The organism is Oceanobacillus polygoni (assembly GCF_008304605.1).
Classification (GTDB): Bacteria; Bacillota; Bacilli; order Bacillales; family Amphibacillaceae; genus Oceanobacillus; species Oceanobacillus polygoni.
In genome coordinates this window covers 1-57,671 of record NZ_PIJY01000027.1, presented here as the reverse complement: position 1 = coordinate 57,671, position 57,671 = coordinate 1, and the positions used below count along the sequence as shown (strand labels likewise).

At 39.2% G+C, this 57,671-nt stretch carries 48 protein-coding genes and 2 riboswitches; of the genes, 42 read left to right on the top strand and 6 right to left on the bottom strand.

The genetic code is table 11. From position 1 onward, the window contains the following. Nucleotides 1-409: 409 nt before the first annotated feature. Entirely contained in the window at nt 410-1,654 is a 1,245-nt protein-coding gene (locus F1560_RS14590) for a TraB/GumN family protein (protein ID WP_149475385.1), read from the bottom strand. 286 nt (nt 1,655-1,940) lie between these two features. Continuing rightward, nucleotides 1,941-2,041, top strand: a riboswitch (purine riboswitch). Nucleotides 2,042-2,153: 112 nt separating this feature from the next. Here F1560_RS14590 and F1560_RS14585 point away from each other — a divergent pair. Beyond that, complete coding sequence (locus F1560_RS14585) at nt 2,154-3,458, top strand: NCS2 family permease (protein ID WP_149475384.1); 1,305 nt, start codon at nt 2,154-2,156, stop codon at nt 3,456-3,458. Between the two features lie 190 nt (nt 3,459-3,648). On the opposite strand, the gene F1560_RS14580 is transcribed toward F1560_RS14585, so the two are convergent. Beyond that, a complete protein-coding gene (locus F1560_RS14580) occupies nt 3,649-4,821 on the bottom strand; it encodes an MFS transporter (RefSeq protein WP_149475383.1) in 1,173 nt (390 codons plus the stop codon). Nucleotides 4,822-5,013: 192 nt separating this feature from the next. Between F1560_RS14580 and F1560_RS14575 the strand changes: the two genes are divergently transcribed. Continuing rightward, on the top strand, nt 5,014-5,727 hold the full coding sequence (locus tag F1560_RS14575) for a gamma-glutamyl-gamma-aminobutyrate hydrolase family protein (protein WP_149475382.1): 714 nt from the start codon (nt 5,014-5,016) through the stop codon (nt 5,725-5,727). A gap of 68 nt (nt 5,728-5,795) precedes the next feature. Here the strand turns inward: F1560_RS14575 and msrA are convergent, their stop codons facing one another. Then, on the bottom strand, nt 5,796-6,317 hold the full coding sequence (gene msrA / locus F1560_RS14570) for a peptide-methionine (S)-S-oxide reductase MsrA (protein ID WP_149475381.1): 522 nt from the start codon (nt 6,315-6,317) through the stop codon (nt 5,796-5,798). A 78-nt stretch (nt 6,318-6,395) separates the two neighbouring features. Here msrA and F1560_RS14565 point away from each other — a divergent pair, with 78 nt between their 5' ends. The 17 genes from F1560_RS14565 to F1560_RS14485 all read left to right on the top strand — a co-directional run bounded on the left by F1560_RS14565 (nt 6,396) and on the right by F1560_RS14485 (nt 26,094). Beyond that, nucleotides 6,396-6,935 carry an MOSC domain-containing protein gene (locus tag F1560_RS14565; protein ID WP_149475380.1) on the top strand — a complete coding sequence of 180 codons (540 nt, stop codon included), beginning with the start codon at nt 6,396-6,398 and terminating at the stop codon, nt 6,933-6,935. A 292-nt stretch (nt 6,936-7,227) separates the two neighbouring features. Then, nucleotides 7,228-8,487 carry an Nramp family divalent metal transporter gene (locus tag F1560_RS14560; protein ID WP_245347873.1) on the top strand — a complete coding sequence of 420 codons (1,260 nt, stop codon included), beginning with the start codon at nt 7,228-7,230 and terminating at the stop codon, nt 8,485-8,487. A 298-nt stretch (nt 8,488-8,785) separates the two neighbouring features. Continuing rightward, nucleotides 8,786-9,421 carry a DUF2179 domain-containing protein gene (locus tag F1560_RS14555; protein WP_149475379.1) on the top strand — a complete coding sequence of 212 codons (636 nt, stop codon included), beginning with the start codon at nt 8,786-8,788 and terminating at the stop codon, nt 9,419-9,421. Nucleotides 9,422-9,553: 132 nt separating this feature from the next. Continuing rightward, on the top strand, nt 9,554-12,802 hold the full coding sequence (locus F1560_RS14550) for an AfsR/SARP family transcriptional regulator (protein ID WP_149475378.1): 3,249 nt from the start codon (nt 9,554-9,556) through the stop codon (nt 12,800-12,802). Nucleotides 12,803-12,994: 192 nt separating this feature from the next. Next, nucleotides 12,995-13,594: a TetR/AcrR family transcriptional regulator gene (locus tag F1560_RS14545; RefSeq protein ID WP_149475377.1), complete on the top strand. Its 600-nt coding sequence runs from the start codon at nt 12,995-12,997 to the stop codon at nt 13,592-13,594. 5 nt (nt 13,595-13,599) lie between these two features. Beyond that, nucleotides 13,600-15,102, top strand: a complete 1,503-nt coding sequence (locus tag F1560_RS14540; protein WP_149475376.1) for an AMP-binding protein — start codon at nt 13,600-13,602, stop codon at nt 15,100-15,102. A 28-nt stretch (nt 15,103-15,130) separates the two neighbouring features. Next, a complete protein-coding gene (locus F1560_RS14535) occupies nt 15,131-15,535 on the top strand; it encodes a MaoC family dehydratase (RefSeq protein WP_149475375.1) in 405 nt (134 codons plus the stop codon). Between the two features lie 5 nt (nt 15,536-15,540). Continuing rightward, nucleotides 15,541-16,548, top strand: coding sequence for a 3-oxoacyl-ACP synthase (locus F1560_RS14530; protein WP_149475374.1), 1,008 nt, complete (start codon nt 15,541-15,543; stop codon nt 16,546-16,548). 89 nt (nt 16,549-16,637) lie between these two features. Beyond that, complete coding sequence (locus tag F1560_RS14525; RefSeq protein ID WP_149475373.1) at nt 16,638-17,843, top strand: substrate-binding domain-containing protein; 1,206 nt, start codon at nt 16,638-16,640, stop codon at nt 17,841-17,843. A 134-nt stretch (nt 17,844-17,977) separates the two neighbouring features. Then, nucleotides 17,978-18,730: an ABC transporter ATP-binding protein gene (locus F1560_RS14520; RefSeq protein WP_149475372.1), complete on the top strand. Its 753-nt coding sequence runs from the start codon at nt 17,978-17,980 to the stop codon at nt 18,728-18,730. After that, entirely contained in the window at nt 18,730-19,437 is a 708-nt protein-coding gene (locus F1560_RS14515) for an ABC transporter ATP-binding protein (RefSeq protein ID WP_149475371.1), read from the top strand. The genes F1560_RS14520 and F1560_RS14515 overlap by 1 nt, the downstream gene beginning before the upstream one ends. Nucleotides 19,438-19,448: 11 nt before the next feature. Continuing rightward, nucleotides 19,449-20,309, top strand: coding sequence for a branched-chain amino acid ABC transporter permease (locus F1560_RS14510; protein ID WP_149475370.1), 861 nt, complete (start codon nt 19,449-19,451; stop codon nt 20,307-20,309). A 7-nt stretch (nt 20,310-20,316) separates the two neighbouring features. Further along, nucleotides 20,317-21,333 (top strand): branched-chain amino acid ABC transporter permease, encoded by a 1,017-nt coding sequence (locus tag F1560_RS14505; RefSeq protein WP_149475369.1) that lies wholly within the window; start codon nt 20,317-20,319, stop codon nt 21,331-21,333. A 1-nt stretch (nt 21,334) separates the two neighbouring features. After that, entirely contained in the window at nt 21,335-22,342 is a 1,008-nt protein-coding gene (locus tag F1560_RS14500; protein WP_149475368.1) for a 3-oxoacyl-ACP synthase, read from the top strand. Nucleotides 22,343-22,353: 11 nt separating this feature from the next. Further along, nucleotides 22,354-23,271, top strand: a complete 918-nt coding sequence (phaZ, locus tag F1560_RS14495) for an intracellular short-chain-length polyhydroxyalkanoate depolymerase (protein WP_149475395.1) — start codon at nt 22,354-22,356, stop codon at nt 23,269-23,271. Beyond that, a complete protein-coding gene (fabG, locus tag F1560_RS14490) occupies nt 23,272-24,015 on the top strand; it encodes a 3-oxoacyl-ACP reductase FabG (RefSeq protein ID WP_149475367.1) in 744 nt (247 codons plus the stop codon). It abuts the gene before it with no gap. A 588-nt stretch (nt 24,016-24,603) separates the two neighbouring features. Beyond that, complete coding sequence (locus F1560_RS14485; RefSeq protein ID WP_245347872.1) at nt 24,604-26,094, top strand: class I adenylate-forming enzyme family protein; 1,491 nt, start codon at nt 24,604-24,606, stop codon at nt 26,092-26,094. 118 nt (nt 26,095-26,212) lie between these two features. On the opposite strand, the gene F1560_RS14480 is transcribed toward F1560_RS14485, so the two are convergent. Genes F1560_RS14480 through F1560_RS14470 form a run of 3 tightly spaced genes read right to left on the bottom strand, consistent with a single transcriptional unit; the run spans nt 26,213 to nt 28,068 of the window. Beyond that, nucleotides 26,213-26,902 carry an ABC transporter ATP-binding protein gene (locus F1560_RS14480; protein ID WP_149475365.1) on the bottom strand — a complete coding sequence of 230 codons (690 nt, stop codon included), beginning with the start codon at nt 26,900-26,902 and terminating at the stop codon, nt 26,213-26,215. Beyond that, nucleotides 26,899-27,279 (bottom strand): GntR family transcriptional regulator, encoded by a 381-nt coding sequence (locus tag F1560_RS14475; RefSeq protein ID WP_149475364.1) that lies wholly within the window; start codon nt 27,277-27,279, stop codon nt 26,899-26,901. Before F1560_RS14475 ends, F1560_RS14480 begins: the two co-directional genes overlap by 4 nt. A 3-nt stretch (nt 27,280-27,282) precedes the next feature. After that, nucleotides 27,283-28,068: a hypothetical protein gene (locus F1560_RS14470; protein WP_149475363.1), complete on the bottom strand. Its 786-nt coding sequence runs from the start codon at nt 28,066-28,068 to the stop codon at nt 27,283-27,285. Nucleotides 28,069-28,361: 293 nt separating this feature from the next. After that, nucleotides 28,362-28,462: riboswitch (purine riboswitch) on the top strand. A gap of 142 nt (nt 28,463-28,604) precedes the next feature. Between F1560_RS14470 and purE the strand changes: the two genes are divergently transcribed. From purE to rlmD, 23 genes are all read left to right on the top strand, one after another. After that, entirely contained in the window at nt 28,605-29,096 is a 492-nt protein-coding gene (purE, locus tag F1560_RS14465) for a 5-(carboxyamino)imidazole ribonucleotide mutase (protein ID WP_187773740.1), read from the top strand. After that, on the top strand, nt 29,083-30,216 hold the full coding sequence (purK, locus tag F1560_RS14460) for a 5-(carboxyamino)imidazole ribonucleotide synthase (protein ID WP_149475361.1): 1,134 nt from the start codon (nt 29,083-29,085) through the stop codon (nt 30,214-30,216). The genes purE and purK overlap by 14 nt, the downstream gene beginning before the upstream one ends. Before the next feature lie 64 nt (nt 30,217-30,280). After that, nucleotides 30,281-32,503 (top strand): phosphoribosylformylglycinamidine synthase subunit PurL, encoded by a 2,223-nt coding sequence (gene purL / locus F1560_RS14455; RefSeq protein WP_149475360.1) that lies wholly within the window; start codon nt 30,281-30,283, stop codon nt 32,501-32,503. Nucleotides 32,504-32,517: 14 nt separating this feature from the next. Next, nucleotides 32,518-33,870, top strand: a complete 1,353-nt coding sequence (gene purF, locus F1560_RS14450) for an amidophosphoribosyltransferase (protein WP_149475359.1) — start codon at nt 32,518-32,520, stop codon at nt 33,868-33,870. 61 nt (nt 33,871-33,931) lie between these two features. Beyond that, nucleotides 33,932-34,951, top strand: coding sequence for a phosphoribosylformylglycinamidine cyclo-ligase (gene purM, locus F1560_RS14445; RefSeq protein ID WP_149475358.1), 1,020 nt, complete (start codon nt 33,932-33,934; stop codon nt 34,949-34,951). Further along, on the top strand, nt 34,948-35,505 hold the full coding sequence (gene purN, locus F1560_RS14440; protein WP_149475357.1) for a phosphoribosylglycinamide formyltransferase: 558 nt from the start codon (nt 34,948-34,950) through the stop codon (nt 35,503-35,505). The genes purM and purN overlap by 4 nt, the downstream gene beginning before the upstream one ends. A gap of 10 nt (nt 35,506-35,515) precedes the next feature. Then, on the top strand, nt 35,516-37,048 hold the full coding sequence (gene purH, locus F1560_RS14435; protein WP_149475356.1) for a bifunctional phosphoribosylaminoimidazolecarboxamide formyltransferase/IMP cyclohydrolase: 1,533 nt from the start codon (nt 35,516-35,518) through the stop codon (nt 37,046-37,048). 89 nt (nt 37,049-37,137) lie between these two features. Beyond that, on the top strand, nt 37,138-38,382 hold the full coding sequence (purD, locus tag F1560_RS14430; protein WP_149475355.1) for a phosphoribosylamine--glycine ligase: 1,245 nt from the start codon (nt 37,138-37,140) through the stop codon (nt 38,380-38,382). Nucleotides 38,383-38,645: 263 nt separating this feature from the next. Next, complete coding sequence (locus F1560_RS14425) at nt 38,646-40,385, top strand: adenine deaminase C-terminal domain-containing protein (RefSeq protein ID WP_149475354.1); 1,740 nt, start codon at nt 38,646-38,648, stop codon at nt 40,383-40,385. A 42-nt stretch (nt 40,386-40,427) separates the two neighbouring features. Next, nucleotides 40,428-41,486, top strand: a complete 1,059-nt coding sequence (locus F1560_RS14420; RefSeq protein ID WP_149475353.1) for a DUF3048 domain-containing protein — start codon at nt 40,428-40,430, stop codon at nt 41,484-41,486. 22 nt (nt 41,487-41,508) lie between these two features. After that, nucleotides 41,509-41,805: a YerC/YecD family TrpR-related protein gene (locus tag F1560_RS14415; RefSeq protein WP_149475352.1), complete on the top strand. Its 297-nt coding sequence runs from the start codon at nt 41,509-41,511 to the stop codon at nt 41,803-41,805. A gap of 260 nt (nt 41,806-42,065) precedes the next feature. After that, nucleotides 42,066-42,749 (top strand): heptaprenylglyceryl phosphate synthase, encoded by a 684-nt coding sequence (gene pcrB, locus F1560_RS14410; protein WP_149475351.1) that lies wholly within the window; start codon nt 42,066-42,068, stop codon nt 42,747-42,749. A gap of 232 nt (nt 42,750-42,981) precedes the next feature. Beyond that, complete coding sequence (pcrA, locus tag F1560_RS14405; protein ID WP_149475350.1) at nt 42,982-45,207, top strand: DNA helicase PcrA; 2,226 nt, start codon at nt 42,982-42,984, stop codon at nt 45,205-45,207. Nucleotides 45,208-45,217: 10 nt separating this feature from the next. Beyond that, the gene (gene ligA / locus F1560_RS14400; protein WP_149475349.1) at nt 45,218-47,227 is read left to right on the top strand and encodes an NAD-dependent DNA ligase LigA; all 2,010 of its coding nucleotides are present in this window, start codon (nt 45,218-45,220) and stop codon (nt 47,225-47,227) included. A gap of 13 nt (nt 47,228-47,240) precedes the next feature. After that, on the top strand, nt 47,241-48,347 hold the full coding sequence (locus F1560_RS14395) for a CamS family sex pheromone protein (RefSeq protein ID WP_149475348.1): 1,107 nt from the start codon (nt 47,241-47,243) through the stop codon (nt 48,345-48,347). 476 nt (nt 48,348-48,823) lie between these two features. After that, complete coding sequence (locus tag F1560_RS14390; protein WP_149475347.1) at nt 48,824-50,092, top strand: helix-turn-helix domain-containing protein; 1,269 nt, start codon at nt 48,824-48,826, stop codon at nt 50,090-50,092. Between the two features lie 13 nt (nt 50,093-50,105). After that, complete coding sequence (locus tag F1560_RS22180) at nt 50,106-50,255, top strand: hypothetical protein (RefSeq protein WP_187773739.1); 150 nt, start codon at nt 50,106-50,108, stop codon at nt 50,253-50,255. Between the two features lie 275 nt (nt 50,256-50,530). Then, nucleotides 50,531-50,827, top strand: coding sequence for an Asp-tRNA(Asn)/Glu-tRNA(Gln) amidotransferase subunit GatC (gene gatC / locus F1560_RS14385; protein ID WP_149475346.1), 297 nt, complete (start codon nt 50,531-50,533; stop codon nt 50,825-50,827). Nucleotides 50,828-50,918: 91 nt separating this feature from the next. Next, a complete protein-coding gene (gene gatA, locus F1560_RS14380; RefSeq protein WP_149475345.1) occupies nt 50,919-52,385 on the top strand; it encodes an Asp-tRNA(Asn)/Glu-tRNA(Gln) amidotransferase subunit GatA in 1,467 nt (488 codons plus the stop codon). Then, nucleotides 52,385-53,815 carry an Asp-tRNA(Asn)/Glu-tRNA(Gln) amidotransferase subunit GatB gene (gene gatB / locus F1560_RS14375; protein ID WP_149475344.1) on the top strand — a complete coding sequence of 477 codons (1,431 nt, stop codon included), beginning with the start codon at nt 52,385-52,387 and terminating at the stop codon, nt 53,813-53,815. The genes gatA and gatB overlap by 1 nt, the downstream gene beginning before the upstream one ends. A gap of 150 nt (nt 53,816-53,965) precedes the next feature. After that, nucleotides 53,966-54,880 (top strand): diacylglycerol kinase, encoded by a 915-nt coding sequence (locus F1560_RS14370; RefSeq protein WP_149475343.1) that lies wholly within the window; start codon nt 53,966-53,968, stop codon nt 54,878-54,880. A 75-nt stretch (nt 54,881-54,955) separates the two neighbouring features. Beyond that, nucleotides 54,956-55,429, top strand: a complete 474-nt coding sequence (locus F1560_RS14365) for a Uma2 family endonuclease (protein WP_246811941.1) — start codon at nt 54,956-54,958, stop codon at nt 55,427-55,429. Between the two features lie 217 nt (nt 55,430-55,646). Beyond that, the gene (gene rlmD / locus F1560_RS14360) at nt 55,647-57,026 is read left to right on the top strand and encodes a 23S rRNA (uracil(1939)-C(5))-methyltransferase RlmD (protein WP_149475342.1); all 1,380 of its coding nucleotides are present in this window, start codon (nt 55,647-55,649) and stop codon (nt 57,024-57,026) included. Nucleotides 57,027-57,671: the final 645 nt, after the last annotated feature.

Genomic DNA, 57,671 nt, shown 5'->3' with positions numbered 1-57,671 from the left:
CTTATAAAATTGCCGAGAAGTGACTTAATCGTTGCTTCTCTTTTTTTGTTTAGTTTATTTTCCGGAATTTTCACGAGAAAAACAATTTGATGTTGAACAAAAAACTGCCTCTAATTGAGACAGCTTTTATTTGAACTTCTAATCCATTTTCAAAAAGTTCCTGTTATAGAGGTCTAAATGTGGATGAATAGTGAAGATTCCTTGTTTAATCTATTTTTTAACCCATCTAAAATTAATTGGACTAAAGGTTCTTGGTTCATAGTAACCCCCTTTTTCTAATAATTAGACCACCATGGTGTGACAATTTGTTACAAGGAAATGCATACAAGTTATTGAACTAAGAACAAAAGCTGCCTTACATAAAAAGACAGCTTTTATCAATGGCTAGAAAACTACAACAACAACCCCATCAATAAACATGCTCCACCTCATACCCCTCATCTTCCAAAATAGAAACAACATGCGGCTCCATAATTAAATGCAAACTGCCAACAATAACAAAATAAGTATCGCCATTATCCTCTTCTAGGAATTCCGCAATTGTATCGGCCATACCAAAGTTACGTTCATCGTTTAAAGCTTCCATAAAGGCTTGTTCCTCAGCAGATGGTTCTACCTCTGCATCCGTTAAAGTGGTTAACAGCTCATCGACATCTCCTTCTTTATAGAGGCTAAACAGCTCGAGCATATCCTGTTCATAATCATCAATGTCAACTAATGAATCCTCTAACATTTGGATTTGATAGTCATCTGATGTATCAGCGAAAATGCTTAGCTGTTCTTCAACTGTTTCGAGTGCAATGATTTCTTTGTCATCTTGAGTTGCTCTGTCTAAAAAGTATTGGTCTACTCCGTGCATAAAGCCAAGCTGCTCTGTCATGAGCTGTTGAATGGTGGAGGATAAAAACCATGGTTTAAAATTCTCAACCATTTGTAATGGCAATCCTAGTTCATCTAGTGTCGTAGCTAATTCAGAATACACATCTTCCGGAATATGGTCTTCTATTGTGGTCCCGTCTTCATAGACGCCAAGATCCATTGTTAATTGCTGTACCTCCATTACATTTAAATCGGTTATATCAATTTCAGGCACAACGACATCAGCTTCTCGATATGCATCTTCAATTTTTTCATTTAATGGATAAAAGTCTTCTGTCCCAGCATGAATGGTTCCTTGCAGGTAAACCGTCGTATCACCATTTTCTACTTTCCATAAAAAGCCACCCGGACCGTCGGGACTTCCAACGACCTCTGTTTCTTCTGTGAAGTGGACAACGACTCCTTGCTCAGCTAATTCATCGAATAATGCTTGGTGCTCCTCATCGATCGGATTATTCATCACATTAACTTCTTCGAGACCTTCTAAATCCTTTAACAGTGAGAAATCATTAATATCATTATCTTCTAGTGACAATGTTTCCAAACCATCCATTACTTCCATTCCAGTAAGATCGCTAATGCCTAAACCAGATAGGTCAAGTTCAACTAATTCATCAAAATCTGTCTCATATAACTCTCCATCTGGTTTTTCAATCTCTCCACGTAATGCTTCTTCTAGTTGTCCATCGGAAAAAGAAATGGCTTCTTCTGATTGACATGCGGTGATTACTAGGGCAAGCATAACAACCAATAAATTGGTAAACAGTCGTTTCATGAAAACAGCTCCTCTTTATTATGTAATTTTTATCATTAGGATGAGAATAAATGATGTTACCTCGTCAAGTCAATTTGATCGAAGTGATTTATCCATATCATCCCCAGTTTTGATTATAAATGATAATTGGCATGATAAGGTAATTGATATGAAAAAATGTTCAGTCAATCATGAAGCACATATGCATATTCTTAAAAAATATATTAAAATTAACGAACGTTAACGTATTTTTTACATAATAATGTTCGTGGTTTATTGACAAAATCAAAATATGTTAGTAATCTATTGTTGTAAATCAAAAAGAAGGCGTATAATTTCGGGAATATGGCCCAGAGTTTCTACCAGACCGCCGTAAATGGTCTGACTACGCAATGATGGAAGTAATCATGGGAACAGCAGGTTCTTTTTAATTACTATATCTTGCATAGTTAACGGGTAGTGCTCTTGGATAAGATACCAAGGGTATTTTTTGTTTCTGAAAAGCTGAGGAGGAAATTTGATGAAGAAGTATTTTCAGTTTGATGAACTGCGTACGAATTACAAAACGGAGTTTATGGCTGGTTTAACAACATTTTTAGCGATGGCTTATATTCTTTTTGTTAACCCATCGATCCTTGCAGAAACGGGAATGGATGAGCAAGCTGTCTTTGCGGCAACTGCAATAGCTGCTGCTGTTGGATCATTATTTATGGGAATTATTGCAAAGTATCCAATCGCATTGGCACCGGGGATGGGGTTAAACGCCTTTTTTGCATACACGGTTGTATTAGGTTATGGAATTCCTTGGGAAACGGCATTAGCAGGAGTTTTAGCATCAGGAATCATTTTTGTTATTTTTACATTAACAGGTTTACGTGAAATTATTATAAATGCCATTCCAGCAAATATGAAATTAGCTGTAGGGGCGGGGATTGGATTATTCATTGCTTTTATTGGGTTGATTAACTCAGGAATCGTTGTGAGTAATGAAGCTACTCTAGTTTCACTTGGTGATTTAGCTTCACCAACAGTACTATTAGCTATTTTTGGCGTTGTCATTTCGGTAGTTCTTCTAACTGTTGGTTTGAAAGCTGGGATTTTTTACGGAATGATCGTAACAGCTATTGTTGGAATGATCTTCGGATTAATTGCTGTTCCTTCAGGGATTAGTGGTATTGTAAGTGCTGTTCCGAGTCTGGAACCAACATTTGGTCAAGCATTCCTGCATTTCGGTGAAATTTTCACATTAGAAATGCTTGTTGTTATTTTAACGTTCTTATTTGTTGATTTCTTTGATACTGCAGGAACTCTTGTTGCTGTTGCAAGACAAGCTGGTTTAATGAAGGATGATAAATTACCTCGTGCTGGTAAAGCATTGTTCGCAGATTCGACTGCAACTATTGTGGGGGCAGCGGTTGGTACATCGACAACAACTTCCTATGTAGAATCAACATCTGGTGTTGCTGTCGGTGGGCGGTCTGGATTTACAGCAGTAGTTACGGCAGGCTTTTTCCTATTGGCATTATTTTTCTCACCTTTATTAAGCGTAGTAACAGCGGAAGTAACTGCACCAGCACTAATTATCGTCGGTGTGATGATGGCAACTGCATTGAAACAGATTGAATGGGAACGATTTGAGATCGCTGTTCCTGCCTTTTTAACGGTTTTAATGATGCCGTTAACGTATAGTATTGCCACAGGGATTGCGATTGGGTTTATTTTCTATCCAATTACAATGATTTTAAAAGGCCGAGCAAAAGAAATACACCCAATTATGTACGGATTGTTTGTTGTCTTTATTCTATATTTTATTTTCTTAAGTTAAATATAAATCCAAGAGGAAGTAAACATTCTCTTGGATTTTTTATACCCAAAATGCGGGAATGCTGATGTTCACAAATAACTACACGAATGCACAACCCACCCCACATTCATATCGTGACACTTTGATCCATTATCAAGAAATAAAGCATTAAAAAAGGAGCTACTGCAACAAAGCAGAAGCTCCTATCACCTTATTCCGTATCCCGAACAGCATTTTCCTTTCCAAATGGCAGGAGGTGGTAAAGAATAAGCGATACCGTTCCAATTGCTGCAAGAGTCCCCATAAATAAATACATCGTGCTTCCGCTGAATACTTCCATAATCGGTCCACCTGCAAGTGAACCAATAATTCCGGAGAGACCAAAGTATACGGAGAAGAAAATGAGGTGACCAGTCGATTGTAAAAACTTTGGAATTAATCGTGTCACATACTCAAAAGCAGCTGTGTAAAATACACCAAACGTTAATCCATGCATAAATTGAAGTGCGATAACATGCATCGGATCATCAACAGCTGCATATAAGAACCAACGTATTGTATAAAGAATTGCTGCCGCAATGATAAAGATCAATGTCCGATATTTTCTAAACCAAAGGCCTGCAAGGGCAAATATAAGTGCTTCTGAAATAACGCCTACGAACCAAGCAAGTCCAACTAATGATTCGCTCCCACCGAGCTCTGTAATGTAGAGCGCCATATAGTAATCGTTCATCCGATGGGTTATCGTAATAAAGACAATAACAGATAGAAAAAGGAGAAAAGGCTTATTTGCAATAATTTTGCGGACATCTATTAGCTTAACTGGCTCTGATTCCACCTTTACATCTTTCATCGGAATGAGAACGAAGAGAATAATAAGTCCAAAAAATAAGTACGGCCACATCATATATTGAACGCCGAACTGATCAAGAATTCTACCAACAATTAATGCGGAGATTGCAAAACCAACAGAACCCCACATACGAATGGACCCAAAGGAAATATTTAATTCATCTGCTCTTCTTTGGGCGAGGCTATCACTTAATGCTCCAATTGGTGTCGCGAAGAAGTAAAATGCTGCACCTGTGATTAAGATCGTCGATAGTGTGTCCATTTGAAAGAAGATGGAACTTCCAATTAGGAGACCAATCACACAAATGAACAATATTTTCCGAACCGTTTTATACTTATCACTTAAATATCCCCAAATTGGCTGTGCAAGTAAGGATGCAAGTGATTCAACTGCAAGCACCCAGCCAATCTCCGTTCCGTTTAATCCTCGATAATGTAAATATAGTGGTAAAAAACTAATCAGAATGGTATTGGAGGCATGAAAGCTTACAAATAATGTTTTTAAAGGTAATAATGATTTCTGTATAGACAAACGTATTCAGCTCTCCTTATAGTAAAATCTAGGGTTAAATCATTAGCATATAAATGAATGTGTTAGACTACTATACCATGATTTTTTCGTGTTAAATAGAAATGTTAAGAAAAAAACAAATGACAGATTAATCAGAATCAACTGGTTGCCAAGTTGCAAATAACTTACACTGAAAGCGAGGGGGAAAGTTATATGAAACCAATCATCGGGATTACAGTGTCCATGGAAACAAATCGAGATTATTACAGTACAGCAAATCGGAATGTCAAAGTGATTATTCGTGCAGGGGGGATTCCAATCCTTTTACCTTACCTTATAGAAGAGGGGGATGTTGTAGAAATTGTCAATCGTATAGATGGGCTTTACGCTACAGGTGGAGGAGATATTGATCCAATTCTGTTTGGAGAGGAGCCACACCTAAAGCTTGGTCTGATTATACCGGAACGCGATCAATCGGAACTCATTCTTATTCAAAAAATGCTAGAAATGAACAAACCAATTCTTGGTGTTTGCAGGGGAAGTCAGATTTTAAACATTGCAGCAGGTGGAGATATGTATCAGGATATTTACTCGCAAATGGATAAAGAACTGCTTCAGCATTCGCAAAAGGCGCCTTTTGATTATGGTTCCCATTTTGTTCATGTCCGAAAAGATTCACTGCTATACAAGCTGACAGGCGAAGAGAAGTTACGTGTAAATAGTTATCACCATCAGGCCAATCGAGTGGTTCCGAAAGAATTCCGGATTAGTGGGACGGCAAGTGATGGTGTGATTGAGGCAATTGAAAGTAAATCCCATCCGTTCGTACTTGGCTTACAATGGCATCCAGAAGGAATGGTAGAAGCGAATGATGCAGCTTCATTAAAGATTTATGAACGGTTTATTGATGCTTGTATTTCTAAATAGCGAGCTGTATAAAAAGCGTAAGAGCTGTCTTAGCAGTAACCTCTTTAAGACAGCTCTTACGCTTGCAATTAATTCCAAACAGCATTAATAAATTCATCTCTACCAGATTGTGCACGGTCCTCTTCATATTCCGCTTTATGCGTCTTATAGAAATCTTGATGATAATCTTCCGCATGAAAAAAAGGGCTCGCTGGAAGAATCTCTGTTGCAATCGGTTTTGAAAATTTCCCACTAGCTGCTAATTCCTGTTTAGCAGTCTCAGCTAATTCTTTCTGCTTTTCATCGTGATAAAAAATTGCTGTACGATATTGATCTCCACGATCATCAAACTGTCCACCAGCATCTGTCGGGTCAATTTGCTTCCAAAATAAATCGACGATTGTTTCGTAGGAAATTTTTTCAGGATCATACGTGATTTCCACTGCTTCATAATGTCCTGTCGTACCTGATTTAACTTGTTCATAGGTTGGGTTTTCTACATGTCCACCAATATAGCCGGAAATAACACTATGTACACCGTCCCACTGATCGAACGGTTTTACCATACACCAAAAGCAGCCCCCAGCAAATGTCGCTTTTTTAATTGCCATTCAAGATTCCTCCCTGTATTATAATTAGAACGAAAATCTAGTAGAATATACTATATCATAGATTAAGCAGGTGACATAATGGAAGAACCTCACGTACATAAGATATTTTCAGAACATAAAGAGTTCAGTAATTCCTTTCTATTAAGGCAAACAGGATTTTTGAGTGATACGGAGAGTCAAGAAGCGAAGCAAAGCAATCTAGATAAAGCGATCTTTGCTTACCCAATTAAGCATTATACAGACTTGCAAGATATGGGAACGAGCGGTGAAAATTTTGCTGTACTTGAAATGGATGAATTTACAGTATTTATTGGAGATACATTTAAAATTGGTGATGCCATTATTCAAGTTTCGCAGCCAGGTCCTGTGTCAAGAGAGCATCTTCAAGGTGGGTTACAAACAGGTTGGTATTTTCGGGTAATACAGGATGGGTTGATTCAAGGAGAAACGGATTTCGAATTGCTTGAGCGTCCGTATCCACAATGGTCTATTGCCGCATGTACAGAAGTCGTATACTTGCGTAAGGATGACTTTCGCGCTGCGGATGATTTGTATGCCTGTGAAGCCTTAGGTGATGTTTGGAGACGCACATTGCGAAAGAGATTACGAGGTTTTTAGGTTATCTTACAAATAAATAGGAATGAATCAAGGAATGGTTCCTAGAAGTAGCCATTCCTTTTGTAATGTAAGGAGTAAGCTTTTAAGCCAGTACCGAGCCTTCCGTTTTCCCCAAGTAAACGCCTTTTGATCTAGCTTTATTCACTATCGTTCTCTTAAAATCTTGTTTTACTACTATTTAAGAAGGGTAGTAGAAAAAATATGTAGCAATCCAGCTTGTTAACAGATTGTCATACATATACAAGCAATTCGGAACATAGGGATTAAAAAAGAATAAACTGAGGTGAGTTAATTGGGTTTATCCCAGCAAGAAAATGAAGGGTCAGAAGGTAGGAAGAATACAATTATAGACAAACTAAAGAGTGTTGGTCCAGGGGCTATAATTGCTGCATCATTTGTTGGGCCAGGGACAGTAACAACTGCAACACAGGCTGGTGCATCATTCGGTTACGCGCTTGTTTGGGCAGTTGTATTTTCGATCATTGCTACAATGGTTTTGCAGGAAATGTCAGCTCGACTGGGAATTATCGCACAAAAAGGTTTGGCAGAGGCGATAAGAGATCAATTTGCAAATCCTATTATTAAATATAGTGTGATTTGGTTTGTAATCATAGCCATTTCGATAGGTTGCGCAGCGTATATGAGTGGTGATTTGAATGGAACATCATTGGGAATAGCCGCATTAACAGGTGGGTCGGTTAATATGATTGGTCCCATCGTTGGTGTTATTATCCTAATCCTAGGATTAACTGGAAGCTATAAATTAATTGAAAAATTAATGATTGTATTTGTCGTTCTCATGAGTGTTATTTTTATTACAACCATGTTTGTAGCAAAGCCGGATATTGGAGGAATCCTTACTGGAATGTTTGTGCCGACTATTCCGCTGGGATCCATTATTACCGTTATTGCTTTAATCGGAACGACGGTTGTACCGTATAACTTATTTATCCACTCGACATCTGTGCAGGAAAGATGGAATAAGCCTGAGCATTTGAAAAAGTCTCGTTGGGATATTTATCTATCGATTGGTGTTGGAGGCTTAATCACAGCAGCTATTTTAATTACATCCGGTACATTAATGAGAGGACTCGAAGTTGGAAGTGTTGTCGATTTAGCGGTACAATTAGAGCCGCTTTTAGGAAGCTATGCAGAGGCTTTTCTTGCCATTGGTATCTTTTCAGCAGGGTTTTCTTCTGCTACTGCATCAGCTCTGGGAGCAGCGATTACGGTTAGTGGTATGCTAAAGTGGGAAAATGGGATGAAGAATTGGCGTTTTAAAGCAGTCTTCGCTTCTGTTATCCTCATTGGAATCATTACCTTTACCTTTAATTTCCAACCGATGGATGTACTTCTTTTTGCTCAAGCGCTAAATGGCATCCTCTTACCTGGTATTGCGATCTTGTTAATGATTATTATGAACAATAAAAAAACACTTGGCAGATATAGCAACTCCATAAAGGTAAATGTGATTGGTTGGTTTGTTGTCCTAATCTGTTTGGTCCTCGGTACGTATAGTCTTGTTACCGCCATTCAACAACTTTTAGCATGATAGTAGACTGAGGTACGCCAGTTCTGCTACCTTGGATGATAAAAAAGGGAATGGATTCCATGATTGGTGTCTTTGCTTTTCGCGCGGGACACCAATTAGGTATGTCTGGAAGGGAAGGAATTTTACCCCCCTATATGGAAAAGGCCTCCTCATAAAAATATTTCGTGCAATGGTACAAATTAAGTTTAAAATGAGGTATTCTAAAAGTGCATGTTCAAAAAATAAAAAAATCGATATGTCATTTTTACTGGACTTTTGAACAACCTCTAAAAAGAAAGATATCTAAGGAGGAATCCTATTGCTTAGTAATGCATTAATCATGCTTGCAATTATTTTTGCTGTTAATGTTGTCTATGTATCATTAATGACTATCCGAATGATTTTGACACTTAAAGGACGTAAATATATTGCTGCTTTTGTCAGTGTATTTGAGATAACCGTATATATTGTTGGTTTGGGACTTGTACTAGATAATTTAAATGAAATCCAAAACTTGCTTGCTTATGCACTTGGGTTTGGTACGGGATTAATTATTGGCTCCATTATTGAAGAAAAGCTGGCACTTGGTTACATAACCGTCAATGTTGTTTCCACCAACCCTGACCTTAAATTTACAAGGAGAATTAGAGAAAAAGGATATGGAGTCACAAGCTGGTCATCGTACGGGATGGACGGGGATCGGTTATCGATATCAATTCTCACCCCGAGAAAATATGAGTTAAGGCTATACGAATTGATCCAGGAAATAGATCCGAAAGCATTTATCATATCCTATGAACCTAAACGAATACATGGAGGATTCTGGGTCAAGCAGGTTCGCAAAGGAAAACTGATGAATCCGAAGAAAAAAGCTGCTGGTGAAGCGGCGAAAAAGCAAATAGAACGGGATGAAGATTCCAATTCCGTAAATCAAGAAAAGGAAAGAAATGAGTAGACATATGTCTACTCATTATTTATATGAATGGTTAGACGCTATAGATTCATAAAATACAAATCAATTTATAGGAAAAGAATGGTATGATAAAATAATAGAAAATAAAAATAATTCGGGAAGGAGGTTTGAAAAATGAGAAATATACCAATCATTCATAGTCAGCTTTCACCGCCACCAATACGTGATCGATTTGTCCAGCGCAGTCATTTGAATAAGAAGCTCATGCATATACCGGAGTACCCGTTAACATTATTGTACGCTGGCGCTGGATATGGTAAAAGCACAGCATTATCTCTTTTTGCTAAAAATAGAAATACAGCTGTCTGTTGGTATTCCATTTCACCAAATGATGACGATCTCTTTCCGTTTCTAACAAAGCTCATCGGGTCTATTCGGAAAGGTCACCCGAGGTTTGGTGATTCAATCGAAAAGGAACTAACGCGGCTAGATAACTATATGACCGTGGAAGAAATTTATTCACTAGCAACTTTCTTTATTAATGAAGTGTTGGAGCTTAATGAAGAAGTTATTATAATTTTAGATGATTTCCACCTTGTGATGAATTCGAGTGAAATTGAAAAATGGCTTTTGTACGTAATCGAATATATACCGTCGAATTTACATCTGCTTGTATCAAGTAGAAAAAAGCCGCGTTGGGATGTTCTTCCGAAATTAAGAGGACAAGGGGAATTACTAGAGCTAACACAATTTGATTTCGTGCTTTCACCTGCTGAAATGTCTTATATTCTAGAGGAAATATACCAGGTTGATGTTTCAGAGGATGAGATAGCGAAAATTTATCGTATTACAGAAGGATGGGCAATCGCATTCAACATGTTAGCTCAACAAATCGCCGAGAATACTTCTATTACAGCGATTTTACAAAATCATAAGAAATCGTTAAAGGATTTATTTGCTTATTTGGCTTCAGAGGTATTATCCAAACAGTCATTAATTACACAGCAGTTTCTCATGCAATCTAGTATACTACATGTTTTATCTCCTGCTATTTGTGATCGGGTGCTTGAGATTCAAGGGTCGGAAGAAATTTTAGTCGGACTTGTCGAACAAAATCTGTTCATTGAAGAAGGGGAAGGAAACGTTTATCGTTATCATGCATTGTTTCAGTCATTTTTAGAGAATTTATTTATGCGAAAACATGAAAGCGAATTCAGACACCTACATAAACGAGCAGCGAACTATTATAAGCAAGCAGGGGACTTAGAATCTGCGCTGTATCATTATCAGAAGATAGATGAATCACAAGCTATTGCTTCAATATTAAACGAGCATGGACTAGCAATGCTTCAATCTGGCAGACTGCAAGCTTTATATGATCTATTAGTGGACCTCTCAGCTAGCTATAAACAACATTTTCCGGTGCTTTATTTTTATCAAGGAGAAATTGAACGGTACAGATCATTATATAACCAAGCAGAACAGAGCTATAATGCGATGATTGATGCAATAGAAAAAGAGGATGAAGCACATAACTATATGAGGAGTCTTGCGTTAGAGGGAAAGGCACGTATATATTTGGACACGATTCAGCCGGACCAGGCAGAGCGCTTTGTGAACCAGGCCATTCAATTGCGGGAAAAAGCAACCGCACCAAAGGAAGAAATGGCACAACTATATGTATTAATGGCTGAGAATTTATTGAATGCCGGTCAAGCGGTAAAGGCAGAGGCTTGGTATGATCGTGCAAAGCGTTTAAACCTGCCATTAGAAGAAAGTAATTTACAAGCGAGAATATATTTGAGGACAGGAAGGCTTGCGCAAGCAAAGGAGATTTTAATTGCACGTAAACAGCAAAATGCAGGAAGTGAGAAGGAGCATTTGCCACAATCTCATCGAGAAACCAACTTAATTTTATCGATTATCGAAGCTTTTATGGGCAATGCCAAAGCAAGTAAACAGTTAGCAACAGATAGCATTCAATTAGGATTAGCGATTCAATCACCTTTTGTTGAAGCATGTGGCTGGATGCGATTGGGACATGCGGTTCAATTAATCAATCAATATGATCATGAATTAGCAATTCAATGCTATCAAACTGCTCTTGATATAATGGAGAAGATCAACGTATCTCGAGGCAAGGCAGAGCCATATATGGGGCTTGCTATACTCTATGGGAAGCAGCAAGCTTACACCTTCGCAATGGACAATGCAAATCTAGGATTACTGGAAACAGAGAAGGTAAATGATCGCTGGTTAAGTGCATTAATTAAGCTGGGTATTGCGATAACAGAAGTGTATCGAATGAATTACGAGCAAGCAATCCAAACGATTGAACAAATCAGAGCAGATATGAATGCTTGTGGGGATCGATATGGCTTGATGGTTACCTCCTTTTGGTCAGCGTACATCGCATTTGAAAAGGGAGAGGTGGATGTATTTAAGGAGGAAATGATAGCGTTTCTGAAAGTGGTCCAAGCTGAAGCATATGACTTTTTCCTGAAAAGAAGGACGACCTTTGGTCCACTCGATATGCAAAACATAGCACCGATGCTATTGAAAGCGAAGCAGTTGGATATCGAGACCGTATTTGTTACGCGCATACTGTCTGATCTTGGACTCGATGGAACCGTTAAAAATCATCCTGGATACACATTAGTGATTCACACGTTAGGGCAATTCAAGCTATGGCTAGGTACAAAGCAAATCGAGCCACATGATTGGCAGCGTGGGAAGGCTAAGGAATTGTTTGAACTTTTTATAACCAATCGCAACGTAAAATTACAAAGGGAAGAGATTTTTCAATATCTATGGCCAGACCAGGATGAAAAAACAGCAAATAAAAATTTTAAAGTAGCGCTCAATGCTCTATTAAAGGTATTAGAACCACATCGGAAGGCAAGAGAGGAATCCTTCTTTATTATTCGAGAAGGTAGTTCTTACGGAATTAATCCCAATTCAGTGTATGAATTAGATACGATTCTATTTGAAGCACAAGTCGTAAAGGGTCTGGAAGAAAGTAATCCAAAGCACGCAACAGCATTATTAGAAAAAGGATTAACATTATATCAAGGTGATTATTTAGCAGATCTTCGTTTTATCAGCTGGTGTAATGCTGAAAGAGAACGTTTACGACAGTTGTTTTTACGTGGCGCAGAAAGACTAGCCCAGCATGCCATCCGATTACTAGATTTCCATCGGTGTATAGAGTGCTGTGAAAAAATCTTGAATCTAGACCCCACGTGGGAGGAAGCATACCGTTTGATGATGTATTGCTATTACCAAACTAATAATCGTCCACAAGCGATTCGATGGTATGAGAAATGCTGTGAAGTGCTAGAAGTAGAATTAGGTGTCGAGCCGATGCAGCAAACAAATGAAATGTATGAACTCATTATGGATTCAGAGGAATTGGAGTATTAAGTCCTCGGTAGAAAAATAACATGCATCCAGATTCGTTGGATGCATTTTTTCTTTCCAACTCTCTTCAAAGGCTTTTCTATTTGTAGTTAGTTTACAAAAAAACATTCATTTTCCTACTTTGGGAAAAAAATTAAAAAATACTTGAAAATTTTTAGATAATTATTTATAATCTAAAAATGAGGGGTGATTCATATGTCAGAAATGAAAGAAACACAATTAACTAAAAAAGGAATGAAAACGAGGCAGAAAATATTAGCAACCGCAGAGCAGATCTTTGGAGAAAAGGGATACTTTGAGGCATCGATTGCTGAGATTACAGTACGGACTGGGGTAGCACAAGGAACGTTTTACAATTATTTTCCGACGAAAAAGGCAATTTTTGATGAGTTAATTTACCAACTAAGTTCGGATTTTCGTTATGCGATTAAACAAGCAATGGAAGAAGAAACCACATTTGAGGAAAAACAACGTGCGGGATACTTCGCATTTTTTAAGTGGGTAATGAACCATCGTAATTTATATAGCATTGTACAGCAATCCGTATTAGTGGATAACGAACTTTATCGCTGGTATTACGAGAAAATTGCTGCTGGATTTGTCAGCTCCATCGAAACAGCGATTGATACTGGAGATTGTAAACCGCTAAATCCAGAAACAGTAGCCTATTGTTTAATGGGAATTGGACAATTTATTGGAATGCGCTGGGTGCTTTGGGAGGATAAGCTCGTACCAGAGGATGTATTTGATGAAGCGATGGAAATAATCTTTCACGGAATTCGTGGCAGGGGGTAAATCAAATGGAGTCGATTGCTTATTGGATCCATAAACGAGGATTAATTACGCCGAATCGTACCGCACTAATAAGTGAACACAATCAATATACCTACAAGGCACTTTCCAACAAAATCAATTCGATGGCCGTATTATTGCAAAACAAGTACCAACTAGAAAAAGGCGATCGGGTCGCAATACTTTCGCAGAACCGGGAGGAATATATCATCTCCTATTTCGCGATTGCGCAGCTTGGACTAATTGCAGTACCATTAAATATTCGTTTACGTGCATCAGAGCTAGCGTTTCAATTAACAGATAGTGGAACGAAAATGATTCTTTTTGAAGCAGAGACAGAGATATTACTTCAGGAGATAAAAAACTTGTTCAATTATGAAAACGCTTACTCGTTTGATGCTGGAAATATAGGTATTGAGGAGCCAGTAGTAGCCGTTGAAGTAGACCCGAGCATGGATCCGTTTATTATTTGCTATACCTCGGGAACGACAGGTAGACCGAAGGGGGCTGTATTAACGCAAGCGAATATGTTTTGGAATGCGGTCAATAATCAATATGCGATTGATATTACATCAACCGATATTGTTAATGTGCTGCTTCCATTGTTCCATATCGGTGGAATTGGATTATTTGCATTTCCGACATTACTTACAGGCGGAACTATCGTTATACCTGGAAAATTCAATCCCGAGCAGGCAATTCGTTCAATTGAAACCTATGGCGTAACGATCGTTATGGGGGTCCCGACGATTCATGACGCACTTCGTAAGCACCCATTATTTGAAACAGCCGATTTCTCATCAGTGAGGTGGTTCTATAGTGGTGGTGCACCTTGTTCGAAAGAGTTGATTCATTCTTTCATTGACCGTGATCTTCCTTTTGGACAAGGGATGGGAATGACGGAAACTGCCCCAACGATTTTGATGCTATCCAAGGAGGACTACAAGCGAAAGGTAGGGTCCATCGGAAAACCGGTAATGTTTTGTGATATTGCCCTTGTAGATGATACAGGTCATCCAGTTGAGACTGGTGAAGTCGGCGAACTAATCATTAAGGGTCCCAACGTGATGAAGGAATATTGGGGGCTACCTGACAAAACAGAAGAAGCAATACGTAATGGGTGGTTTTATTCAGGTGATCTAATGCGACAGGATGAGGAAGGTTTTATCTATGTAGCCGGAAGAAAAAAAGATATGATCATATCCGGCGGGGAAAATATTTATCCATTGCAGGTGGAACAAACAATCAATGAGCTTCAAGCAATCCATGAATGTGCAGTAATTGCGATCGCAGATGAAAAGTGGGGAGAGGTACCGATTGCATTTATCTCGTTAAAAGAAGGAAAAACAATACGTAAAACGGAAATAATTGCACACTGTAGAGAGAAACTAGCAACCTATAAAGTACCAAAAGATATTCGGATTATCGAAGAGCTGCCGAAAAATGCTACAGGAAAAATAGATAAGAGAAAACTTAGTCAGTTAATTCATTTACCAACATCAAATTACTAAGAAAGAATAAGGATAAAGAGGTGATAACATGAATTTTATTGTTGGAGATGTAGCAGCGTTTTCAAGGACAGTGACAGAAACTGATTTTACTATTTTTGCAGGCCTAAGCGGAGATTATAATCCAATACACGTAGATAGGGAGTATGCAAAGGAGACATTTTTTGGAGAGCGAATTAGTCATGGGCTTCTCACCGCAAGCTTCCTATCTAGATTATTAGGAATGCATTTGCCTGGTCCCGGATCTGTCTATGTATCACAAACTTCAAACTTTAAAAAGCCAGTCTACATTGGCGATACGATTACGGCCCGAGCAGAGGTCATCAAGGTAGAGGATGAAAAAAGGCTACTAACCCTAGCAACGACCTGTATGAATCAGCATGGAGAAATCGTATTGGATGGCGAAGGAGTTATGAAATTACCAAAAAAGGAGTGAAATCGATGATTGGCATACAAGCAACCAGTATTTATGAACCAGCGTTGAAAGAAACTGCAGTTGATTTGGCAGGGAAAACGGGGATACCAGAGCAGGTTATTGTTGGGAAATTTGGCCTCTATGAAAAGCGAATTGCTCCAGATCATTTGCACGCATCGGATTTGGCAATTGCTGCGGGTAAGAAAATTCTAAAGGACATGGATCCAAAAGCTATAGATGTTGTCATCTATTTTGGGAGTCCTTTCAAGGATTATCCGATTTGGACAGCATCCTCGAAAGCACAATATGAGCTAGGAACGAGTAATGCATATTCCTTTGAAATGATGAATGTAAGCTCCTGTTTTCCAATCGCAGTCAAAGTTGCAAAAGATATGATTCGTTCTGATGAAACGATTAATCATATTTTACTCATTGGTGGATCAAAGGAATCGATGACAATTGATTACGATAATCCACGATCACGATTTATGTTTAATTTTGCTGATGGTGGGGCTGCTGCCTTAGTATCGAGAAATGCGACAACGAGTGAAATTCTTGCTTCATCAATCATCACGGATGGTTCTTTTAGTGGTGATGTACTTGTTCCAGGAGGAGGGTCGGTGCATCCAGTCAGTACGGAGGTCGTAGAGAAAAAGCTACATTATCTTGATGTACCCGACCCAATAAGGATGAAAGAGAGACTAGACCCAGTATCGATACCGAACTTTACACGTGTCATCAAACAAGCTGTAGAAAGGAGTGGAGCAAAACTTGAGGACTTGAAAGTGCTCTTGCCACTGCACACAAAGAAATCAATGTTCCGTGAGATGCTTGAATCAGTTGGCTTGAAAGAGGAACAAGCGGTTTACCTAACACAGAACGGACATATGTCTGCACTTGATCCATGCTATGGGCTTCATTTAGCGCAACGAAACGGATTATTAAAGAATGGAGATATCGCTGTTATCGTTTCTGCGGGAACAGGCTATACGTGGGCTGCTACTGCAATTCGTTGGGGTGGACCTGCATCGTGAGAGGGAATTCCCATACTGTAACTTCCTTGTAACTTAAAATCTTTATGATGGTTGTAAGAAAAACGATTCCATTAAAGGGGGCAAGTTTAATGAAGGTTAGGCGCTTTGGTAGTTTATTGATAGCGGTGTTGGTCATTAGTATTTTAGCAGCTTGTGGTAGTAGTGATGAAGCTTCCAGTGAGACAGGCGATACTATCAAAATTGGTGTACTCATTTCAGCAACTGGAGCATTAGAAACCTATGGAGCCATGACAGAAAGGGGTTTCAAATTAGGAATAGAATATGCTACAGATGGAACGATGGAAGTTGCAGGCAAGAAGATCGAGTATATTTTTGAAGATACAGAGACAGACCCGACGACCGCACGTCAAAAAGCATTGAAGCTACTTGAAGATGATGAGGTGGACTTTCTTGTTGGATCATCAAGCTCAGGAGATACACTAGCTGTCACACCATTAGCGGAGGAATACGAGAAAATCATGGTTGTTGAGCCAGCTGCCGCAGATAGTATTACAGGCTCGGAATATAATGATTATGTATTCCGTACGGCAAGAAATTCCTCACAGGATGCAATCGCTGCCGCAGCGGCAGTCGCAGGGGAAGGAGTAAAAATAGCAACCCTTGCACCAGATTATTCCTTTGGGCATGATGGAGCAAAAGCATTTATCGAAGCTGCAGAAGGATTAGGTGCAGAACTTGTTCATGAGGAATATGCCGATCAAGCAGCAACTGATTTCACAGCAAATATCCAAAAAATCATTGAAGCGGATCCAGATTATCTGTTTGTTGTTTGGTCAGGAGCGAATACGCCATGGAATCAAATTGTAGACATGCGTGTTGCGGAACAAGGAATAAAAGTAACGACAGGTGTTGCGGATAACGCAACATTGCCATCCATGAAGCCATTAGTTGGGATGGAAGGATTTACACTGTATTACCATACACTACCAGATAATGAAGTTAATGACTGGTTAGTGGAAGAGCATCAGAAACAATATGATGGTGCTGTACCAGATTTATTTACAGCGGGTGGGATGAGTTCAGCGCTTGCAATTGTGGAAGCGCTTAAACAAACGGATGGTGACATGAATAGCGAAACATTAATTGAAACAATGGAAGGAATGAGCTTTGAAACACCAAAAGGAACGATGACATTCCGTCCAGAAGATCATCAAGCTTTACAGGAAATGTATTCCGTGACATTGGAAGAAAGTGACGAATTTGATTATCCTGTTCCAGTTTTAAAGCAAGTTCTTACACCTGAAGAAACAGCACCACCAATTATGAATGAATAGTAGATTAGAAAATAGATTGATCATTAGAAAAAATGACTCGTGCATTAGATAGAGAAAAAGAACAAATCCTTTCCACTCCCCTTAAGAAATTGGAAGGGATTTGTTCTACATCATGCAGTAAGGGAGGAAGGAAATTGACAGCAATTTTGGAAACAAAGGATTTGTCAATTGCATTCGGTGGGCATGTAGCTGTGGATCGTGTTTCAGTACAAATTACAGAGAAAAAGTTCACCTCAATTATCGGACCAAATGGAGCAGGTAAAACCACTTTCTTTAATCTACTTAGCGGACAGCTCCCACCTACAAATGGTTCCATCTATTTCAAAAATCAAGACATAACGAAGCTTACTACAACCGAACGCACGCGTATGGGGATTGGGAGATCGTTTCAGATTACGAATGTTTTTCCGAAACTAACCGTTTTAGAAAACGTTCGCTTGGCTGTTCAATCTCAAGCGAAGGTTCGATACCGGATGCTTTCTCATTATTTACATTATAAGCAATTTGAAGAGAAGGCATATGAGTTGCTGGAAGTAGTTTTTTTGAAGGAAAAAGCAAAGTCGATTGCCGTAAATTTGGCACATGGAGAAAAACGCAAGCTGGAGATTGCCATGTTATTAGCTTTGGAGACAGAGATTCTACTCCTAGATGAGCCAACAGCAGGGATGTCTTTAGAGGAAGTTCCAGCAATCATTGATGTCATTAAAAAAATTAAACAACAAGGGAATCGGACAATCGTCCTCATTGAGCACAAAATGGATATGATTATGGGATTATCAGATGAGGTACTCGTTTTATTTCATGGGGAATTAATTGCAAAAGGTTCACCACATGAAATTGTGGAGAATGAAACCGTTCAATCCGCCTATTTAGGAGGTGGTGTGTAATGGAAGGCTTACTTGTACTAAAACAAGTGGAAGCATTTATTCAGCACTATCATATTTTACATGATATTTCGTTTGAAGTTCCAAAGGGTGAGGTCACCGTTTTACTTGGAAGAAATGGTGCTGGGAAAACAACAACATTACGTACCATTATGGGATTGAATCAAGTGTCGAAAGGGACAGTAAGTTTTAAAGGTGAAGCGATTGCAAATCGAACTACCCATCAAATCGCAAACAAAGGAATTGGTTATGTACCGGAAGATCAAGGGATTTTTAATGGACTAACGGTAGGGGAAAATATGCGCGTGGCAATGAAAAAAGAAGATGAAGAAACGATGAAGCGTATGGAATGGGTACTTGAACTCTTTCCAGACTTAAAGAAGTATTGGAAGAAAGAAGGCGGCCAATTAAGTGGTGGGCAAAAACAAATGCTTGCTATTGCCAGGGCTTATGTCAATAAAAATGACCTGTTACTGATCGATGAACCGAGTAAGGGGCTTGCCCCAATTATTGTTGATAAGGTGACAGAGTCAATTCAACAAATGAAAGAGCAAACGACGATTGTATTGGTGGAACAAAACTTTATGATGGCAAGTAAAATCGGCAATCGTTTTTACATTATTGATGACGGGGTTACCGTTCATCATGGAAAAATGGATGAATTGAAAGAAGATAAGATAACAATGAAAAAATACCTAGGTATTTCATAGGAGGGATTGGAGTGGATTTAATTATAAGCTTAGTCATCAATGGGCTTGCGACGGGCATGCTAATATTCCTCCTTGCAGCCGGGTTAACACTTATATTTGGATTAATGAGCGTGTTGAACTTTGCTCATGGTGGCTTGTTTATTTGGGGTGCTTATACAGGGGTTTGGGTTTATCAAATGAGCAATAGTTTTATTTTAGGGATTATAGCTGGGATTATCATCGGTTTACTTCTTGGTCTTGTAACGGAAAGACTGATCGTTCGGCCGGTATACGGAAATCATATTCAACAAATATTGATTACACTCGGTTTTATGCTGGTGTTGCAAGAAATGATAAAAGTAGTGTTCGGGCCAGATCAAAAGGCTGTTTTCCCTCCTGAATATTTAGCGGGAAGTTTTATGATTGGTGATATCGTTCTGATTAAGTATCGACTGTTTATCATTGTAATTGGTCTACTAATCTTCATTCTAGCGACGATTATTTTAAAGAAGTCCCGCATCGGTTTAATCGTTCGTGCGGGTGTTATGGATAAAGAAATGGTTCAATCACTTGGTATTAATATTAAGCTCGTATTTATGCTTGTATTTATGGTTGGAGCGGGATTAGCTGCATTAAGTGGTGTGTTCCATTCTATCTATTCGGGTGTAATTTACGCAGAAATGGGATTGGAATTTTCAATTTTAGCATTTATTGTTGTCGTCATCGGTGGGATGGGTAGCTTTTCAGGGTCATTATTTGCAGCGATTTTAGTTGGATTAGCACAAGCATTTATGGCTTATTATGTTCCGGCGCTTTCGTTAGCAGTGAATATGTTATTGATGGTAATTGTACTCATATTCAGACCACAAGGTTTGTTTCAGGTGAAGGAGTGATGGACTCATGAATTTACGTCATGTAGACAAAAGTACCTGGATCTATTTAGCCGCTAGTTTATTATTGTTACTTGTGCCATTTATTGTTACAGGGAGAAGCATGCAATTTATCTTCATCCAGATATTTATCTTTGCTATTTTTGCAATGAGTTATGATATTTTACTTGGATTTACAGGAATTATTTCCTTTGGTCATGTGATGTTCTTTGGTATTGGCGCATATTCGACGGCAATTGTAATGAGTCGGCTGGATTCAACCATTGGATCTTTTCTATTAGGCGTCGTTATCGCAGTGATTCTCGCATCAATTGTCAGTTTCATTGTCGGTGTTTTAACGTTACGGCTAAAGAAACATTTTTATGCGATGCTCACATTGGCACTTGCTGGCTTGTTTTTAGTTGCAGCTGAAAAATGGCGATCTTTAACAGGAGGAAATGATGGATTTACGTTTAGGCTTCCAGAAATATTCCGTGATTCACAGAATATGTATATGCTCTGCTTAGTATCTTTAGTTCTTATCTTCTTTGGGCTTAGACGCTTTACAAAATCACCGTTTGGAAGAGTGCTAATGTCTATTCGAGAGAATGAAAACCGTACGGAGTCTTTAGGGTACAAGGTTGTTCATTATAAGGTTATTGCGAGTGTCGTAGCTGGGGTAGTAGCTAGCTTTGCTGGCGTTTTGTATGCACTTTCGCTTCGTTTTGTAAATACAGGTGTGTTTGCGACAGACCTCACGATTGATGTTCTTTTGATGACAATTATTGGCGGCGTTGGAACGCTAGTCGGTCCAATATTAGGTGCTGGATTGGTGGAGTTTGCGCATCATTGGTTATCTGGTTTAGCGGATGTACATTGGATATTCGAGCGTTGGATCATCCTTTATGGAACCATCTATATTTTAGTTGTAATTTTCTTTCCGCTCGGTATCGTTGGAACGATTCAATCAAAGTTTACAAATCGTCCATTAAGAGGTCTACGTGATAACCGAAAAGCGAATGAAAAAAAGGGAAGGAGGGCTTCGTGAAATGCAGATAGGGATTTTAAGTACGGGTGTCTATATTCCAGAAAAAAGAATAACATCAAACGAAATCGCCGCGCGAGCAGGACTTCCACTGGAGATTGTCGAAGATAAAATGGGGATCAAGGAAAAGCCGATTCCAGGTGTTGCAGATCATACCGTCGAAATGGGAATTTGTGCTGCAAAGACTGCAATCGGAAAAGCAGGAATCGACCCAAGGGAGATCGATCTTGTCATCTATATTGGAGAAGAATATAAGGAATACCCGGTTTGGACAGCTGGAATTAAATTGCAGCATGAGATTGGTGCGGTGAATGCATGGGCTTTTGACACGGCATTACGATGTGGAACGACAGTAATGGGATTAAAGGTTGCGAAAGATATGATGATAGCAGATGATAGCATTCAAACCGTACTGCTTGCTGGAGGTTATCGAAATGGTGATCTGATAAACTATGAGAATCCCAACACAAAATTTATGTTTAATCTAGGTGCTGGCGGTGGAGCAATTATCTTGCAAAAAGACAGTGCGGAAAATCAACTGCTCGAGACACACTTGATGACAGATGGGGCATTTTCCGAGGATGTACTTGTTACAGCTGGTGGAACGAAGAACCCAATGACAAAAGAAGCGTTAGAAGCGGGTCTTTATCAATTTGATGTGCCAGACCCGCTTGGTATGAAGCAACGATTAGAAGAAAAATCAATGGTTAATTTTATCGCTTGTATCGAGAAGGCATTGTGTAAAAGTGGCTATCGTAAAGAAGACATTGACTATGTTGCGATGCTTCATATGAAGCGATCTGCACATACATATGTCTTAGATCAGCTTGGAGTTCCACTGGACAAATCGATCTATTTGGAGAATTATGGACACATTGGTCAGATGGATCAAATCATTTCGTTAGAGCTTGCTGAACGACAGGGCAAGTTGAAGGATGGATCTATTGTTGTCTTTGTGTCTGCGGGTATTGGCTATGCATGGGGTGCAACCATTATAAATTGGGGAAAATAGAGGTGAGTAAAATGTCAACGATTGAAGTGAAAAAAGTTTTACTAGAAAACGGTGAGGAAATTGCATACCAGGAAAGAGCTGGTGGAGAGGATGTTGTTTTACTTGTTCATGGGAATATGACATCGTCGGTCCATTGGGATGTAGTTATCGAAAATCTAGCGTCCAATTACAAGGTGTATGCAATTGATTTACGAGGATTTGGAAAGTCCAGTTATCATCAACCAATAACCGAAATTAAAGATTTTTCGGATGACTTGAAGCTGTTTGTAGATGAATTAGAATTGAAGGGTTTTGCACTAGCTGGCTGGTCTCTTGGTGGAACGGTTTGTCAGCAATTCTGTGCAGACTATCCAGGCTATTGTGATCGACTATTCTTACTAGCCTCGGGTTCATCTAGGGGTTATGCTTACTATCCAATTGGAGAAGATGGACTTCCAGACACAACAAATCGTCTGCGCACCTTGGAAGAGGTTCGAGACGATGATAAGGCGAAAATCGTACAAACAGCGTATGATACGTTGAATTATGATTTTCTTAAGCAAATGTGGGATATGGTTATCTATGTCAATAACAAGCCTGACCCAGAGCGCTATCAAAAGTACTTGGAGGATATGACGACGCAACGGAATCTGGCAGAATGTTATCAAGCACTTAGTATATTTAATGTGAGTGATGTTCATAACGGACTTGTTGCAGGAACGAATCAAGTGAAGGATATTGATATACCTGTCATGATTGCATGGGGTGAAACAGATATGGTTGTCACAAAGGATATGACAGATGAATTAATTGCAGATTTTGGTGGGAAAGCGGTTCATAAGGAGTTAAAAAATTGTGGACATTCCCCGCAAATAGATGATCTTGAGCAGCTTTTAGAAGCAATGGAAGGCTTCTTTTCTAGATCGACTACAAATAAAGGAGTTTTATAGATGGGGAGACTCGAGGGGAAGGTTGCGATTATAACAGGGGCAGCAAATGGGATTGGACTGGAGGCTGTCCGAGTATTCGCTAGAGAAGGAGCAAAGGTTGTACTTGCAGATTTTGACCATAAAGTTGGTGAGAAACGGGAGCAAGAGCTTGCTGCTGAAGGGGTCGAATCTAAGTTTATTCCAGTGAACGTATCAGATTGGGAAAGTGCAAAGACAATGGCTGATCGTGCCAAAAGTGAATTTGGCAGAATTGATATTTTAATTAACAATGCTGGGATAACGAGAGATGCGATGCTATCCAAAATGTCAGCAGATCAGTTCCAGCAAGTAATTGATGTAAATTTAACTGGTGTTTTTAACTGTACGAAGGCAGTTCTTCCAGCGTTGATTGAGCAAGGAAAAGGAAAAATTATTAGTACATCCTCGGTATCCGGAGCATATGGCAATGTTGGACAAACGAATTATGCTGCAGCTAAGGCTGGGATAATAGGAATGACGAAGACTTGGGCAAAGGAGCTTGGGCGTAAAGGGATTAACGTAAACGCAGTCGTTCCTGGCTTTACCGAGACGAGCATGGTTGAGGAAGTACCAGATAAAGTGATTGAGCAAATGAAAGCCCAAATACCACAACAGCGCCTCGGAAGACCAAGAGACATTGCCAACGCGTATCTGTTCCTCGCATCAGACGAATCGGATTACGTAAATGGACATGCATTACATGTCGATGGCGGAATTATGATGTAATTGAAAACAGGTGATTTACAGTCTTGTAGACTTGTGAATCACCTGTTTTTGTTTGGGTATGCTATTCTCAACGAATTGGACATACCGATGCCTTATCGTTAATGTCTTTGTAATTGTAGTTGAAGGAAACTGTAAACTAACTGCTGTGGTATGAGCAACTATCGCCGTCCGGGTTCGCTCCGGGCGGATGCTTTCCGCGGGCACGTCCTCAGCCTCTCCGGAAGAAAACCGCTTCCGGTGAGTCTTCAGAAACGTGCTGTTCCCGCAGGAGTCACCGCCCTTCGCTCACCCGGACTGGTTAGAGCAGCAATTATGTTTCGATAAACGATGTTAGCAATAGCCAATAAGTAGTGTGTTCCGTTGCGAGTTCACACACAATCCATCATTTTACATTAGTTCGCACTTTATATTTTCTCTACAATACTAGGAATCTTTTCCGAAATACATTGTCCAAGTAACTCTAAGAAAGTCAGAGCGTTTTTACAAACACATTATTAGAGAACCCGCTGTAACTACCTTGTAACTAGTTCGATTTATACTGAACGTAATTACTTAGTTGGGCAAGGGGTGGCGAGGGTGCTATATGATATGAATTGGTTTGAGAGCCGTGTGCAATTAACACCGAAGGAAATTGCGATTATTGATTCAGAAACAAAGGAATCATGGACATACGAAGAGCTACATGAGCGTGTAATAAAGGTCGCAAGTATCTTCTATACGAAGGGAGTACGAAAAGGTGACCGAGTTGCCATTCTAGCTCCGAATCATATTAGTTATTTTGATTTTTTCTTTGCTTCTATGAAAATTGGTGCGATCTTCGTCCCGTTAAATTGGCGACTTGCAAAAGCTGAATTGTATTATTGTTTAAATGATTGTGATCCACAGCTTATTGGTGTGAATCGAAAATTCAAGCCGAATCTAGATGGTGTTGAAACGAATGCAACGTATATTGCTATTGATACGAATAATTATATCGACGAGTTATACGATCAAAAAGCTAGCTTTGATGAAAGTTTGCATGAGGAAGATCCACTAGCCATGATCTATACTGGTGGAACTACCGGGCGTCCAAAGGGGGTTGTTTTATCCCATAAATCGATTTTATGGAATGCTTTTAATACAATTGTCAGCTGGGGATTGAATAAGGAGGATACAACCCTTACCTGTTTACCAATGTTTCATACCGGTGGTCTCAATGTATTATCCTTACCATTATTATTAATAGGTGGAAAAGTAGTTCTGACAGCTGAGTTTGATGCGAACAGTGTCGTAGCGGATTTACTAGAGTATAAATGTACCATCGTTTTATTTGTTCCAACGATGTATCACATGCTTATTGGTACAGAAGCATTTAAAACAGCAACTTTTCCTGATATGAATGTGTTTGTTTCTGGTGGTGCGCCGTGTCCATATAAAGTTTACGAGGCATTTTCAAAAAAAGGTATTGCTTTTAAAGAAGGCTATGGATTGACAGAGGCGGGTCCGAATAATTTTTACATCGATCCAAATGAAACAATGCATCGATTAGGGTCTGTAGGTAAGCCAATGCTTTTTAATGATATCAAAATTATGATAGGTGAGGGAGCCATCGCACCTGTAGATGAAGTGGGAGAGTTATACGTTCGCGGAAATCATGCCTTTTTGTATTATTGGAATAGACCTGAAGAAACAAATGCAACGTTGGTAGATGGTTGGGTCCGAACTGGCGATCTTGCAAGGCAGGATGCAGATGGCTATGTTTATATTGTTGGGAGAAAAAAAGACATGATAATTACAGGTGGAGAAAATGTTTATCCATTAGAAATAGAGCATTGGCTCGAGGCTCATCCTGCTATCGATGAGGCAGCAGTAATTGGATTGCCAGATGAAAAATGGGGAGAAGCTGTTGCGGCATTTGTCGTAACGAAGATGGTATTAACTGCAGAGGAATTGGAAGACTATTGTAAGCAACAATTAACGCGGTATAAAGTTCCGAAGCGGTTTTTCTTTGTAAGTGAGTTGCCGAAAACGGCTGTTGGAAAAGTGGATAAAAACACATTAAAAGCTCGATACAGTAATACCGATAGCACAATTTCTTAATTGAAATTGTGCGTTATTTATGTGATGAATTTACATATACAAGTCCAAGTCCCCGTAAATAAAGAGCAATGAATGCTCATTTACGGGGACATATTATCAACTATAGGTTAGTATTCTACTACTCATAAACCTCTGTCATCCAATCAACAATGCTCATTTGCTTCTGTTCACGAAGTTCTTCTACATTATGATGCCCGATAATCGAACCTGCTTTAATCGCCACAACTTCATCGAGAATATTTTCGACCTCTCTGATTTCATGCGTCGTAATTAGAACAAGCTGCTTTTCAAGATCAATGAAGGAAATCAACCCTTTTACAATTGAATTACGAACCATTGGATCAAGACCGGAGAAGGGTTCATCCATCAAAATCACTGGAACATTACGCGCAAGGGAGAGTACAATTTTTAGGCGGCCCCGATTTCCCTTTGAGAGCTGCTTTAACTTATCATTCGGATCGAGCTTCATAAATTTTAAAATGTCATAAGCCTTTTCCTTATCAAAATCCTTAAACTGACTAGCTTGAAACTCAATTGATTTTTTCACGGTGAAAAATCGATAATATTCATCGAGCTCAGATAAATATGATACGGAATCCGCAATTCTGCGGGTAACTTTTTCTCCATCGACTCTAACTTCCCCATTTGTTGGGTAGTTAAGCCCGGCAATTAGTTTCAAGGTTGTTGATTTTCCACTACCGTTCTCACCGACTAGACCGATTAATTTCCCTGTTGTCAGCTCTAAATTAACATGATCTAATGCCTTTTTCGTTCCATATCTTTTCGAGACATCTGTTAATGTAATCATGCATCTTGCTCTCCCTTCTCATTTAAAAATTCGATTAAGCCATGCTTGATTTCCTCGTTTGTATAACCCATTTCATGCATTCCTTTAAAAAAGGTCGACATCACTTCTGTTTTCATTTCCTCACGGATGGATTCGAGGACCTCTTCATTCTCTGTTACAAAGGTTCCTTGCCCACGTCTAGATTCTACGATATGCATTGATTCCAACTCCCGATAAGTGCGTTGTACTGTATTTGGATTAACACTCACTTCAATTCCAGTTTCTCTTACAGAAGGGAGCTTATCACCTGGGGCCAGTTCCCCTCTTATAATTTGTTTTTTCATTCGTTCCGCAAGCTGCTGGTAAATAGGCTGGGATGAATGGAATATGTCTGCCATCACTTACACCTCAACTTTTTTCTCGATAATCCAGCAAGCAGCAATAAACATAATGGCTGCAACAACAATATCCCGAACAAAATTTCCGATATAGAAGATAGATGATTCGCTCATCGTTTGCGCTTCAAACGCGTTTTCGAAGTAATCAAATTCAAAGCCAACGATAATATCATTTAGCTGAATACTTCCCCAATTTGTTAATGTTTGCATGAAGGACAGTTCCATCACAGTCCCATAAATCCAGGATAAGAATAAGAAAAGAATAAACGTTAGAATGAAGCTGATAAAGTCATTCATCAGCTGACTAAAGGTCAAGAAAATGGACCAGAAAAATAGGAAGGTAGCTGCGATAAAGAGCCCTAATGTAAACACAAAAACAGTAATTGATCCTATCAAATTAAAGATTGTTTCCTGGTTGAAAAAATCCAATGAATGAAGGAAAAAATTTGTTGAACCAATAACGAATACGGCAAAGGTGGTTATCATAAAAATGATACCTGTAACTATTTTGGAAGAAAGCAATCCTGCAATCGACATCGGCGTGTGCAGCCATAAGTGTAGTCTTTTTCTTTCAGCACTTAAGCTGTAGTACAAATAAAATGGCAGAAAAAAGATATGAAGTGTTACGACAAATCCCAATGCCACCGATAGCAAACCTTCTGTATAACCGACAGAATTACCAATAAAATATCCTCCACTTAAAATACCTGCATATAGAATTAAAACAATGAGAAAAGCTGGCAGACCAAGCTGAAATTCCTTCTTTGTTAACGACAACCATGCATTCATTTTTCATCCTCCTAAAAACAATGTATTAGTGTACTATTTAAATAGTACACTAATACATTGTTGGTTGTCAATAATTTTTGGAAATATTAAGGTTATGATGCAGCTTTTGGCGCAATCTAGATAAAGGAAAATGAAAATTTTATAGTGCTAATCATAGACTCCTTAATTAATCTAATTCTTATATTCGTATAAATATAAGAAGTTAATCGGTAAAATCCGTACGTTAATCATATTTAATAAAACATCGTACGAAATTCAGTTGATTTTTTATACTTGTTTTGTTATGCTTAAGCCGACAAATAAATAGAGTTCCTCATATATTTCCTGAGAATATGGCTCAGAAGTTTCTACCCAGCACCGTAAAAGCTGGACTATGAGGGAAGATGAATCGTTGTGTAAGAACAATGATCTGTTTTATGTGTTTCGAAGGATTGAAAGTCTATTCATCTTCTCTCATTTTGAGGGAGACGAGTAGACTTTTTTAGATGCTAATTTTTGAATGTTTAAAATGACTTCGTGATAGAAAGAGGGATTTGATGACTCAGGTAGGCGTAATTATGGGAAGTATCTCAGACTGGGACACGATGGAACATGCGTGTAACATTCTAGAAGTATTGAATGTCCCATATGAAAAGGATGTTATTTCTGCGCATCGTACACCAGATGATATGTTTACGTATGCAAAAACGGCTCGTGAACGTGGTTTAAAGGTAATTATTGCAGGAGCTGGCGGAGCCGCACATCTTCCAGGGATGGTTGCATCCCAAACGACATTGCCAGTCATTGGTGTGCCTGTCCAGAGTAAAGCATTGAATGGACTTGACTCCCTTTTGTCCATTGTACAAATGCCTGGTGGTGTTCCAACAGCAACGGTAGCAATTGGCAAGGCTGGAGCAACGAATGCAGGTATTCTAGCTGCGCAAATCATAGGTACGTTTGATGAAGAGATTGCTAAAAATCTAGAGAACTATCGTGAAACAATGAAAAAGAACGTATCGGAAATGAGGGAAGATCTTGCAGAAAAATAAAACCTTACTTCCGCCACATACAATTGGAATCATCGGTGGTGGACAACTCGGGAGAATGATGGCAATCGCTGCTAGATACATGGGATATAAAGTAGCCGTGCTTGATCCCACACCGAATTGTCCAACAGCTCAAGTGGCTGATATTCAGATTACTGCTGCTTACGATGATATGAACGCAATTAAAGAGCTAACAGAAATTAGTGATGTTATCACATATGAGTTTGAAAATGTTGACCTGACAGCAGCAGCCTATATTGAAAAACAAGGCAAACTGCCACAAGGTGCCTATGCGCTTGAAGTTACACAAAATCGTGAAAAAGAAAAAAGCTTAATGCAGGAAATGAATCTGCCCATTCCGGAGTTCGCAATCGTGGCAAATGCAGAGGAATGCAGAGAAGCATTACGTGCGTTTACATTTCCAGCAGTGATAAAAACATGCCGTGGTGGCTACGACGGCAAAGGACAAATTAAATTAAATTCAATTGAAGATACAGAGCAAGCTGCACAATTTGCAGAGGAACACGGCTATTGCATTATTGAGCAATGGATAACGTTTGATAAGGAAATTTCCGTTGTTTTTACAAGGTCACAAAATGGAAAAATAACCATCTTTCCTATTGCGGAAAACGAGCATCGTGATCATATTTTGTATCAAACAACCGTTCCAGCAACTATTAGTCCGATTATTCAGGATAAGGCGTATGAAGCTGCTAAAATCCTTGCTGATCAAATGAAGATTGTCGGAACATTTGCGATTGAAATGTTTGTGCAAGGTAATCGTATTTTCTTAAATGAAATGGCTCCAAGACCACATAATTCTGGACATTATACGATTGAAGCTTGTAATATTTCGCAATTTTCCCAGCATGTTCGTGCAATTTGTGGGCTTCCGTTAGTAGATATTGAATTACTGAACAAAGCAGTAATGATCAATATTTTAGGTGAGGACATGGACGGCGTATTGAAGGCATTGCCACAGGCAGAAGATGGTTTTGTTCATTTATATGGCAAAGCTGAGCCTAAAGAAAAGCGAAAAATGGGACATATAACTTTTATTGCAGAAAAGGAAGAAACCGTCCAAAAACAGATTGAAGCATTTAACGCGTTCATAAATGGATGAACGAACTAGTAAAAGGCAAAAAAATCTACAACGACAGAAAAGAAATAGATGGAGGGAACAAAGCATGGACATTAAAAATATCAATCCTGAACAAATTGAAGCAGAGCAATTATATAAAGAATTGGGCTTAAGTGACGAAGAATACAAGCTGATCAAAGAAAAAATGAATCGCCATCCAAACTATACGGAAACAAGTATTTTTTCCGTTATGTGGTCAGAACATTGTAGCTATAAGTCGTCAAAACCGTTATTGCGTAAATTCCCAACAAAAGGAGAGCATGTTCTCCAAGGGCCTGGTGAAGGTGCTGGGGTTGTAGATATTGGCGATAACCAGGCAGTCGTATTTAAAATTGAAAGTCACAATAGTCCTTCTGCTGTAGAACCATTCGAGGGTTCTGCTACAGGTGTTGGTGGTATTGTTCGTGATGTGTTTTCCATGGGGGCAAAGCCAATTGCTGCAATGAACTCATTAAGATTCGGTAACTTAACGTCAGAACGTACAGGATGGTTATTTGCAGAAGCTATCCGTGGAATTGCTAGTTATGGAAATGTGATTGGTGTACCAACAGTTGGTGGAGAAGTTCAATTCGATGAAAGCTACAAAGAAAACCCGCTTGTCAATGCAATGGTTGTCGGTCTTGTAAATCATGACGATGTGCAAAAAGGAATTGCAGCTGGTGTAGGTAATACAGTTATTTATGCTGGTGGATCAACGGGAAGAGACGGCATTCATGGAGCAACATTTTCATCAGATGTCGTTGAAGGAGATAAAGATAATACATCAGCAGTGGCAATTGGTGATCCTCATATCGGAAAGAAATTAATTGACGCTTGCCTTGAAGTGATTCATTCCGAAGCGTTAGTTGGAATTCAAGATATGGGTGCAGCTGGTTTAACATCTTCTGCAAGTGAAATGGCAAGTAAAGCGGGTACTGGAATTGAAATGAACCTTGATCTCGTACCACAGCGTGAAGATAACATGGATGCTTATGAAATCATGCTTTCTGAGTCCCAGGAGCGTATGTTACTCGTTGTTAAAAAAGGACAAGAACAAGAAATCCTTGATGTTTTTAAGAAACATGATGTAGAAGCAGTAGCAATTGGTGAGGTTATTGAAGAACAGTTATTCCGTATTAAACAGCATGGACAAGTATGGGCAGAGATTCCAGTTGATGCGCTAACAGAGGATGCACCAGTCTATAATTTACCAACAAGAGAAGCTGCATATTTCAAGGAATTTAAAGCAATGGAAAACAGTGTGCCAGCGGTAGAAAACCATCAAGAAATGCTAAGGAAATTATTGCAGCAACCAACGATTGCGAGTAAGGAATGGGCATATAAGCAATTTGATACGGAAGCACAGTCTAACACAATTGCAGGACCTGGAGCTGACGCAGCGATTGTTCGAATTGAAGGTACGGATAAAGCAATTGCGATTACAACTGACTGTAATTCTCGATACATCTATTTAGACCCTGAGGTTGGCGGGAAGATTGCAGTTGCCGAAGCAGCACGTAATATCGTAAGTTCTGGGGCAAAACCTTTAGCGATAACAGATGGCTTGAACTATGGTAATCCGACAAACCCAGAAGTGTATTGGCAAATGGAAAAAAGCATTGACGGAATCAGCGAGGCTTGTCTTGCACTTGGAACGCCGGTTATTAGTGGAAATGTATCCATGTACAATCAGTCAGAGGGAGAAGCAATCATGCCAACACCGATTATCGGAATGGTAGGACTGTTAGAAACAACAAACGATTTGACACCAAACCACTTCCAGCAGGCTGATGATGCGATTTATTTAATCGGTGAAACTTCTGCGGAATTTGGGGGCAGTGAATTACAGAATATTCTCGAAGGCAGCTACTCTGGAAAAGCACCAGTGATCAATTTAGAGGTTGAAGCAAAACGTCAAAAACAATTGTTAGAAGCAATTGGACAAGGGCTCGTTGAATCTGCACATGATTTGTCAGAAGGCGGCCTTGGTGTAGCACTAGCTGAAAGTGTTTTTAATGAAAAAGGATTAGGAGCCAAAGTGGAGCTAACAGGCGATCCTACAACTGCATTATTTAGTGAATCACAATCACGATTTATCGTAACCGTAAAAAATGAAAACAAAGCACGATTTGAACAGTTAGTTGATCAAGCAACGCAAATTGGTGTTGTGACAGATAACGAAAAGTTAACGGTGAATGTGGAAGATCAACAGATTATTGATGAACATGTTGAACAAATCAATAAATTATGGAAAGAAGCTATTCCTAATTTATTGAAATCAGAAGCATAAAAGAGGAATGACGAATGTTTGGGATTTGGGGTCACGAAAAGGCAGCAGAACTAACATATTATGGATTACATGCACAACAGCACAGAGGGCAGGAAGGTACCGGTATTGTTGTAAGTGATGGTGAAACGTTAAAGCTTCATAAAGGCTTAGGATTAGTGAACGACGTGTTCAAGCATGCCAACTTTAAAGAGCTTCAAGGTCGTGCTGCAATTGGTCATGTACGCTATTCGACACTGGGAGATAAAGGGACGGAAGTTGATAGTGTACAACCATTGTTATTTCGCTCACAAACAACGAGTATCGCATTTGCACACAGTGGAAATATCATGAATGCACATGCGCTTCGTCGCGAACTAGAGGATTCAGGTAGTATTTTACAAACATCTACAGATACAGAAGTACTTGCACATCTAATTAAACGTAGCACGCAGGCAAATACAGAGGATGCAATTGTTGAAGCACTGCAAAAAATAGCTGGAGCTTATACGTTTATCATTTTGAAGGAAGACAAAATGTATGTTACGACAGATCCGCACGGTATACGTCCATTATCCATTGGGAAAATAGGAGAGGCGTACGTAGTTGCTTCCGAAACAAGCGCATTTGACCTTGTTGGGGCAACCTTCGAACGTGAAGTACTTCCAGGCGAGTTGATTGTTATTAGTGAAGAGGGACTCAAATCAATACGGTTTGCAATGCGAGAGCAACGCAAATTATGTGCGATGGAGTACGTCTATTTATCAAGACCAGATAGTGACTTAAATCATGTCAATGTTCATGCATCACGGAAAAAGATGGGCAAAGAACTAGCGAAGGAATCGCCTGTAGAAGCAGATGTTGTAACGGGTGTTCCTGACTCCAGCATATCCGCAGCCATCGGTTATGCAGAACAAAGTGGGCTCCCATATGAAATGGGAATCATTAAAAACCGTTATATTGGACGGACATTTATTCAACCTTCCCAGGAATTACGTGAACAAGGGGTGAAGATGAAGCTCTCCCCTGTTCGTGGAATTGTTGAAGGAAAAAGAGTGGTTATGATTGATGATTCTATTGTCAGGGGAACAACGTGTAAACGAATCGTTCGTCTTTTAAGGGAAGCAGGTGCTGTTGAAGTACACGTTCGAATTGCTTCACCACCAATTGAAAATCCTTGTTTTTACGGAATCGATATGTCAACGAAAAAAGAATTGATTGCTGCAAATAACTCCCTTGACGCATTATGTGAAATGATTGGTGCAGACAGTTTAGCCTATCTGTCTGTAGAAGGAATGGAAAAGGCGATTGTAAGGGATAAGACCATTCATCAAGGGATTTGTAGTGCATGTATGACCGGTAAGTATCCTGTGACAGTTTCGGGCGAGTAGATCGTTCCACTTAAAATGCGTGTTTAAAAATGTATGATTAATGTAAAAAGGGTGTGTATTCATGTCAGATGTATATAAACAAGCTGGAGTAGACGTGGAGAAGGGCTATGAAGCTGTTGAGCGAATGAAAAAGCATATTGCAAAAACGAAACGTCCAGAAGTGCTTGGCGGAATCGGTTCATTTGCAGGACTATTTGATCTTTCTGGTTTTACGTATAAAGAGCCTGTGATGGTCTCTGGTACAGACGGTGTTGGTACAAAATTGAAGCTAGCTTTCGAATTGAACAAGCATGATTCAGTTGGAATTGATCTTGTCGCTATGTGTGCCAATGATATTGTTGCTCAAGGTGCACAACCCTTATTTTTCCTTGATTACATCGCTTGTGGGAAAAATAATCCTGCGATGATTGAACAAATTGTTGCTGGAATTTCGGATGGCTGTGTTGCTGCAGGAGCTGCACTTATTGGCGGGGAAACAGCAGAAATGCCTGGAATGTATGAAGCAAATGAATATGACCTTGCAGGCTTTGTTGTTGGAATTGCAGAAAAATCAAAACTCATTACGGGGGAAGCAATCGAAGCTGGTGATGTTGTTATTGGTTTAGCCTCAAGTGGTATTCATTCCAATGGCTACTCTCTTGTACGGAAAGTCATTGAAAATCTCGATTTAGATGAAACATACGAAGGGCTGTCTGCTAGTCTCGGTGAAACGGTCATGACACCAACGAAAATATATGCAAAGCCTGTAGCATCTGTGCTAAAAGAAGTAACGGTAAAAGGGATCTCCCATATTACTGGTGGAGGGTTTTATGAAAACTTCCCGCGAATGATGCCACAAGGGTTAGGCGTGGAACTAGATAAGAGCAGCTGGAACGTTCCTGAAATTTTCACCTTTTTACAAGAAAAAGGAAGCATCCCAGAAAAAGATATGTACGGTGTTTTTAATATGGGAATCGGTATGGCTGTTGTCGTGGAGGAAAAAGATGTTGAACGTACACTTTCCATTTTAAAAGAAAATGGAGAGGAAGCTAACGTAATCGGACGTGTTACAGAAAGCGAAGGAGTGCAATTCTCATCATGAGCAAGTTAAAAGCAGCGGTGTTTGCCTCTGGGACAGGAAGTAATTTTGAGGCAATCATGGAAACAAAACATCTCGCCTGTGAAATTGCATTACTTGTATGTGATAAAGCCGGTGCGAGTGTGATAGCGAAGGCTGAGAAGTACGGTGTTCCCACCTTCGTATTCGATGCTCCAGATAAGGCAACCTACGAAAAGGTTATTATCGACAAATTAGAAGAAAGTGGGATTTCGTGGATTTTCCTTGCGGGCTATATGCGAATCGCTGGACCTACGCTACTGCGAAGTTATGAAGGAAGGATCTTAAATATCCACCCATCCCTATTACCAGCATTTCCTGGGGTTGATGCAATTGGCCAGGCGTTTCGTGCAGGGGTAGGAACAACTGGAGTTACCGTTCATTATATTGATGAAGGAATTGATACGGGTCCAATTATCGTTCAGGAAAAGGTAACGATTCTTAAAGATGATACGGAAGAATCCTTAAAGAAGCGAATCCAACAAGTGGAGCATCAATTATATCCAAAAGTAATTAATCAACTTTTACAATCGAAGTGAGGGATAAGTAATGAGCAAAAGAGCACTAATTAGTGTTTCAGATAAAAGTAATCTTACAGCATTTGCTACAGGACTTGTAGAAGCAGGCTATGAAATTATTTCTACAGGTGGTACGCTTCGTACCCTCGTAGATGCTGGAATTGAAGCGAAACCTGTTGATGATGTAACAGGTTTTCCTGAAATCATGGATGGTCGTGTCAAAACATTGCATCCACTCGTTCACGGTGGCTTGCTTGGAAAACGTTCCAACCCAGATCATATGAAACAAATGGAAGAAAACAATATTTCTCCAATCGATATGGTTGTTGTGAATTTATATCCATTCAAGCAAACACTAGAGAAGCAAGGTGTTTCCAATGAAGAAATCATTGAAAATATTGATATTGGTGGTCCAACTATGCTTCGTTCTGCTGCAAAGAACTTTGAAGGTGTAGCAGTAGTCGTTGATCCTGCTGATTATGATAAAGTGCTGCAAGCAATTCAAACTGACAAGCTAGATTCAGAAATACGTAAACAGCTAGCGGCGAAAGTATTCCGTCATACAGCAAACTATGATGCCATGATTGCGCAATATTTTATGTCGGAAACAAACGAGGAATTTCCAGAAACCTATACGGTTACATATGAAAAGGTTCAAGATTTACGTTACGGAGAAAATCCGCATCAGCAGGCAGCTTTTTACCGAAACCCAATAAATAAAAACACGAGTCTGGCAACAGCTAAACAGCTACATGGTAAGGAGTTATCCTATAATAATATTCAAGATGCGAATGCAGCGCTTGAAATTTTAGCAGAGTACACAGCTCCAGCAGCAGTCGCTGTAAAGCATATGAATCCTTGTGGAATTGGTGTATCTGAAACGATGGAAGGAGCCTTCAATCGTGCGTATGATGCAGACCCGATTTCTATTTTCGGTGGAATCGTCGCTTGTAATCGAGAAATCGATCAAGCTACTGCAGAAAAACTAAGCGAAATTTTCCTTGAAATCGTTATTGCACCTAGATTTAGTGCAGATGCATTGGAGATTTTGACAAGAAAGAAAAATATTCGTTTGCTTGAATTAGAATTGACAAGTGATACAACTCCGATGAAAAAACTGACAACGGTAAGTGGCGGTGTCTTGATTCAAAATAGTGATGATGGAAACGTCTCAGTTGATGATTTGAAGGTCGCAACAAAACGTGAACCTACAGAAGAAGAGCTTGAAAACTTGCTATTTGCTTGGAAAGCAGTAAAACATGTGAAATCAAATGCGATCTTACTTGCAAAGGATAACCAGACAATCGGTGTTGGTGCTGGACAAATGAACCGAATTGGTGCTGCGAACATTGCAATCGAACAAGCAGGTGATAAGGCAGAAGGATCCGTAATGGCATCTGATGCATTTTTCCCAATGCCAGATACGGTTGAAGCAGCAGTAAAAGCTGGAATTACGGCTATTATCCAGCCAGGCGGTTCCAAAAGAGACCAGGATTCTATCGATGTTTGTGACGAGCATGGTATCGCAATGGTATATACAGGAATGCGTCATTTTAAACATTAAACGAAATGTATGTTTAAAAGTCACCAGGTCAATGGAGGCTGTTCCATCGGTCCCGGTGACTTTTCCACTTTATTTAAGGAGGATTCCAATTGAAAGTATTAGTAGTCGGACGTGGTGGTCGTGAACATAGTATCGTCATGAAGCTTGCGGAAAGTAAAGAAATCACAACGCTTTATGCAGCACCAGGAAATGGTGGGATTCAGGAGCAGGCAGTATGTGTAGCCATCGATGAAATGGATGTCGAAGGACTTGTAGCATTTGCGAAGGAAGAAGCAATTGATTTGACAGTTGTTGGACCGGAAAATCCATTAAATGAAGGTATAGCTAATCGCTTTCAGGAAGAAGGATTGCGGGTATTCGCTCCAACAAAAGAAGCAGCTCTACTTGAAGGAAGTAAAAGCTTTGCAAAAGAATTTATGAAAAAATACGATATCCCAACGGCAGAATATGCTGTATTTACAGAAGCTAATGAGGCGAAAGCGTATATAGAGGAAAAAGGTGCGCCAATTGTTATTAAAGCAGATGGTCTAGCTGCAGGTAAAGGGGTTATCGTTGCGCTAACAAAAGAAGAAGCACTGCAAGCAGTGGATGATATGCTCATCTCAAAAGCTTTCGCAAATGCTGGTGCTACTGTCGTTATCGAGGAATTTTTAGATGGTAAAGAATTTTCTTTAATGGCATTTGTTCATGAAAATCAAGTGTATCCAATGGTAACAGCACGTGATCATAAACGTGCCTATGACCACGATGAGGGACCAAATACTGGTGGAATGGGAGCTTTTGCCCCCGTAGCCGATGTGACAAAGAAGCATTTGGATTTTTCGATGGAGCATATTTTGCAAAAGACAGCAGATGGCATGATAAAAGAAGGACGTCCTTTCACGGGTATTTTATACGCGGGATTAATTATGACAACAAAAGGTCCCAAGGTTATTGAGTTTAATACAAGATTCGGAGATCCGGAGACACAGGTTGTTCTACCATTATTGAAAAACGATCTTGTTCAAGTGTTCAACGATGTATTGGATGGGAAAAATCCAGAATTAAATTGGGAGGATAAAGCGTGTACAGGAGTTGTAGTAGCGTCCAAAGGCTATCCTAGCTCCTATGAAAAAGGTGCAACAATCCCAACATTTGATGTAACAGACAATACGTTTGTTGCCCATGCAGGAACAAAGCTTGAAGGTGACACAATCGTATCGGATGGCGGCCGTGTCCTCTTAGTCGGTGCAACATCCACCTCGCTAGAAGCAGCAACGGAGGATGTCTACGAATTGCTTAAGCCGCATGTAGAACATCCAGCATTTTTCTTTAGAACCGATATTGGCAACTAATTAACCCATAACCACTCCCTGAGGAAAGGGAGTGGTTCATTGCCAAATGGAAGGACTAACTCTCGAAATCCTGGAAAAACAGCACCATCCCCCAAAAGCTCTTTTTCATCTCGCCTTACCTAATCCGCCGTTAACTACAAATAACCGAATTCTTAATTTTATTAAGTTTATTAAGTTAATTTAAATTTATAAATAATTTACCCTATTAAAGTGAAAATATGGTAAAATAAAGAAAATGCTTGATCAGAGAGTTGGGATATGTGATGAACAATGGGTCGAACTGGCGAAACCGTGAACTAAGACAGCATGTGAAAGTAGTTGATGGCTTAGTAGCACCAACACTTGTATTGAAAAACAGTACCTATTTAAATGTATATACAAAACAATGGCTAGAAGCAAATATATGGATTTTTAATGACCGCATTATTTATGTTGGTGAACAATTACCAAAGCAGCTTAAAGATGTAGAAGTGGTGGACTGCACTGGGAAATACTTGGTTCCAGGATATATTGAACCCCACGCACATCCATTTCAGTTAGCGAACCCGGAAGCATTAGCTTTTCATGCAGCAACTTTTGGCACAACAACATTGGTGAATGATAGCTTAACGTGGAACTTGTTGTTAGATAAAAAGAAAGCGTTTTCTATAATAGAAGAGTTCAATAAATTACCGGTTTCCATGTATTGGTGGGCGCGCTTTGATTCACAGACGGCCTTACATGATGAAGAGGAATTATACAATACTCCAGATGTTCTTTCATGGTTATCACATCCAAATGTGGTGCAGGGTGGTGAATTAACAGCGTGGCCGAGTCTGCTTGCTGGAAATGACCGGTTGCTCTACTGGATTCAGGAAGCAAAACGCCTTGGGAAGCCAGTGGAAGGGCATTTACCAGGAGCATCGGAGAAAACATTAACAAAAATGAAGCTGCTAGGTGTGAGCTCAGACCATGAGGCGATGACAGGTGAAGAAGTCCTTCGACGTTTGCGACTCGGATATAGTGCTGCATTGCGTTATTCTGTTATACGACCAGATTTACCGATCCTTATAGAAGAAATTCTTGAATCGGGGCTAAAGAATTTTGATAATCTGATGTTAACGATGGATGGTCCGACACCTGCATTTATGCAAAAAGGCATCATTAATGTTTGCCTTGAAATTGCGATAGAAAAAGGAATCCCGCTGGAAGAGGCATACCGCATGGCGAGCTATAATGCAGCAAAACACTTCCAATTGGATGAACAGATTGGCAGTATTGCACCTGGACGTGTTGCTCATATTAATATATTAACAGACAAAGCTAATCCACATCCGGAGAGTGTCTTGGCAAAAGGACAATGGATTGTGCAAGAGCATCAAGTACAAGAAGGCGAGTCGATGATTAACTGGGATAAGTATGGAATTGGTCCAGCAACCTTTGACTGGGATTTAGATGAAGGAGATCTGCAATTTTCCGTTCCACTTGGATTAGAAATGGTGAACAATGTAATCGTAAAGCCGTACAGTATTGAGGCAGACATTAACGTCAATGATTTATCGGGAACGAATGGTGATCAATTTCTATTATTAATGGACCTGCAAGGTACATGGCGAGTCAATACGACGATTCGTGGCTTTGCTCCAAACTTAGGTGCAATAGCAAGCAGTTTTTCTGCTTCTGGTGATATTGTGTTTATTGGAAAAAACAAGAAGGATATATTACTTTCTTGGCAACGCTTGAAAGAAATTGGCGGTGGTATCGTCCTTGTTCATGATGGGGAAATTTTAGCAGAAATACCTCTCCAGCTTGGAGGGTTTATATCAAAGAAATCAATCGAAAATCTTATCATTGAAGAAGAAAAATTAAAGAACTACCTAAAAGATTTTGGTTATGCTTTTAGCGACCCATTTTATAGCATATTGTTTCTATCCGCGACACATTTACCGTTCTTGCGGATCACGCAACAAGGCTTGGTGGATATAAAGAATCGGACAATTCTCTTCCCAGCAACGATGCGATAGCATATAATAGAACATAGACTAAATTAGAGAGTGTGGACATAAATGAAAAAATTACTTTTGTTAACACTAGCGGTCTTTGTTCTAGCACTTGCTGCTTGTTCATCGAATGACCAAGCGGTTAATGATAATCAAGAGAAGGACAATGTCCCTGATGAAAAGGAAAATCAACCTGAGGAAGATGAACGTTATACAGCTATTTTTCCACTAACGGGTATTGGAACGAATGAGCCTGTAGACAATCGAATGGTTGCTGTCATGGTAAATAATCATGCTGCTGCAAGACCACAATCCGGGTTATCAGAAGCAGATATCGTTTTTGAAATTTTAGCAGAAGGTACGATTACTCGCTTTCTTGCTTTATATCAAAGTGAAATGCCAGAAGTTGTCGGGCCGGTCAGAAGTGCAAGAGAATACTATTTCGAGCTTGCAGATGCATATGAAGCGATTTATGTATATCATGGCGCAGCAGCGTTTGTTGATGAAATGATTGTAAATCGTGGGGTTAATTTTCTGAATGGTTCTACCTATGATAATGATGGGGTTTTATTTACTAGGGAAACCTCCCGTGAAGCACCGCATAATTCGTATCTCCAGCTTGGTGCTGTTTATGATGTAGCATCAACGAAAGGATATGAAACAACAACGTCGCACGAACCTTTGGACTTTCTGACGGCAGATGAAATCGAAGGTCTTGCTGGTGAAAAAGCTGCACACGTTCAAGTAGTGTATGGCGATAATACGGAGACTATTGAATTCACATTTGACGAAGCTAGCGGGAAATATGCTCGCACCAGTAATGGAGAGCAGACGGTTGATATGAATACGGACTCCGCAATCCAAGTCGATAATGTGTTTATTGTTGAAACTCCCCATGAGGTAATTGATTCTGATGGCAGAAGGGCCATTGACTTCCAATCAGGTGGAGAAGGATACCTTATTCAAAAAGGTCACGTTCAGGAGATTCAATGGGAAAACAAGGATGGAAGAATAATACCTGTGAAAGATGGCCAGCCTATTGGTCTTGTTCCTGGAAAGACATGGATAAATGTTGTACCAACGAATCCTGGAATTCAGCAATCTGTTACGATATCAAACGACTAGTATAATCAGGAGGGTTTTGACTTTGCAAATCGATAAATTACGCGGAAAACAGTTAGATCAACTATTCGAAGCTATCCTATCACTGGAAAATATAGAAGAATGCTATCGCTTTTTTGATGATATTGCCACAATGTCTGAAATCCAGTCTATTTCACAGCGCCTGCAAGTAGCAAAAATGCTGACAGAGGGAAAGACATATAGTGCAATTGAAAATGAAACGAAAGCATCAACTGCAACGATATCGCGTGTTCGAAGATGTATCAATTATGGTAGCGATGGCTATCTGATGGTATTAGATAGAATAAAAGAAAAAGAATAGAAACCGTGCCCTTAGAAGGGGTTACGGTTTCTATTCTTTTGTTGATAGCATTGAAAGTATAGAACTTTCTTGGGCATCCGCTCAGGGATACTTGGCATTTGGGGGATGCCAAGCTTACAAAAATTAATAAAATAAATTACAAATATAGATAAGATACTTCCTCATATTTTGATTTTATAAACATTCGTCATATCCCTAAATTCCAACCTTATTTTTTGGTATAATAGACTAATGTAATACGATGATGGAGGAATAAACTGTTGAAGACAATTAATGAATGGAAACATATATTTAAACTTGATCCAGCAAAGGAGATTTCGGACGAGGATTTAGATCTAATTTGTGAATCAGGTACGGATGCGATAATCGTTGGTGGGACGGATAATGTAACATTGGACGGTGTGCTCGATTTATTATCACGGATTCGTCGTAGTCATACGGTTCCATGTGTTTTGGAAATATCCAATGAGGATGCACTTACCCCGGGATTTGATTACTACTTTATCCCGATGGTGCTTAATTCCAAAGAGAAAAAATTTATGATGGATATCCAGCATAAAGCAATCAAAGAGTATATCGATATGATGGAGTACAGCGAGATATTTTTCGAAGGATACTGTATATTGAATGAGGACGCGAAAGCATTTACGTATACGAACAGCTATTTACCGGATAAAGAAGATGTGAAGGCATATGCATACATGGCAGAGCATGTTTTTCACCTACCAATATTTTATGTGGAGTATAGCGGTACATACGGAGATCCGGAGCTTGTGAAAGAGGTAAAACAGGAGCTGGATAATACGTTGCTTTTTTATGGCGGTGGAATCGAGAACGTCGCACAGGCGAAGGAAATGAAAGAGCATGCGGATGTAATTATAGTTGGAAATAGTATCTATACAGATATTAAAAATGCACTCAAAACAGTAGCAGCAGTAAAATAGTGTGTTCAAAAAGGAGGACAAAAAGGACCGAGGTCGGCTAAAGTAGCAACGTCATGGTACTGCGATAAATCGCAGTACCGAAAAGATTTGTTGCAACGCCGACACTAGCACGTCCTGTGCGTCGAAGTTCGAGGCGGGCAGCCCGAGCGCCGGGCTTCCACAGGATGTGCCATTTTACCGGACCTTTTTGAACCACCTTTAAAAGATAAATGATTCAAGGAGTGGTGTAAGCATGAGTCAGGCTTTAGACGAAATGATAAATAGATTGAATAAAGAGCAGCAAGAAGCTGTTAGACATACAGAAGGACCGTTATTAATTATGGCAGGAGCGGGAAGTGGGAAAACGAGAGTACTAACCCATCGAATTGCTTACCTGATGGGTGAAAAAGAGGTTTCCCCAAGAAGTATTTTGGCGATTACATTTACGAATAAGGCTGCTAGAGAGATGAAAGATCGTGTGAGTAAGCTTGTTGGAGCGCAAGGTGAGCACATGTGGGTTTCTACTTTCCACTCGATGTGTGTACGGATTTTACGTCGAGATATTGACCGGATTGGATACAGCAGCAACTTTACAATTCTCGACAGCAGTGACCAGTTATCGGTCATCAAACAGGTGCTCAAGAATTTAAATATGGATCCGAAAAAGTTTGATCCACGTGCCATGCTTGGACAAATAAGTTCAGCCAAAAACGAAATAATTACCGATGAAGAATTTAGTAAAAATGCCGGTCATTTTTATGACAGACAAGTAGCGCAGGTCTATGAAGGTTACCAGAAAATGCTACGAAAAAACCAGTCATTGGATTTCGATGACCTGATTATGCAGACGATTCATCTGTTTAAGCGTGTACCTGAAGTATTGGAATATTACCAACGTCGTTTTCAATATATTCATGTGGATGAGTATCAGGATACAAACCATGCACAATACTACTTGGTAAAACAGCTAGCAAGCCGCTATCAGAACCTTTGTGTTGTTGGGGACTCAGATCAGTCCATTTATCGCTGGCGAGGAGCAGATATTACGAATATCCTTTCTTTTGAAAAAGATTACCCGAGTGCAAAGACTGTGTTTTTAGAACAAAATTATCGTTCAACCAAATCCATTCTTGCAGCTGCGAATAAAGTCATTGGAAATAACGATGGACGTAAACCCAAAAATCTATGGACAGAGAACGATGAAGGGCAGAAGATTAGCTATTTCCAGGGTGCAACGGAACAGGAAGAAGCGCTCTATGTTACCGATAAGATTCAGGAGCTAACTCGAAACAAAGACTATTCACCAAGTGATGTCGCAATTTTATACCGAACCAATGCGCAATCCCGTGCAATGGAGGACACATTATTAAAGTCTGGTATTTCCTATCAAATGGTTGGAGGTATGCGATTCTACGACCGGAAGGAAATTAAAGACATGGTGGCCTATTTACGATTGATCACCAACCCAGATGATGACCTGAGCTTTGAACGAGTTGTGAATGAACCAAAGAGAGGAATTGGAAAAACCTCTGTCGAACGACTTCGTGCATATGCAGCAGAACACGGCATCTCCTTCTTTGAAGCAGTAAAGGAAGTTGATTTTACCGGTGTTTCTGGTAAAGCAGCAAATGCACTTGCAGCCTTTGGTAATTTAATCAAAACGTTAAACCAACAACAGGATTTCCTGACTGCAACAGATATGGTAGCAACAGTTCTAGAACGAACAGGCTATGAAGAAATGCTTTTAAATGAGAAATCGATTGAAGCACAAAGTCGTTTAGAAAACTTAGAAGAGTTCATGACAGTTACAAAGGATTTTGAAGAAACAAGTGAAGATAAAACACTAATTGCATTTCTAACAGATCTTGCCTTAATCGCAGATATTGATCGTGTAGATGAAGAAGACCCAGACAACGAAGAAAAAATTACGTTAATGACATTACACGCTGCAAAAGGTTTGGAATTCCCGGTCGTCTTTTTAATCGGTATGGAGGAGAATGTTTTTCCACATAGTCGTTCGATGATGGACGAAGAAGAAATGCAAGAGGAAAGACGCCTAGCGTATGTTGGTATTACGCGAGCAGAAAAAGAGCTTTATTTAACGCACGCAAAAATGCGCACCCTGTACGGTAGAACGAATATGAATCCAATCAGCCGATTCATCAATGAAATTCCAAAAGAGTTAATGGATGGAATGGAAGAAGGAAGAACTGCAATGTTTGGTAGTCCATTTAGCAGACCAAAGGATAGCCAAAGCCCAGCACCTGTGAAACGAAAAGCCGAGCGTATGCAAAAAACAACTGGAGCAGAAGATAAGGCATGGTTCCCAGGTGATAAAGCTAATCATAAAAAATGGGGCGTTGGTACGGTTGTAAAGGTTCAGGGTGATGGCGATAAAATGGAATTGGACGTTGCTTTCCCTGCACCAGTCGGTATCAAACGATTACTTGCTAAATTTGCGCCAATCACGAAAGAATAGGAGTCAGCCAATGGATAAACAAAAAGCACAGGATCAAATACGAGCATTGATCGAATTACTGAATCAATACGGTTACGAATACTATGTGCTCGATAAGCCGAGTGTACCGGATGCAGAATATGATGAAAAGCTAAGAGAATTACAAGAACTCGAGCAGCAATTCCCAGAGCTCATTGCAGAGGATTCACCAACACAGCGTGTTGGTGGTGAGCCGTTGGACGCATTTAAAAAAGTACAGCACAATGTACCAATGCTCAGCCTCGGGAATGCATTCAATGAGCAGGATCTTAAGGATTTCGCTAGAAGAGCAAGTAATGGACTGGATGAACCCATTACATTTGTATGTGAGCTGAAAATTGATGGACTTGCTATTTCTTTAACTTATGAAAATGGCAAGTTTGTGCGTGGGGCAACCCGTGGTGATGGCGAAACAGGGGAAGACATTACAGCTAATTTAAGAACGATTCGCAGCATCCCACTCTCTATTAAAGAAGGAACGACCCTAGAAGTGCGCGGGGAAGCTTTTATGCCGCATAAATCTTTCCTTGCATTGAATGAAAAGAGAGAACAAAATGAAGAGGAGCCATTTGCTAATCCACGAAATGCAGCAGCAGGCTCATTAAGACAACTTGACCCGAAAATAGCGGGACAGCGTAATCTGGACATCTTTTTATATGGTGTTGGTGAGTGGAATGATAACTCTATAACATCACATAGTGAACGGCTTGAAAAATTGAAAGAGCTTGGATTTAAAACAAATCCAGAATGGAAAAAATGCGAAACGATTGATGAGGTTATTGAATTTGTCAATCATTGGACAAAGGAACGCCCGAATTTATCCTATGAGATTGACGGTATTGTGATAAAAGTTGATGATTTAAACCAGCAAGATGAGCTCGGCTATACGGCAAAAAGCCCTCGCTGGGCAATCGCTTATAAGTTTCCAGCAGAGGAAGCAATCACAAAGCTTCGAGATATCGAGTTAAGTATTGGTAGAACAGGTGTTATTACACCAACAGCAATTCTCGATCCGGTGAAGGTAGCAGGGTCAACGGTACAACGTGCATCGTTGCATAATGAAGATTTAATTCGAGAACAAGATATACGTATTGGCGATACAGTCGTTATAAAAAAAGCTGGAGATATCATTCCAAAAGTCGTTCGTGTCGTTGAAGACGGGCGGACTGGGGAAGAGCAAGAATTTCATATGCCAACCGAATGTCCAGCTTGTGGCAGTGAAGTTGTTCGACTGGAAGAAGAAGTTGCGTTACGCTGTATTAATCCGAATTGTCCAGCACAGCTCATGGAAGGCCTGATTCACTTTGTATCTCGAAATGCAATGAATATTGATGGTCTTGGAGAAAAAGTAATCATGCAACTCTTCCAGAACAAGCTTATTCATACGATGGCAGACTTGTATCGATTAGAACGAGAAGAATTACTCAAATTGGATCGTATGGGAGAAAAGTCCGTATCTAATTTGCTGCAAGCGATCGAAGCGTCTAAAGAAAACTCGTTGGAAAAACTCTTATTTGGCTTAGGAATTCGCTTTATTGGAGAAAAAGCAGCAAAAACGCTAGCAATGGAATTTGAAACGATGGATAAGTTACAGCAAGCCACATTTGACGATCTTATCGCGATTGATGAAATTGGCGATAAGATGGCAGATTCGGTTGTACAGTATTTTTCTGAGGAAAAAGTAGCTGAATTGTTAGATGACCTTCGCGCATTAGAGATTAATATGGAATATAAGGGACCGAAAAAATCAGAACAGCGAGGAGAAGATGATACTGTTTTTTCTGGTAAAACAATTGTTTTAACAGGGAAGATGGAGGAGTTCTCTCGAAATGAAGCAAAAGCTTTAATTGAGTCACTCGGTGGAACTGTTACCGGAAGTGTCAGTAAAAAGACAGACATTCTCATTGCTGGAGAGGATGCTGGTTCTAAATACGATAAAGCGGTGAAGCTAGGTATTGAAATATGGAATGAACGCAAGCTTGCAGAAGTTGTGGAAGAATAAGGAGTGTTAGACCTTGAAAAAAATAAGTGCTGTTTTACTCTGTACACTCCTTTTTATAACAGGCTGTGTACAGAAGTCAACGGAAGAAGAAGTGCTGCAAAATGCCGATACTGAACAAGAAACTTCCATTGTCCCAAGCTATCAATTATCGGATGAAAATTATCGAATGATCCTTCCTTATAAAACGAGTCAAGCTAGAGGTGTAATTGTCAACCAATTGGCAAACCGGGTAGATATTGACGAAATGGAGCAAGGATTGCAACGATTATCGAAGGAAGTATTTAGTCCAAGTGATTTTTATTTTCAAGAAGGACAATATTTAACATCGGGTCGAATCTATGACTGGATCGATGGATTGAATCCAGAGGTGGAAACAGGATCAGATGAGGATACTTTTCGGGACAATCCACGCTATCTGTCACATATTTTGGAGCAAAATTATTTAAAACATAATGATGATGGCACCGTACAAATCGCAGGCATGTCGATCGGAATTGCTCTCAAATCCGTTTACCGCTTCCAAACCGAGATTGGTGGACCATATTATTATGAAAATATCTCAGAGGAAGATATGCTTGCACAAGGTGATCGAATCGCTGAAGCTGTTGTGGAGGAAATCCGTCAAGAGGAAGGATTAGCGGATATTCCAATTATGGTTGCATTGTATCGAGAAGCAGAACAAGCATCCCCTGTACCAGGGAACTTTGTTGCTAGAGCAAATGTACCAGGAGGCAGCAATTCTATAAGTGATTGGGAAGATGTTGATGAAGAAAATATTTTATTTCCTTCAGCTGAAGGAAGAGAAAAATATTACGATGATCATGAAATTGTAACTAGCTTTGGCAATGAAATCGCTCAGTTTTTTCCTAACTATGTTGGACTGATTGGAGAAGGTTTTTATGTCAATGGCGAATTGCAAAAATTAACCATTGAGGTTCCAATTGAGTTTTATGGGAAAGCAGAGGTAATGGGTTTCACACAATATGCATATGGTCTTGTTCAAGACATGTTCTCGAACTATTATGATTTGGAAATAAACATTACATCCAGTAACCAAGCAGAAAGTTTAATTTATCGTAATGCTGGTGATGAAACTCCAACGGTTCATATTTTTCATTAGATGAGAGTGTATATGTACAAGCAAGCTAGACACGTTAAGTGTTTAAATATGGAAAGCTCGTTTAAATAATTATATTTAGGCGAGCTTTTTACTTTATATGATTTTAAATTAGTCTTTCTAGCATTTCTAAACAAATTCAGACTATTTATTCATATTCATATGATTAAATAGTGGTATACTTATTTTTTAGAGTGAGAAAAAATCCAGAAAAATATTGCTTCGATTAGATAGCTGTTACTTTTTAATAATTACATCTTTTTAGTGTTAAGCCTTCACACACCTAATATGCTCCACATTCGAAAACAAAATGAGAAAAAAGCAAATCCCATGAAAATTTTCCTCTCACAGGAAAATCAAGAAAATTAAAGTGTTGTTACACGTGCTTTTGACCTATGATTTTCCCAATATGCAACTCCGTTAAATATGGTATAATACTAGTAAATAAAAATATTTCTGAATATGATAGGGTGGGTATTTTGATAGATATAGGATCATTTATTAAATTACAGCGTACGAAACAGGAAATGACCTTAAATGAGCTTTCTGAAGGAATCGTTTCTGTCTCCTATTTATCAAAAATTGAGAATCAGAAAACCCAGGCAAGTCCCGATATTATTCAATTATTATGCAATCGCCTTGGGATTGAAATAGACAACAGCAGTGAGGATCTGATTAAAGAAAAATGTAACAAATGGTACAGCATGCTGTTTGAGGTTAACAACAAGGATGAAATTATAACTACATATGAAGAAATCCAGGAAATGCTGGACAAAAACCTTTCGAATAGCTTGCTGATGTTTGAGATTCACAAGATTAGATATTTTCTCATTCTCGGTAACTATGACGGTGCATTGAAAAAGATTAACGAATTGAATGAGATAGCCAATACATTTGATAGTTTGCAGCAATTTTATTGGTTTAAGTTTAGAGGGAATTATTATTCAACTGCAAGTGATTTTCAACAGGCTTTGCAAATGTATAAACTTGCAGAGGAAAAAATAAATAGAATAGATATTACTGAAGATGAGATAGCAGATCTTCAATATACAATCTCTGTAACCCATAGTAAACTACGAAACACATTAGAATCGATTGATTACGCAAATCGTTCGTTAGAGATCTTTATGAAGCAATATAATTTCCAACGATGTGCACAATGTCATATTATTTTAGGAATCTCGTATCGACGAATTAAAATGCATGAACGTGCAATAAAAAATTATAATTTGGCAAAGCATTTAGGAGAACTGAATAAAGATAAACAAATTATTCAATTAACGAATTTAAACCTAGGTTACCTATATTCTGTAACCGGTGAGACAAAAGAAGCGATTAGCTTTTATGAGAAAGTAGCAAATGATGAAGACGTAAATTTAGAAGAACGTTTAAACGCAATAACTTCGATTATTAAAGAATTCTATAATATAGATAAAATAAATGAAGTAAAAGAAGCCATTGTAAAAGCCCAGAATATACTGGACTTAGCTAAGGATAAAGGTTATTCCAAACTATTCTCCTATATTATTCATACGTTTGAGTACGCGTTCAATGGAGAGAATGACAGATTTGTATTATTTGTTAAAGATAAGTTTATACCTTTTTTAAAGAATCATAGTGATTATGCTAACCTAGTATTCTACTCAACAATGTTGGCTAAACACTTTGAAGAGCAATATAAGTATAAGGATGCTGTAAAATATTATAAGCTTGCAAATTCAGCTTATGATAATTTAATTAGCCTATAAAGGAGGGGAGAAAATGAAAAAGCTGATTTCAGGTATTGCATTAACTGTGGTACTAGCTACTGGATTCTTCTTTGCCCAGGGAGCACAGCAAGATGATTTTAAAATTGCTGGGGAACAGGAGCCAAGTATTTTTAGTGTTAGCAGTTCAAGTGTATTCTTCTAAGTTTTAACTTTACTTATTTTTCAATTTTTCAATTTTTTACCCTATTACTATATGATGGATTTGCCTGAAACGGAGTGGAACCTGTTTCAGGCCTTTTTTTGATTATTTAAGGTGAGATGAACTCTGCAATATTCGACAATATACTTCACGAAACGTTCATATGCAACATGATTTGCCTATCTAGACCTATCTTTGCTATTATCAATAGTGTTATAATAGTACAATGAGAAAAATAAAGCATCATCATATAAATTATTGATTTGGAGGTATATCACATGGCTGATATTTCAAAAGAGCAAGTGAAGCATGTTGCACACTTAGCAAGACTCGCTGTAACTGACGAAGAGGTAGAGCAGCTTGTAGATGAACTGAGCGCAATTATCGATTATGCTGAACAATTGAATGAATTGGATACAGACGGTATTGAGCCAACAACGCATGTGCTTGATTTGAAAAATATAATGCGTAAAGATGAACCGAAGGAATGGATCACGCAAGAAGAAGCATTTAAGAATGCTCCTGATCAACAAGACGGTCATTTCCGCGTACCATCAATTTTGGGAGATAGCTAAGTATCGAACTTTTCTATCCGTAAACGAAGGCATTTGCCGCAGGAGGTCGGGCAAATACTTTAGTTTTCTAAAACAAGGAGGGAAACCCTAGATGTCATTATTTGACCATACGATTAAAGAAATAGAAGCAAAGCTACATAATAAAGAGATTACGGTTCAGGATCTAGTCGATGAATCTTACCGTAGAATTAAAGAAGTAGACGGACAAGTTCACGCCTTTTTAACATTGGACGAGGAAAATGCTAGGGCTAAAGCAAAAGAACTTGATCAAGCAGCGGACACTACTGCAAGTCTGTTTGGAATTCCAGGTGGAATCAAAGATAATATCGTAACAAAAGGTGTGCGTACAACATGTGCGAGTCAATTTTTGGATAACTTCAATGATCCGTTATATGATGCTACAGCTGTACAAAAATTAAAAAACGAACAAGCAATTTCTGTTGGAAAATTAAATATGGATGAATTTGCAATGGGATCAACCAATGAAAACTCTAGCTACACACCAACGAGAAATCCATGGAATACGGATTATGTTCCAGGTGGATCTAGTGGTGGGTCTGCAGCAGCAGTTGCAGCAGGCGAAGTATTGTTTTCACTAGGTTCTGACACTGGTGGTTCGATTCGTCAACCTGCATCTTTCTGTGGAGTTGTAGGAATGAAGCCTACCTACGGACGTGTGTCTCGTTTTGGATTAGTTGCATTTGCATCTTCGCTTGATCAAATTGGACCAATTACAAGAACAGTTGAAGATAATGCACGTGTATTAGAGGTCATTGCAGGCCATGACGAAATGGATACGACAAGTGCTAATATTGACGTGCCGAAATATACCGAAGCATTGACGGAGGATATTAGCGGGTTGAAGATTGCTGTACCAAAAGAATACTTAGCTGAAGGTGTAGCACCAGAGGTTAGAGAATCGATTCTTGAAGCGTTGAAGGTATATGAATCACTTGGCGCTACATGGGAAGAGGTTTCTTTACCGCACTCTAAATATGCTGTATCAGCTTATTACTTATTATCTTCATCAGAAGCATCTGCTAACTTAGCTCGTTTTGACGGGGTACGCTATGGTGTACGTAGTGAAAATGCGGATAATATGATTGATGTATTTAAGAAATCTCGAAGCGAAGGCTTTGGACCTGAAGTGAAAAAACGAATTATGCTCGGAACATTTGCATTAAGTTCTGGATATTACGATGCGTATTATAAAAAAGCGCAAAAAGTACGTACTTTAATTAAACAAGATTTTGACAAAATCTTTGAGGACTTTGATGTTATTGTTGGACCAACTTCCCCTACAACAGCATATAAAGTAGGCGAACTTATTGATGACCCATTAACAATGTATGCAAATGATATTTTAACCATCCCAGTTAACCTTGCTGGCGTTCCGGGAATCTCCCTTCCATGTGGATTCTCTGAAAATGGACTGCCAATCGGTTTACAGATTATTGGTAAGTACTTTGATGAAAGTACGGTATATCGTGCAGCACATGCATTTGAACAGGCAACAGAACACCATAAAAAACGACCTCAGCTTGGAGGTGCCAACTAATGAACTTTGAAACAATTATTGGACTTGAGGTACACGTTGAATTAAAAACAAAATCGAAAATATTTAGCCCAAGTGTTAATGAATTCGGGTCTGATCCAAATACGAATATAAACCCAATTGACCTTGGCTATCCTGGAACGCTTCCGGTTTTAAATGAAGAAGCAGTAAACTTTGCAATGAAAGCTGCAATGGCACTGAATTGTGAAATTGCGACACATACAAAGTTTGATCGTAAGAATTACTTCTATCCAGATAACCCGAAAGCCTATCAGATTTCCCAGTTTGATCAGCCAATCGGCGAAAATGGCTGGATAGAAATTGAAGTAAATGGGAAAAAGAAACGTATCGGAATTACACGGGTCCACATGGAAGAGGATGCTGGTAAATTGACACACGGTGAGGATGGTTATTCTTATATTGATTTTAACCGCCAAGGAACACCATTAATTGAAATTGTGTCAGAACCAGATATGCGCTCTCCAGAGGAAGCATATGCATATTTAGAAAAACTAAAAAATATTATCCAGTATACGGGCGTTTCCGATGTGAAAATGCAGGAAGGCTCCCTACGCTGTGATGCAAATATTTCATTACGCCCAATTGGACAAGAGAAATTCGGAACAAAAGCAGAGCTTAAGAACTTGAACTCCTTCTCTTTCGTCCAAAAAGGTCTTGAATTTGAAGAGAAGCGTCAAGAAAAGGTACTCCTTTCTGGTGGAGAAATTCTCCAGGAAACACGTCGTTACGATGAGAAAACAAAAGAAACAATTCTCATGCGTGTAAAGGAAGGTTCAGACGACTATCGTTACTTCCCAGAGCCAGATCTTGTACAACTATACATCGACGATGCATGGAAAGAACGCATTCGCAGCGAAATTCCTGAACTGCCAGATGTTCGTAGAAGACGTTATGTGACAGAGCTTGGCTTATCTGAATATGATGCAAATGTATTAACAGCTTCGAAGCAAATGTCCGACTTCTTTGAGGAAGCTGTCTCACACGGCGGTGACATCAAGCAAGTATCGAACTGGTTGATGGGTGAAGTTTCTGCATACATGAACAAACACTATAAAGAAATCCAAGAATTAGCGATTACACCAGAAGCTTTGGCGAAAATGATTCAGTTGATTGAAGATGGAACGATTTCCTCTAAAATTGCGAAGAAAGTATTCGCTGAGCTCGTAGAAAATGGTGGAGATCCAGAACAGATCGTTAAAGACAAAGGTCTTGTACAAATCTCTGATCCAGAGCAACTAAAAGAAATTGTTAATAACATCTTAGATGAGAATGAACAATCCATTACTGACTTTAAGAATGGAAAAGGCAAGGCGCATGGTTACCTTGTTGGTCAAATTATGAAAGCTACAAAGGGACAGGCGAACCCACCGCTTGTTAACAAGATTCTTTCTGAAGAACTCAGTAAACGATAAACACGTATGGAAGACTGTCATTTGCTTGCAAGTGGCAGTCTCGATATGTTTTGATAATCCTTTTCAATTGATGTGAAAAAAGCTATGATATTTATTAGATGTAAAAATGGTTAAAGCCTTCAGAGTGAACATATTGGGGGAGGAAATAGAATGAAAAAGGCCCGAATAATATATAATCCGACTTCGGGGCGTGAAGCAATCAAAAGAGCATTGCCAACGATTCTGGAAAAGTTTGAGGTTGCAGGTTTCGAGACATCCACACATGCTACTACAGGTGAGAATGATGCGATTGAAGCTGCGAAATCAGCAGTAGAGCGAGGCTATGATTTAATTGTAGCAGCAGGTGGAGACGGCACAATTAACGAAGTGATTAATGGAATAGCCGGTCTGGATAAGCGTCCAAAGCTTGGAATAATCCCTGCTGGAACAACGAATGACTTTGCCCGAGCATTGCGAATCCCACGAGATATCTTCAAAGCAGTCGATGTTATTTTATCAGATAAATCGATGCCACTTGATATTGGTAAAGTCAATGAACATTATTTTATGAATATTGCCGGTGGTGGGAAGTTAACCGAATTAACTTATGATGTGCCAAGTAAGCTCAAGACAATGCTTGGACAAATGGCATATTATATTAAAGGCATTGAAATGCTCCCGTCATTAAAACCAATTAAAGTTAAAATTGAATATGATGATAAAGTATTGGAAGATGACATTATGCTATTTCTAGTATCCAATACAAATTCGGTTGGGGGATTTGAAAAACTTGCCCCAAGTGCAAAAATGAATGATGGATATTTTGATTTGCTAATTTTGCGCAAAACAAACTTGGCTGAATTCATTCATATTGCTTCCCTTGCTTTACGAGGCGCACATTTGGATAGTAAGAATATTATCTATGCACAAGCAAAACATGTGAAAATATCTGTAGATGAAAAGATGCAATTGAATATCGATGGTGAATATGGTGGGTTATTGCCAGGAGAATTTATAAACCTACAAGAGCACATCGAATTTTGTGTGCCAGAAGAGTTTATTGATATGCAGGAAGACTTGGATTAGAGTCTTCCTTTTTGGTTTTCTTGTTAATGCAAGAATGCTATACTAAATGAAAATACGTTAACTTGGGGTGATTATGTGTCATCACCAAAGGAAGATCGCATTTATACGTATAAAGATTATTTATCATGGCCTGAGGATGTAAGAGTAGAGATTATTGATGGTCGTCTTTATATGCAGGCAGCCCCTTCAAGAATCCATCAAGAAATTCTATCGGAGCTACACCGCCAACTTGCTAATTATCTAGTTGGAAAAGAGTGCAAGGTATATCCTGCTCCATTTGAAGTGGTGTTATATCTTGATGAAGAAGATAAAGACGATAGCAGGAATGTATTTGAGCCAGATATTTCTATTATTTGCGATCCCTCTAAGTTAGATGATGCAGGTTGTAAAGGTGCTCCAGATGTGGTCATTGAAATAATATCACCATCTACTGGTAGAAGAGATAAAATAGAAAAGTTTAATAAATATGAGCAGTCTGGTGTTCAGGAATACTGGATTGTTGAGCCTCAAGAGAAGATGGTTAGTGTTTTTACCCTCGAAGAAAGCTAAACCTATGGTAGACCGAGTTTGTATTCAGATGAGGAAGAAATTCAAGTATCGATTTTTGATGATTTACGGATTGATTTGAAAACCGTGTTCGCTTATTAATCAATTATCATAAGTATCTGCCCGTTTTGCCGGTGGGTACTTATTTTACTTCTTGCTGTAGAAGAAATAGAAAGTTGGATAAAATAATTATAAATAATGTAGTTGAAGGAAGATATAAATGGTAAAACAAACCACACCAGTGAAAAAAAATGAGACAATCACGCTACGCTTTGAAGACCTGACCCATGAAGGGAATGGTGTCGGAAAAATTAATGGTTATCCGTTATTTGTCCCGAACGCACTACCAGGTGAAGAGGCGATCGTGAAGGTTGTTAAAGTAAATAAAAATTTTGGTTTCGGAAAAATAATAGAGCTTACAAAGACAAGTCCAGAACGTGTGGAGCCAACCTGTCATGTGCATTGTGGCGGTTGTCAGCTACAGCATATGAGTTATAATCTTCAGCTTGAGATGAAACAAAACCAAGTGAAGAATGTGATGAAGAAAGTTGCCCACCTTCCAGATGTACCAATTCATCCAATTAGGGGGATGGAAAATCCATACCATTATCGTAACAAAGTGCAGGTACCTGTTGGAGAAAAAAATGGTGAGCTAATAGTTGGCTATTATCAAAAAAGAAGTCATCGAATCGTTGAGAACATGGACACATGTAATATTCAAGCTGAGGCGATCAATGAGATCTTACCAGTCGTTCGTCAGCTCGCTAACCAGCTTGGTATCGAGCCTTATCAGGAAGAACAGCATCGTGGGGACCTCAGACATATCATGATAAGGACTGGGCACGCAACAAATGAAGTAATGATTGTGCTCGTAACGCGTACAAATAGACTCCCGAATAAAGATGTCTTGATTGAAGAATTAACGCGACAATTCCCGCATATTAAATCGATTGTTCAAAACATAAACGAGAAGCGTACGAATGTTATTCTTGGCGATAAAACAAAGGTGCTTTGGGGAGAAACATATATTTACGATAAAATCGGTGATATCACCTTTGCGATTTCGGCTAAATCGTTCTATCAAGTAAATCCGGTCCAAACAAAGGTACTGTATGATAAAGCGTTAGAATTTGCTAACATTGGTAGTGATGATATTGTCGTTGATGCGTACTGTGGCATTGGTACAATTTCGTTATTTTTAGCGCAAAAAGCTAAAAAGGTTTACGGAATTGAAATTGTTCCAGATGCTATTGCTGACGCAAAAAAGAATGCAGCACTTAATGGTATTACCAATGCCGAATTCACAGTAGGACAAGCTGAAAAGGTAATGCCCGAATGGAAAGCACAAGGCCTTACTCCAGACGTTATTGTAGTTGATCCCCCACGTAAAGGCTGTGAAGTAGATTTCTTGCAAGCAATGATTGATATGGAGCCAAAGCGGATTGTATATGTATCCTGTAACCCTTCGACATTGGCAAGGGATCTTCGGATTTTGGAAGATGGCGGATACGTAACGAAGGAAGTACAGCCAGTAGATATGTTTCCTAGTACGAATCATGTGGAGGCAGTTACTTGGTTGGAGAAGCGATTGTCTAACTAAAATAAACTCTTGCTCGTCAAAATAAACATTTGCTATTCCGACCCCGATTTCGTGAAAATAAACATTTCCGATTTCCGGGTCTTTTTCATGCCCATCCCTTGTCTTGTCTCGGTTTTCTCTTCTTTCCTCTATGCAACATTCTCGGAGAACTTTATTCCAACTCTGAAAAAAAGGTGAAAAAACAGGTGGAAAAGCTACGAAAAACGGTCATTTTTGTTGCGAAAAAGTGTGAAAATGGGGGTTCCGTAGGTAAACTTTATTTTAACTCGAACGGTGGAATGCGGGTTGGAGGGGTGGGTTTTAGCAGGGGTTTATTATTGTTGTACATAGTAGAGAAAAGAATTTAGTTGAGTTTGTAATATTTAATCCATAATTTGGGTAATGAGAGTCAAGAGAAGCCCGTGGGATTCAACTTTGAATTTGGAATGGTTTCAAGTACCTGACTATATAAAAAGGCAGCCTAATACTCCAATGCTAAAAAGGATTTACTTAATTTGGTATAATAGTGTAAACTTAATATACAGAATAATTATAAAGATAATCCATGTGAATTAACTCACTTAAACTAAACCAGCTAATAGTTTGTCAATATTTTTCAATGAAAATTTTAAATTAGTCATGTTATACTAAAATGAGCACGCCAAA

Bases quoted from the DNA above. Each gene is read 5' to 3' on its own strand.
- F1560_RS22180 (WP_187773739.1), top strand. From the start codon at position 50,106: ATGAAAAAGCTGATTTCAGGTATTGCATTAACTGTGGTACTAGCTACT.
- gatC (WP_149475346.1), top strand. From the start codon at position 50,531: ATGGCTGATATTTCAAAAGAGCAAGTGAAGCATGTTGCACACTTAGCA.
- F1560_RS14470 (WP_149475363.1), bottom strand. From the start codon at position 28,068: ATGAATGCATGGTTGTCGTTAACAAAGAAGGAATTTCAGCTTGGTCTG.
- fabG (WP_149475367.1), top strand. From the start codon at position 23,272: ATGGGGAGACTCGAGGGGAAGGTTGCGATTATAACAGGGGCAGCAAAT.
- F1560_RS14540 (WP_149475376.1), top strand. From the start codon at position 13,600: ATGGAGTCGATTGCTTATTGGATCCATAAACGAGGATTAATTACGCCG.
- purL (WP_149475360.1), top strand. From the start codon at position 30,281: ATGGACATTAAAAATATCAATCCTGAACAAATTGAAGCAGAGCAATTA.
- F1560_RS14505 (WP_149475369.1), top strand. From the start codon at position 20,317: ATGAATTTACGTCATGTAGACAAAAGTACCTGGATCTATTTAGCCGCT.
- phaZ (WP_149475395.1), top strand. From the start codon at position 22,354: ATGTCAACGATTGAAGTGAAAAAAGTTTTACTAGAAAACGGTGAGGAA.
- gatA (WP_149475345.1), top strand. From the start codon at position 50,919: ATGTCATTATTTGACCATACGATTAAAGAAATAGAAGCAAAGCTACAT.
- F1560_RS14535 (WP_149475375.1), top strand. From the start codon at position 15,131: ATGAATTTTATTGTTGGAGATGTAGCAGCGTTTTCAAGGACAGTGACA.
- F1560_RS14370 (WP_149475343.1), top strand. From the start codon at position 53,966: ATGAAAAAGGCCCGAATAATATATAATCCGACTTCGGGGCGTGAAGCA.
- F1560_RS14480 (WP_149475365.1), bottom strand. From the start codon at position 26,902: ATGATTACATTAACAGATGTCTCGAAAAGATATGGAACGAAAAAGGCA.
- msrA (WP_149475381.1), bottom strand. From the start codon at position 6,317: ATGGCAATTAAAAAAGCGACATTTGCTGGGGGCTGCTTTTGGTGTATG.
- F1560_RS14590 (WP_149475385.1), bottom strand. From the start codon at position 1,654: ATGAAACGACTGTTTACCAATTTATTGGTTGTTATGCTTGCCCTAGTA.
- F1560_RS14485 (WP_245347872.1), top strand. From the start codon at position 24,604: ATGAATTGGTTTGAGAGCCGTGTGCAATTAACACCGAAGGAAATTGCG.
- gatB (WP_149475344.1), top strand. From the start codon at position 52,385: ATGAACTTTGAAACAATTATTGGACTTGAGGTACACGTTGAATTAAAA.
- purN (WP_149475357.1), top strand. From the start codon at position 34,948: ATGAGCAAGTTAAAAGCAGCGGTGTTTGCCTCTGGGACAGGAAGTAAT.
- purF (WP_149475359.1), top strand. From the start codon at position 32,518: ATGTTTGGGATTTGGGGTCACGAAAAGGCAGCAGAACTAACATATTAT.
- F1560_RS14515 (WP_149475371.1), top strand. From the start codon at position 18,730: ATGGAAGGCTTACTTGTACTAAAACAAGTGGAAGCATTTATTCAGCAC.
- F1560_RS14550 (WP_149475378.1), top strand. From the start codon at position 9,554: ATGAGAAATATACCAATCATTCATAGTCAGCTTTCACCGCCACCAATA.
- F1560_RS14425 (WP_149475354.1), top strand. From the start codon at position 38,646: ATGAACAATGGGTCGAACTGGCGAAACCGTGAACTAAGACAGCATGTG.
- F1560_RS14575 (WP_149475382.1), top strand. From the start codon at position 5,014: ATGAAACCAATCATCGGGATTACAGTGTCCATGGAAACAAATCGAGAT.
- rlmD (WP_149475342.1), top strand. From the start codon at position 55,647: ATGGTAAAACAAACCACACCAGTGAAAAAAAATGAGACAATCACGCTA.
- F1560_RS14585 (WP_149475384.1), top strand. From the start codon at position 2,154: ATGAAGAAGTATTTTCAGTTTGATGAACTGCGTACGAATTACAAAACG.
- F1560_RS14565 (WP_149475380.1), top strand. From the start codon at position 6,396: ATGGAAGAACCTCACGTACATAAGATATTTTCAGAACATAAAGAGTTC.
- F1560_RS14545 (WP_149475377.1), top strand. From the start codon at position 12,995: ATGTCAGAAATGAAAGAAACACAATTAACTAAAAAAGGAATGAAAACG.
- F1560_RS14525 (WP_149475373.1), top strand. From the start codon at position 16,638: ATGAAGGTTAGGCGCTTTGGTAGTTTATTGATAGCGGTGTTGGTCATT.
- purH (WP_149475356.1), top strand. From the start codon at position 35,516: ATGAGCAAAAGAGCACTAATTAGTGTTTCAGATAAAAGTAATCTTACA.
- purE (WP_187773740.1), top strand. From the start codon at position 28,605: ATGACTCAGGTAGGCGTAATTATGGGAAGTATCTCAGACTGGGACACG.
- purM (WP_149475358.1), top strand. From the start codon at position 33,932: ATGTCAGATGTATATAAACAAGCTGGAGTAGACGTGGAGAAGGGCTAT.
- F1560_RS14500 (WP_149475368.1), top strand. From the start codon at position 21,335: ATGCAGATAGGGATTTTAAGTACGGGTGTCTATATTCCAGAAAAAAGA.
- pcrA (WP_149475350.1), top strand. From the start codon at position 42,982: ATGAGTCAGGCTTTAGACGAAATGATAAATAGATTGAATAAAGAGCAG.
- F1560_RS14530 (WP_149475374.1), top strand. From the start codon at position 15,541: ATGATTGGCATACAAGCAACCAGTATTTATGAACCAGCGTTGAAAGAA.
- F1560_RS14420 (WP_149475353.1), top strand. From the start codon at position 40,428: ATGAAAAAATTACTTTTGTTAACACTAGCGGTCTTTGTTCTAGCACTT.
- F1560_RS14475 (WP_149475364.1), bottom strand. From the start codon at position 27,279: ATGGCAGACATATTCCATTCATCCCAGCCTATTTACCAGCAGCTTGCG.
- ligA (WP_149475349.1), top strand. From the start codon at position 45,218: ATGGATAAACAAAAAGCACAGGATCAAATACGAGCATTGATCGAATTA.